This window comes from Mesorhizobium sp. CA8 (assembly GCF_020164955.1).
Taxonomy (GTDB): domain Bacteria; phylum Pseudomonadota; class Alphaproteobacteria; order Rhizobiales; family Rhizobiaceae; genus Mesorhizobium.
In genome coordinates this window covers 113385-170937 of sequence record NZ_JAIUHG010000011.1, presented here as the reverse complement: position 1 = coordinate 170937, position 57553 = coordinate 113385, and the positions used below count along the sequence as shown (strand labels likewise).

Below are 57553 nucleotides of genomic sequence, written 5' to 3'. Positions count from 1 at the left end.
GGCGGGCTCTCCGGATAGGCGAAGCTGACATTATCGAAGCGGATTTCGCCGGGACCGGGTTGCAGCGGCGTGGCGCCGGGTTTCTCGGCGAGCGTCAGCGGCCGGTCGGCGAGCTGAAACATCATGCGCACGCCGACGATGCCCGTCTCGAGCGAGATGCGCACGCGGGCCAGACGCTTTGCCGGCTCATAGGCCAGCAGAAGTGCCGCGATGAAGGCCATGATGTTGCCCGGCATCTGGCCGCCCTGCAGCACCAGCAGGCCGCTGACCAGCACCGCGCCGGCGATCGCCAGACCGGCAAGCGTTTCCATAACCGGGCTGGTGGCGGCTTCCAGCGTCGCGATGTTGTTGGCGCGGGTTTCGACATCCGAAACCGCCTTGTGCATGCGCTTGCGCATCGCGGCTTCCAGATTGAAGGATTTGACGACCCGCACGCCGATCGCCGTCTCCTGCATCACATGCACGATCTGGCCGAGCGAGATGAATTCCATCGCCGCGATCTTGCGCACGCGCTTCAGGATGCGGTTGACGCCGTAGATGGCAATCGGCCCGGCGACGAAGCAGATCAGCGACAGCGCCGGCTGTTGCCAGACCATGACCCCGACCAGGACGATCAACGTTACCAGGTCGCGCACATAGGAGGTGACGACGAGGTCGAGCACGCTCCGCGCGGCCTGCGCGTTGTTGGTCATGCGGGCGATCAGCTCGGCCGACGAGGTCGAATGGTAGAATTCGATGCCTTGCGCCAGGATGCGATCGTAGATCTTGCGCTGCCGGTCGGCGATGATGGCATTGCCGACGCGGCTCATGAAATAGGCCTGGACGAAGCTGGCAAAGCCCTTGAGCAGGAAAATCGCCGCGACGCCCGCCGCGATCAGGTTGACGCGGTCTAACCTCTTGAAGACGACGAATTCATTGGTGATCTCGCGCAGGATCCAGGCGCTGGCCCCGGTCATGGCGGCTACAACCAGCATCGACACTATGGCGGCGCCATAGCCGAACTTGTGCTCGTGGAACGATTCCCTCACCAGCCTCGCGATGAGGCGCTGGTTTTCCGTGGAGCGGAAGAAGCGAAACAACGGCCGATCCTGTCTCTGGCTTGCCAAGAATTTCGGATTCGCCACGAGGACGAGAGGCGGCTTATAGAGCGAGTTGCGGCGCGATGGAACCTTTCGGGTGCCGGGGAAAGAAAAGGCTGCGTCAGACTGTCTTTTCAGACACGATGAGTGCCGATTCTTGGGAAAGGGTGACGACAGATGGATTTCGACCTCATCGTGCGCGGCGGCACGCTGCCGGACGGCAGGATTGCCGATATCGGCGTTGCAGGGGAAACCATCCGTGCGATCGAGCAGAAACTGCCGGGCTCTGCGCCGACCGAGATCGACGCGCGCGGCAACCTGGTCTCGCCGCCGTTCGTCGACCCGCATTTCCACATGGATGCGACGCTCTCCTACGGCATTCCGCGCATCAACGCTTCCGGCACGTTGCTCGAAGGCATCGCGCTATGGGGCGAGCTGAAGCCGCTTTTGACGCATGAAGCCGTGCGCGAGCGCGCTCTCGCCTATTGCGACTGGGCCGTCTCGATGGGCCTGCTCGCCATCCGCAGCCATGTCGACGTCTGCGACGACCGGCTGCTCGCGGTGGAAGCCCTGCTCGACGTGAAGAAAACCGTCGCGCCCTATATCGACCTGCAGTTGGTCGCCTTTCCGCAGGACGGCCTCTATCGCGCGCCGACTGCGCTGAAGAACACCATCCGTGCGCTCGACATGGGCGTCGACATCGTCGGCGGCATCCCGCATTTCGAGCGCACCATGGCCGACGGCGCCCGCTCGGTGACGGAGCTTTGCGAGATCGCCGCCAAACGCGGGCTGATGGTCGACATGCATTGCGACGAGACCGACGATCCGCTGTCGCGCCATATCGAGCAACTGGCCTTCGAGACGCAACGGCTCGGGCTGCAGGGCAGGGTGGCCGGCTCGCACCTCACCTCCATGCATTCGATGGACAACTACTACGTCTCGAAGCTTTTGCCGCTCATCGCCGAGGCCGGCGTTTCGGCAATCCCCAACCCGCTGATCAACATCATGCTGCAGGGGCGCCACGATACTTTCCCGAAGCGGCGCGGGCTGACCCGGGTGAAGGAGATGCAGGCGCTCGGCATTCGCGTCGGCTGGGGCCAGGATTGCGTGCTCGACCCCTGGTATTCGCTGGGCACCGCCGACATGCTCGACGTCGCCTTCATGGGCCTCCATGTCGCCCAGATGTCGAGCCCGGCCGACATGGCGCGCTGCTTCGACATGGTGACCAACGTCAATGCCGCCATCATGGGGCTCGACCATCTGGGCCTTGCCGTCGGCAAGCGGGCGAGCCTCGTCGTGCTCGATGCCGGCAATGCGATCGAAGCCGTGCGTCTGCGTCCCGAACGTCTCTGCGTCATCGCCCGGGGCAAGGTGGTGGCCGAACGCACCAAGCAGGAAACGCGGCTGTCGATCGCCGGCCGGCCGGCGCAGGTGAACCGGCGGCACAGGGCGGGCTAGAACCAGCCGATTTCCGTCGCTGGTCTTACCGGCTAGCCGATTTTCCCTCGTCAAACCGGCCGCTTGCGGCTAGGGAGCGGCATGGCTTCGCTCGCCCGCAATTTCACGATCAGGAACATGTTGCTCGCCGGCATCCTGTTGATGCTGGCTGGCGACTTCATGTTCGCGCTGAACGACGCGATGGGCAAATGGCTGGTCGCTTCGTTCTCCGTCGGACAGGTGGTGCTGATCCGCTCGATCGGCGCCTTCATCGTGCTCGGCCCTATGATCGCCAACCAGGGCACGGCCAGGCTGTTTCACATGGACCGGCCGCTTTTGCAGTTCCTGCGCGTCGTGGCCACCACCACCGATACCGGGCTTTTCTATGCCGCGGTCGTCTACCTGCCGCTCGCCGACGTGATGAGCTTCTACATGGCGGGGCCGATCTACGTAGCGGCGCTGTCGCACCTCCTGCTCGGCGAAAAGGTCGGCTGGCGCCGTTGGCTGGCTATCCTGGTCGGCTTCTGCGGCGTGCTGATCATTTTGAAGCCGTCTTCGGCCGCCTTCTCGCTGTCGTCGGCCTTCGCGCTGGTGGGCAGCATCGCCTTCGGCTTCGCCATCATCCTCGGCCGCCTCCTGCGCGGCACCAGCGACACGACTTTGGTCGCCTGGCAGACGATCGGCACGCTGATTGTCGGCGGCCTGCTCACCATCGGCGCCTGGAACACGCCCTCGGCGCTCGATTTCGGCGCCATGCTTCTGCTCGGCGTCGTCTCCTGCGCCGCGCATCTGATGATCACAAGGGCACTGAAGCTGGCGCCGGCCTCGACGCTGGCGCCGCTGCACTACAGCCTGCTTCTGTGGGCGGTGGTCTTCGGCCTGGTCTTCTTCGGTGACGTGCCCAGCCCGCGCATCCTGGTCGGTGCGGCCATCGTCGTGCTTGCCGGCATGTTCATCTTCCACCGCCAGAAGGTGGTGGAGACCGAGGTGCCGCCGGAGAACGTGCCGAAGGGCGTGAACTAGGATTCAGGCCTGTGTTCAGCCCTCTCGCACGGCGGCGAGATGCCGCGCAAACTCCGCCGTTTCCATCAGCGCCTTGCAGCGGGCGAAGCGGCCGTCGGCATAGGCGCGGAAATCGTCGACCGGATTGTCGTTGGCGAGCTGGATCAGGCCCCAGAGCGTCCAGAGCAGGTCGCACATCGCCTTGTAGATGACGACGCGGCCGCGCTCCGCCGGCCTCGCCTCGCCGGCGAAATAGGCGCTCATCAGTTCCTCATCCTGGTCCGCATCGAACTTGCCCTCGACCGAGAGGTCGCCGAGGTCCCACAGCGGATCGTTCATCCCGGAATATTCCCAGTCGACGATCCACATTCGCTCCCCGGTATCGAGGAAGTTTTCGCACAGCGGGTCGCAATGGCAGGCGGCGAGCGGGATAGGGTGCGCGGCAAGCGCCGCGCGCACCGCGCCTGCCTCGCGCACCACATCGTGGTAGCCGGAAGGCAGCGCCACGTCCTTGGTAGACAAGACCTTGAGATAGTCGTCAATCATCGCGAAGAGCTCGAAGCGGAAGGGAAACACGGCGCCCGATGAATGCAGCTTCCGGAAGGCCTTGCCCGCACGCGTCGGGCTGCCCGGCCGCGCCTTGAATTTCTCCGGCGACATCGTCTCGGCGCCGGCGATAAAGCGCGTCGCCATCAGGCCGGACGCGGGATCGGCATAAAGCACTTCGGGGCTGACTCCGGCCCTGGCCGCTTCGCGTGCTGCCACCGCCTCGTTGGCGCGGTTGATATATTCTTCCGTACCCTTGCCGGGAATGCGCAGACACACTTCGCCGGCCCTGTAGACCATGTTGGTCAGGCCGGCCAAACGCTCCAGCGGCCCGTCATAGCCTGCCAGCGCCGGAATGGTGGCCAACGCGGCGCGCGCCTCGTCCATCGTCATCCCCTTTACCATCACACGATGTTTTATAGCGGAACGGTTCCACAGTTTTTGCCGCTTGGCTACCATTGCTGGTACGATTCGGCGGCGGGAGCAGAAATGGCGGACGGCAAGCAAAACAACGCGCTAAGCGCGGCCTACGCCGCCAAGCGGCCGGAGGAAGTGGCCGCGGTCTATGACAGTTGGGCCGCGACCTATGACGCCGACATGTCGTCCGCCGGCTATCGCCACCCGACGATCTGCCTGGCGCTGCTTACCCGCCATTTGCCGCGCGGCGCCGAACCCTTGCTCGATGCCGGCGCCGGCACCGGCCTGATCGGCGAATGGCTGGCCATCACCGGCTATCCGAGGGTCGAGGCACTCGACATCTCGCAAGGCATGCTGGACAAGGCCGGCGCCAAGGGCGTCTATACGGCGCTGCATCGCCTGGCGATGGGCGATGCTCTGCCCTTCGCCGACGACGCCTATGGCGGCATCGTCTCGGCCGGTGTCTTCACCTCTGGCCATGTCGGGGTCGAGGGCCTGGACGAGTTGATCCGCATCTGCCGCCGAGGCGGCGTCATCGTGCTGACGGTGAAGAACACGCTATGGGATGCCGGTTTCGCCGGGCGGATCGCCGAGCTGGAAGCGCGTGGCACGATAAGCCGCCTCGAAGAGACACGGCCTTATGCCTCGATGCCCGGCGAGGGTGACCCCGTGCCGAGCCGTTGTCTGGCGCTACGCGTCGGCTGACCTGCGCTGCGCGGATCAGGCCTTTATCTTCGTCCCGGCCGGATCGTACAGCGGCTCGAGATGGATTTTTGCCGGCGTGCGTTCCATCGCCACCACCAGCTCATAGTCGCCTGAGGCGAGGAACTCGTCGCTGACGCCGTCGGCATTGCGCACATAGCCGTAGCCGATGTTCTTCTCCACCGTGTAGCCGTAGCCGCCGCTAGTCAGATAGCCGACGGGCTCGCCATTGCGCAGGATCGTCTCGCGCCCGACCAGCACGATCCCCGGCTCGTCCACCGTGAAGCCGGCAAAGCGTTTCGCCGGCGCCTTGCCGGCCGCTTTCTCCAGCGCGCTCCGCCCGACAAAGTCGGTGTTCCTGCGAAGCTTTACCGCCCAGCCAAGCCCCGCTTCAAGGGGCGTGTCGTTCGGCGTGATGTCGGAACCCCAGGCGCGATAGCCCTTTTCCAGCCTGAGCGACTCCAGCGCCCGGTAGCCGACCGGGCGGATGCCATGCGCCTTACCTCCCGCCATCAGCGCATCGAAAACCTCACCGGTAGCCGCGATCGGCACATGCAGCTCCCAGCCGAGCTCGCCGACATAGGTGACGCGCAGCGCCTTCACGCTATGGCCGGCAATCTGGATTTCGCGCGCATGGCCGAAGGGGAAGGCGGCATTCGAGACGTCGGCCTCCGTCACCGCCGAGAGCACGCCGCGGGCGCGCGGTCCCATCAGCGACAGCGTGCCGAAATCCTCGGTGACGTCGGTCAGCCTGGCGTCGAGGCCGGAGCCGATATGGTCGCGGATCCAGGACAGGTCATGCGTGCGGAAGCCGGTGCCGGTCACGATGTAGAAGCGGTCCTCGCCAAGCCGCGACACGGTGAGGTCCGCCTCGATGCCGCCGCGCGTGTTGAGAAGCTGCGTGTAGGTCAGCCGGCCGACCGGCTTGTTGACGTCGTTGGCGCAGACCCAATCGAGCGCCTTCAGCGCATCGCTGCCGGTCAGCTCGTATTTGGCGAAGGAGGACTGGTCAAAAATGCCCACCTTCTCGCGCACATGACGGTGCTCGTCGCCGACCGGGCCGAACCAGTTCTGGCGGCCCATCGAATAAACGTCCTCGGCGGCTGCGCCATCCGGTGCGAACCAGTTCGGCCGTTCCCAGCCGAGCTTGGAACCGAACACGGCGCGATGCGCCTTCAGCCGCTCATAGAGCGGCGAGACGATGCGCGGCCGCCCGGACAGATATTCCTCATGCGGGAAGCCGATCGTGTAATGCTTGCCATAGGCTTCGAGCGTGCGGTCGCGGACCCAGTCGCGGTCGCGATGCAGGCTAGAAAAACGCCTTATGTCGACAACCCAGAGGTCGAGCGGGGCCTCGCCGTCGACCACCCATTGCGCGAGCACCCAGCCGGCGCCGCCGCCAGACGCGATGCCGAAGGCGTTGAAGCCTGCGCCGACGAACATGTTGGAACATTCCGGCGCCACGCCGAGGATGAAATTGCCGTCTGGCGTGAAACTTTCCGGTCCATTGATCATCTGCTTGACGCCGGCGGTTTGCAGAGCTGGAACTCGCGCGATCGCCTGCGTCATGTGCTGCTCGAAATGATCGTAGTCGTCGTCGAACAGGCGGAACTCCCAGTCGTTCGGGACGTCGCCGCCGGGAAGTCCGGTTGCCCAGGCCTGCGGGTTCGGCTCATAGCCGCCCATCACCAGCCCGCCGACCTCCTCCTTGAAATAGGTGCGGCGGTCGGGGTCGCGGATCGTCGGCGCGTCGTTGGCAAGCCCTTCGATCTTCTCGGTGATGATGTATTGGTGCTTGACCGGCTGCAGCGGCACGTTGATGCCTGCCATCGCGCCGACCTGCCGCGCCCATTGCCCGGCGCAGTTCACCACCTTCTCGCAGGCGATGTCGCCTTTCGAAGTCTTCACCACCGTGATGCGGCCGTCCTTCATCGTGAAGCCGGTGACGCGCACGTCCTCGAACAGTTTTGCGCCATGCAGGCGCGCGCCCTTGGCGAGCGACTGGGCAATGTCTGAGGGGCTTGCCTGCCCGTCGGTCGGCAGCCACGAGGCGCCGACCAGGTCGCTGGTCTCCATTAGCGGCCACATTCGCTTCACCTCCGCCGGCGACAGAAGCTGCATGTCCATGCCGAAGCTTTTGGCCGTGGTCGCCAGCCGCTTGAACTCGGTCCAGCGGTCGGCGTTCGTCGCCAGCCGCAGGCAGCCGGTCATCTTCCACCCGGTCGCCAGGCCTGTCTCGGCCTCAAGACCCTTGTAGAGCTCGACCGAATATTTGAGCACGCGCGTGATCGAGGCCGACGAGCGCAACTGCCCGACAAGCCCGGCGGCGTGCCAGGTCGAGCCGGAAGTCAGCTTGCCCTGCTCGAGCAGCACCACATCGGCCTTGTGGTCGCGCGCCAGATGATAGGCTGTGGAACAGCCGATGATGCCGCCGCCGATGACGACGATTTCGGCATGGCTGGGCAAGGTCATGACTTGGTCCCGTATTTCGTCCGGTAGTTCTCCAGCGCCGCGTCGAGCCGGACGAGGTTTTCCTCGGTATAGGCGACATAGTCGATGCCGGGCGCGTCGAGATAAAGCTCGGAAACCATGCTCCACATCGCTTCGCGCAGCAGCGAGGCGCATTGCATGGCGGCATGCGAGCGGCGGATTTCGCCGTCCGGCTCCTTCATGAAATAGGCTGTCATGAAGGCGAAGGATTCATCATCGCTCAGGCCGGCATTGGAGGCGGCGCCGGCAAGATCGAACATCGCGGTGTTGAAGCCGGCATATTCGAAATCGATCAGCCACAGCCGCTTGCCGTCGTCGAGGATATTGGCCGGCAAAAGATCGTTGTGGCCGAAGACGATCGGCAGCAGCTTCTGCGCCCGCTCGAGCTCGTCGGCCAAGGCCAGATAGTGTGGCAGCTCACTCTTCTTGCGGCTGCCGCCCTCCTCCAGCGTGCGTGCATAGTCGCGAATGACGTGGAACACCCAGAACATGAAGCCGGCGCCGGAGACATGCTTCGGCATCTCGCGATGAAAGCCGCGCAGCAGCGCCGCCACGCGGCCGAGATTGGTCCGCACGTCTTCAGCAAGGAAGGTCCTGGCGCCGAGGAATTCCGTCACCAGGATGCCGGGCTCGGCATAGTGCACGGCCGGCGCGAAGCCCGCCGCATGCGCCGCCCGCGCCGTCATCACCTCGCGCTCGCGAAAGACATGGTGGAACGGGAAGTCCTGGCCGAAGCGCACGACATGCCGCCCGGCCGCATCCGTGACGACATAATTGGCGTTGCTGAGGCCGCCCGGCAGCGGCTCGATCTCGATGCCGCCTTTCCAGCACGGCAAGGCGCGGATGCGGTCTTCGGCACTCACAGCTTCGCTCCGGCCTCAACTGGCCCCGCTGACAACGACGATGGAACGAAATAAAAAAGCCTCGTCGGTGCGAGACGCCAGGATCGGTATCCCGCACCGCACCGACGAGCCCCTTGGCCAGGTATGATATCCCGGCATCCGCCCCCGCGGATTCGATAAAAGCTCGCGCCCGGCTGGTTCCAGGCGATCTGGTCACTAGGTTGCGGCTCTGCCATCACCCTCCCGCGGCAGTTCCGAGCCTGTCACAAGGTCAATGTCATGCCAGCGTGGCAGCGCTGTCAATCCAAAAGCTGTGACCTTTTTTGGGTGTTTTGCCCGAAAACATAAGCGACTCCTTTCAAAGCGTTGCCAAAGCCTTAAATTCGGTCAAAATTCCCGGACGCCCCGATGATCCATTCGAAACGGCACGGCGAAATCCTGCGGCTCCTCAGCGAGGAGGGCACGATCACCATAGCCAGCCTTGCCGAGCGGCTCGGCGTCTCGCTGGAAACCGTGCGGCGCGACGTCAAGCCGCTCGCCGATGACGGGTCGGTGCTGAAGATGCATGGCGCCGTTGGCCTTTCCTCGATCGTTGCCGAGGCGCCGTTCGAGCGGCGCATGCGCGAGAATGCCGAAGCCAAGCGCCTGATCGCCAGGATGGTCGCGGCCACGATCCGCGATGGCGAGGCGATCATGCTCGATACCGGCACGACCACCTCCTTCCTGGCGCGAGAGCTGCTCGGCCATCGCCGGCTGACGGTGGTCACCAATTCCTCCGACATTGCCCGCACGCTGGCGACGGTGAACGGCAACAAGGTCTATATGGCCGGCGGCGAGCTGCGTAGCGATTCGGGCGCGGCTTTCGGCATTTCGGCGATTGAGTTCGTCAGCCGCTTTTCGGTCGATCACGCGGTGATCTCGATCGGCGCGGTCGATGCCGCCGCCGGCCTGACCGACTACGAGCTGGAGGAGGCGGAGTTCGCCCGCATGGTGCTGTCGCGCGGCCAGCGCTCGCTGGTCGTCACCGACCATACCAAGTTCGGCCGCCAGGGCCTGGTCCGGGTCTGCGGCTTCGACGGCTTTTCCGAGCTCGTCACCGACCAGCCGCCGCCGCCCGACATAGCCGCCGCGCTGAGCCATGCCGGCGCGCGCTTGACCATTGCGACGGCCTGACCCTGCCGGGGGACGGGAAGCAACTACCCGAACACCAGCGACTGGTGCGCCGCAACCCCGGCCATCGCGCCGCCGGATACCGCGAAGGCGATATTGTGCATCAGGCGCGCGGCGTCTCCGGCCGCGAAGATGCCGGGCACCGACGTCTGCTGCTTGTCGTTCACGACGATCGCCCGGCCGAGCGGACCTTCGTTGAAGGCGCAGCCAAGCTGCTCGGCGAGCGGGCTTGCCATCACGTTGCGCGGCGCGGTGAACAGCGCCCGCACGCTTGCACTGCGATTCCCGTCCAGCCTGACGACCAGACCGCCGGACCTGTCGTCCTGCACTTCGCTCACCTTGGTGAGCTCGAACCGGATGTTGCGCTTCTCCAATATCCGCGCCTGGTCAGCGTCCGGTTCGAACAGCCCGTCGGCGAACAGCGTGACATCGCCCCAGTCAGAGTTCAGTTCTGCCTGGTGCAGCGACATCGGTCCGGTCGCCAGCACGCCGAGCGGCCCGCCGGCCACCTCGTAGCCGTGGCAATAGGGGCAATGCAGCACCGTCTTGCCCCAGTGCGCGGCCAGCCCGGGCACGTCCGAGAGGATGTCCCGGACGCCGGTGGCGAGCACCAGCCGCGTCGCGCCGAAACCCTCGCCATTGTCTATCTCAACCTCGAAGCCGGCGCCGGCGATTGCGGCTCGCTCGGCGCGGCCCTCGATCACCGTGACGGCGGGATAGGCGAGCAGCTGTGCCTTGGCCTCGCCGAGAATTTCCGCCGGCGCCCGTCCGTCATGGCCGAAGAATCCATGCGAACGTTCAGCGAAGCGGTTCCGCGGCTGCCCGGCATCGATCACCAGCACCTTGCGTCGGCCCCGCGCCGCATACATGGCGGCGGAGAGGCCGGCAAAGCTGCAGCCGACGACGATGACATCATACTGCATGGCTGGATACTCCAATCAGGTCATAACGGCGGCGGAAATCGGCCGTCAGGTCGGCCAGCGTGATATGGCTTAGCCTTTCGGCGAGCAGCCTTTCCGCCTCCAGGCGAAAATCGTCGAGCACAGCGATCACCGCCTGCTCGACCAGGCATCCGGGGCTTTCCGGCTCGGTGCTGAAGGGCAAAAGCGTCTCGCCGAGCGCGGCGCTGATCTCGGCCAGCGAAATCCTGTCCGGCGCGCGGCCGAGCTGCCATCCCCCGCCATGGCCGCGCGACGAGGTGACGATGCCGGCCTCGCGCAGCCCGGCGATGGTGCGGCGCACCACCACCGGATTGGTGTGGATGAAGCCGGCAAGCTCTTCGGAGGTCAGCGCCCGGTCCGGCGCGTCGGCCATGTGGACCAGGATATGCAGAGTCGAGGACAATCGGCTGTTGCGTCTCATGTAACTTAGTTAGTTACGAATCGGAAGTCGTCAAGTTTGCACTTGCTCACTTCACAGCACCGCATTGGCCGGTGTTTAGTCCGGCCATGGCCTTCACCATCCGCCAATTGCAGTTTTTCGTCGCCGTCGCCGAGCAGGGCACTGTCTCGGGCGCCGCGCAGAACCTGTCGATTTCCCAGTCCTCGGTCACCGAGGCGATCAAGGAATTGGAGAGCGACCTCGGCGTCGAGCTCTTCGAGCGCCACCCACGCGGCCTCAACATCACCCACAAGGGCCACCAGTTCCTGCGCCACGCGACCAAGATCCTGGCCGATGTGTCGGATGCGCGCCGGTCTTTCTCCAGCGAGCAGGCCGCCGCCGGCGGGCGGCTGCAGCTCGGCGTCACCTCGCTGGTCGCCGGCTATGTTCTGTCCGATCTGCTCGCCCGCTACCGCCGCGCCTATCCCGGCGTCGAGGTCTCCGCCATCGAGGACAATGGCGACTATCTCGAGCACCTTCTGGTCGGCGGCAAGCTGGACATCGCCGTCATGGTCACGTCCAACTTGCGCGACCGCACCGCACTGCAGTCGGAGATCCTGGAAGTCTCGGCCTACAGGCTGTGGATCCCGCTCAGCCACCGGCTCGTCAGCGCCGACATTATCTCGATCGGCGATATCGCCTCCGAACCGCTGATCATGCTCACCGTCGACGAGATCGAGGAGAACACCGGCAAGCTGCTGTCGGCGATCGGCGCCCGGCCGCATGTCGCCTTCCGTACGCGTTCGGTGGAAGCGGTGCGCAGCCTGGTCGCCACCGGCGCCGGTGTGGCGCTGCTGCCCGACCTTGTCTACCGGCCCTGGTCTCTGGAAGGCGACCGCATCGAATCGCGCGACATTTCCGGTTCGCTGCCGGTCGTCCAGGTCGGCACCGTCTGGCGCCGCGGCTCCGGCCTGCCGCAGGCCGCGCGCGATTTCATCGGCCTTGCGCAATCGCAGCGAATGGCGCGGCAGCGGCTTTGATATCTATCGGAAAAACCGATATCGGCCTTCTGATAAATGAATTTGCGAAACCGGATTTTTCAAAGCACCTTTCGCTCAGGGAACAAAGCCGCGCCCTGAGAGCGCTGCTGCCCCTAGCATGGGAGATCGATGATGAATGCATTCCTGAAGTCATGCACGGCGTTGACGGTTGCGCTGACCTTCTCGGGTCAGGCCATCGCCCAGGTCAAGGAGCTCGGCAAGGGCGAGGGCGAGGTCAACATCGTTGCCTGGCCCGGCTATATCGAGCGCGGCGAGACCGACAAGAACTACGACTGGGTGACGGCTTTCGAGAAGGAAAGCGGCTGCAAGGTCAACGTCAAGACCGCCAACACCTCGGACGAGATGGTCTCGCTGATGAACGAGGGCGGCTTCGACCTCGTCACCGCTTCGGGTGATGCTTCGCTGCGCCTCGTCGCCGGCAAGCGCGTGCAGCCGATCAACACCGATCTCATCCCGAGCTGGAAGACCGTCGACGACCGCCTGAAGGACGCGCCCTGGTTCACCGTCGACAAGGTGCATTACGGCGTACCCTATCAGTGGGGCCCGAACATCCTGATGTACAACACCGACGTCTTCAAGGAAGCGCCCAAGAGCTGGAATGTCGTCTTCGAGGAGATGAAGCTGCCCGACGGCAAGTCGAACAAGGGCCGCGTCCAGGCCTATGACGGCCCGATCCACATCGCCGACGCCGCCAACTATCTGATGTTCCACAAGCCGGAGCTCGGCATCAAGGATCCTTACGAGCTCAACGAGGACCAGTACAAGGCGGCGCTCGATCTGTTGCGCACGCAGCGGACGCTGGTCGGCCGCTACTGGCACGATGCCGCGATCCAGGTCGACGACTTCCAGAACGAGGGCGTGGTCGCTTCCGGCTCGTGGCCTTATCAGGTGAACACCCTGGTCGCCGCCAAGAAACCGGTCGCCTCGACCGTGCCGCAAGAGGGCGTCACCGGCTGGGCCGACACCACCATGATGGAAGCCGACGCCGCCCATCCGAACTGCGCCTATATGTGGCTCGAGCATTCCCTGTCGCCGAAAGTGCAGGGCGACGTCTCGGCCTGGTTCGGCTCGCTGCCGGTCGTGCCCGCCGCCTGCAAGGGCAACGAGCTGCTCGGCGACGAAGGCTGCAAGACCAACGGCTACGAGAATTTCGACAAGATCAAGTTCTGGAAAACGCCGGTGTCGAAATGCGCCAGCCAGAACGACCAGTGCGTGCCCTATTACCGCTGGGTGTCGGATTATATCGGCGTCATCGGCGGACGGTGAGCTCCCTTACCCTCCTCCTTGTGGGGAGGGTCGACGCGTAGCGTCGGGGTGGGGTCAGCATGGACGTTGGCGCCAACCACCCCCACCCGCGGCTTCGCCGCGACCTCCCCCAGCGAGGGGGAGGTAGGGCGCCGTGCGAACTCGCCTTCGTTTAACCGGCAACTGAACTGACTGAGCCCATGACCTCTGCCGTTTCCTTCAAACAAGTCTCGCGCCATTTCGGCAGCGTGCGCGCGGTCGACGCGGTCGATCTCGACATCGCGCCTGGCGAATTCTTCGCCATGCTAGGACCATCCGGTTCCGGCAAAACGACGTGCCTCAGGCTGATTGCCGGCTTCGAGCAGCCGACGGCAGGCTCGATCTCGATCTTCGGCGAGCGCGCCGAAGGCGTTCCGCCCTATCGCCGCAACGTCAACACCGTCTTCCAGGACTACGCGCTGTTCCCGCATCTCAACGTGCTCGACAACGTCGCTTACGGGCTGATGGTCAGGGGCGTCGGCAGGACCGAGCGGCTGAAAGCTGCGGAGGAGGCGCTGTCGCTGGTGCGCCTGCCGGGCTATGGCGCGCGCCGTCCCGGACAGCTCTCCGGCGGCCAGCGCCAGCGCGTCGCGCTCGCCCGCGCGCTGGTCAACCAGCCCAAGGTGCTTTTGCTCGACGAGCCGCTCGGCGCGCTCGACCTCAAGCTGCGCGAGAACATGCAGGAGGAATTGAAGTCGCTGCAGAAAGTGCTCGGCATCACCTTCGTCTTCGTCACCCACGACCAGGGCGAGGCGCTGTCCATGGCCGACCGCGTCGCCGTCTTCAACGACGGCAGGATCATGCAGGTCGGCACGCCAGAGGATATCTACCGGCGCCCGAACACGCGCTTCGTCGCCGATTTCGTCGGCTCGTCCAACGTGCTGCCGCCGGATTTCGTCCAGCGCTATTCCGGCCAGCACCGCTGGGGGAGCTTGCGCCCGGAGTCGATCCGCATTTCAGGCGCGGCAAGCGGCGACGGCGTTGCTGCCCGCCTTGTCGGCACGAATTATCTCGGCGCCACGACCAGGCTCGCGCTCGATGCCGACGGGCTGAGGCTGCACGCCATGGTGCCGGCGGGAGCGGCGCTGCCGGCGGAGGGTGAAGCGGTGGTGCTGACCTTCAACCGCGACAGTCTGCATCTGATGGACGAGCCGGCATGAGAACGGTTTGCGCGAAGGATCGCGGCCTCTCCCCTGATCCCGTTCAACACGCGGCGGCGCCATGACCATCGCCGCTGTTCAATCCAACCCCACGCCCGCCATACTGCCCGGCAGCGGCGGCATGCGCGGCGCGTTCTCCGACCTCTTCTGGCGCCGCCCGAAACTCCTGCTGCTGCTCATGCTGTCGCCGCCGCTTCTGTGGTTGGGCATTGTCTATATCGGCTCGCTCTTCGCGCTGCTCCTGCAGAGCTTCTTCTCGATCGACGAGTTCTCCGGCCTCATCAACCGTAAGTTCACGCTGAAGACCTATGGCGACCTGTTTCAGGCCGCCAATCTCGACATCATCCTGCGCACGGTGACGATGGCGGCGCTGGTCACGCTTGCTTCGGCGATCATCGCTTTCCCCATTGCCTATTATGCTGCGCGCTATGCGCGCGGCCGCTGGAAGGCGCTGTTCTATCTCGGCGTCATGCTGCCGCTGTGGTCGAGCTACCTGGTCAAGATCTACGCCTGGAAGCTGATCCTGGCCAAGGAAGGCATCCTCACCTGGCTGCTCGCCAAGCTGAACCTTCTGTGGCTGCTCGACGCCTGGCTGTCGCTGCCCATCGTCGGTGGCAATTCGCTGTCGGTCTCTTTCACCGGCACCTTCATCGTCTTCGTCTATGTCTGGCTGCCTTTCATGATCCTGCCGGTGCAGGCGGCGCTGGAACGCGTGCCCGGCAATCTGGTCGAGGCCTCGTCCGATCTCGGCGCCTCGCCGGCACAGACCTTCCGCAATGTGCTGTTCCCGCTGGCGCTGCCCGGCATCGTCGCCGGGTCGATCTTCACCTTCTCACTGACGCTCGGCGACTACATCATCCCGCAGATCATCGGCACCTCGCGCCTCTTCATCGGCCAGGCCGTCTATTCGCAGCAGGGCACCGCCGGCAACATTCCTTTGGCCGCCGCCTTCACCGTGGTGCCCATCGTCATCATGGGCTTCTACCTCTGGGGCGCCAAGCGCATGGGGGCTTTCGATGCGCTCTGACCGTGGTCAATCCGCTCCGCTCGGCCTGAAGATCGCCGCCGCCTGCGGCTTGCTCTTCCTGCACCTGCCGATCCTGCTGATCTTCGTCTACGCCTTCACGACGGAGGAGAAGAGTTTCGTCTGGCCGCCGCCGGGACTGACCACGCAATGGTTCGCCGTCACCTGGAACCGGCCGGACGTATGGGATGCGCTGTCGCTGTCGGTCCGCGTCGCCGCCATCTCGACGGCGATCGCGCTGGTGCTCGGCACGCTTTGCGCCGCGGCCGTCTCGCAGACGCGCTTCTTCGGCCGCGAGGCCATCTCTCTGCTGGTCATCCTGCCGATCGCGCTGCCCGGCATCATCACCGGCATCGCCCTGCGCTCCGCTTTCGCGCTCGCCGACATCCCGTTCTCGTTCTGGACGATCGTGCTCGGTCACGCGACCTTCTGCGTGGTCGTCGTCTACAACAACGCCGTCGCCCGCTTCCGCCGCACCTCGGGCTCGATGATCGAGGCCTCGATGGATCTTGGCGCCGACGGTTTTCAGACCTTCCGCCATGTCGTGCTGCCGAACATCGCAACCGCATTGCTCGCCGGCGGGATGCTCGCCTTCGCGCTGTCCTTCGACGAGGTCATCGTCACCACCTTCACCGCCGGCCAGCAGCAGACCGTGCCGATCTGGATGCTGGAGGAACTGATCCGCCCGCGCCAGCGCCCAGTCACAAATGTCGTGGCGATGGTCGTCGTGCTGGTGACGCTGCTGCCGATCCTTCTTGCCTATTACCTGACCCGCGACGGCGACCAGATCGCCGGGAGTGGAAAATGAAAAACAGCGAATAGGGAGTGGCGAGTAGGGAAATCGATGATCAAACCTACTCGCTATTCGCTACTCCCTATTCGCTCCTGTTAAGGGAGAACCCCGATGGACACCCAAATGCTGATCGGCTCGAAATTCGAGAAGGGCACCGAAACCGAGGAGCCTATTCTCAATCCGAAGACCGGCGCGACAATCCTCAATCTGCCGGAGGCTAGTCCGGCTCAGATCGAAGCCGCTGTCAGTGCCGCCGAACAAGCGTTCGTCAGCTGGTCGCGCACGACGCCGGCGCAGCGCTCAGGCTACCTGCTCAAGATCGCCGACCGCATCGAGGCCGAGGCGAAGGAATTCGCGGCGCTCGAGGCGCTGAACTGCGGCAAGCCGATCAATGCCGTGCTCAATGACGAGATTCCGGCGATCGTCGACTGCTACCGCTTCTTTGCCGGCGCGGTGCGCTCGATGCCCGGCCAGGTCGCGGGCGAATACCTCCCTGGCCACACCTCCATGGTGCGGCGCGACCCGATCGGCATCGTCGCCTCCATCGCGCCCTGGAATTATCCGCTGATGATGATGGCCTGGAAGCTGGCGCCAGCGATCGGCGGCGGCAACACGGTGGTCTTCAAGCCGTCGGAGCAGACGCCGCTGACGACGCTGAAGCTGGCGAGGATCCTTTCCGAGATCCTGCCCGAGGGCGTCGTCAATGTCGTGCTGGGCCGTGGCGACAGCGTCGGCAACACGCTGATCAACCATGCCAAGGTCAACATGATCTCGATCACCGGCGATGTCGCGACCGGCAAGAAGGTGCTGCAGGCGGCCGCCAAGTCGGTCAAGCGCACGCATCTGGAGCTGGGCGGCAAGGCGCCGGTCATCGTCTTCGACGACGCCGACCTCGGCGCCGTGGTCAATGGCCTGCGCGCCTTCGGCTACTACAATGCCGGCCAGGATTGCACCGCGGCCTGCCGCATCTATGCCGGCAAGAAGATCTACGACAGGCTCGTCGCCGACCTCTCTTCCGCCGTCTCGACCATAAAATACAACCAACCGGACGACACCGAAAACGAGATCGGGCCACTGATCTCGCGCCGCCAGCGCGACCGCGTGTCGAGCTTCGTCGAGCGCGCATCCGAACTGAAGCACATCGAGATAACCACCGGCGGCAAGCCGGGCGAGGGCTCCGGCTTCTATTACCAGCCGACCGTCGTCGCCGGCGCGCTGCAAGAGGACGAGATCGTGCGCCGCGAGGTGTTCGGCCCGGTCGTTTCGGTCACCCGCTTCACGGATGTCGACGAAGCGGTGAGCTGGGCGAACGACAGCGATTACGGCCTGGCCTCGTCGGTGTGGACCAAGGATGTCTCGCGCGCCATGTCGACCGCTGCCCGCCTGCAATATGGCTGCACCTGGATCAACACCCACTTCATGCTGACCAACGAGATGCCGCATGGCGGCCTGAAACAGTCCGGCTACGGCAAGGACATGTCGCTTTACGCGCTGGAAGACTACACCGCCGTCCGCCACGTGATGGTGGCGCACGGCTAGGCGCTTTTACCTTCCCTTGTGGGAGAGGTCGGACCTTCTCCCATACAGGAAGAAGGAGACGGAGACAGGCATTCAACCAAGAGGGAGGAAGACAATGCAACGCCGCCAGTTTCTTGCATCAGCAGCCATCGCCGCCACGTTTTTTGCCGTGGCTCCATCCTTCGCCGCCGATGCCGCGCAATCGGTGGTCGAGGCCTATGTCGCGGCCTGGAATGCGCACGACTCGGCCAAGGCCGCCGGCTACTTCGCCGATGACGTCACCTATTACGACGCGTCCGTCGGCAAGCCCGTCACGGGCAAGCAGGCCGCCAAGACCGGCGTCATCGACAATTTCCTGAAGGCTGTTCCCGATGCGGTCTGGACGATGAAGGGCAAGCCGCTCGTCGATGGCGACCGTGTCTCCTTCGAATGGGAGTTCTCCGGCACCAACACCGGCGCCTGGGGCGACGGCACCGCGGCGACCGGCAAGAAATTCTCCTTCACCGGCGCCTCGATGTTTTCCATCAAGGACGGAAAGATCGCGACCCAGAGCGACTATTACGACGCACTCGGCTTCTATAAACAGCTTGGCCTGATGTAGGGTGACGCCGCGCCAGCTTCTCCCGCGTGGAGAAGCTGGCTCCGGAGGCAATCCGACCTCGGATGCGACGGTCGCTATGTCGGCGGAGGCAGCGTAAAAACTAAGCAGCCGTCCTGCCCATCTCCGATGTCGCCGGCTTGATGTTCTGGTTGACCCGGAAGACGTTTAGGGGGTCATAGATGCGCTTCACCTGGCTCAGCCGCTCGTAGTTTGCGCCATAGCTCGCCCGCACGCGTGCTTCACCTTCGTCGTCCATCATGAAATTCACGTATCCGCCTTCGCCATTATGGGGATGGATGCTCGCCCAATACGTCTTGGCCCACTTGGTGAGGTCGGCGGCCTTGGCCGGATCGGGATCGATGGCGGCGATGACCATCGACCAGGTTGCGTCGCGCGCGTTCCATGCGGTCTCGTTCTTGCCGACGCGGCGAACGGCGCCGTCGATCGGGTAAAGATGCATGAGCGACAATTCGCTCGGCGCCGCGGCGGCCTGCGCGATATGGGTCGCGATGGCTTCGTCGGGAAGCGACCTGACGAAATCGCCCTTCCAATACCATTGCAGGCCTTTCGGAAACAGCGGGTCGAACAGCGCCTGCAAGGCCGGGAACGGCATCACGCCCATCCAGTTGAAGATCGGCGGCGGCAAATTGTCCAGCAGCGGTGCCATGGCCTTGCGGCCATCCTCCTCGGTGCCGTTGTAGCAGGAAATGATGGCGCAGGCGCGCTTGCCCCAATATTCGCGCGGGAAGGGATCGGTCGAGGGAACGGTTTTCAGGCCGACAAAGGCGCCAAGATCTTCCGGGGCCTCCGGCAGGTAGTCGCGATAGGTCCGCATGACGGCCAGGGCATCCTTGGCCTCCCAGAACACCGGGCCGCCGAAGATCATGTTCGCAGGATGGGCCTGGAACAGGAAGCTGGTCACGACGCCGAAATTCCCGCCGCCGCCCCGCAGCGCCCAGAACAGGTCGGGGTTCTCGGTTTTGCTGGCTGTCACCACGCTGCCGTCGGCCAGCACCAGATCGGCTTCGACCAGATTGTCGATGGTGAGACCGTATCTGCGCGTGAGATAGCCCGTCCCTCCGCCGAGTGTTAGCCCGGCAACGCCCGTGGTCGAGACGATCCCGGACGGTACAGCCAACCCGAAAGGATGGGTGGCATGGTCCGCGTCGCCCGAAGTGCAGCCGGCCGCGACCCTCACGGTGCGCGTTTTCGGATCGACATGGACGCCCTTCATTGTAGCCAGGTCGATGACGAGCCCGTTGTCGCATATCCCCAACCCGGCGCCGTTGTGCCCACCGCTGCGCACGGCGATCAGCAGGTCGTTGTCGCGCGCGTATTTTACGGCGGTGATCACGTCGGCGACATCGGCGCAGCGCGCAATCAGCAGCGGTCGCTTTTCAATCATGCCGTTATAGACCTTGCGCGCCTCGTCATACTCGGCATCGTCACGCAGGATCACCTTCCCGCGCAGGCTTTCACGCAGTTTTGCATGGGTTTCGTCGGTCATCGATTTGCTCCCTTGATTGCGCCCACCGCCATGCGGCGTCGGCGCGACGCATTTGTTGCTTCGTTGTGCCGCCTCGACGGGCGGCTGCATTGGATGGTGCAGGAACAGCACATTGCATCAATCCGGTGCGCGCCGCTTCGCCCGAAAGGACCAGCGGAGCATGGCCCGGGTGAGCCATGAACAAGGCAGCCAAGGCTACGGATTGGCCGTGCCGGGATGCTCGGCCCCTGGCCTTGTCGATCTGGTGATAACGAGCGGCCGCCCGCGTCGCAGCCGCTCGCGCCTTCGTGCTCGCCGGCGGCCTCTCAGCCCCATCTCTTCGATGCAGCTACTCCACGATCCGGAAGATCGTCCATTTGCTGGTGCCCGACACCACATAGGGCTCCAGCTCCTTGCCCCATTTGGCATGTGCGTCGATCTTGGCGATCTTGGCGAAGAATTCCTCCAACTGGGCCAGGCTTTCGACCTGGTGGTGCGCCTCGATCGTCGCTTCGCGCGCACCTACGGAACCGGTCATGAGCTGGAACTTCATGTCGGCGAGCCCGACCTGCGAGCCGATCTCACGCTCCCATTTCCGCATCAGCTCGAGCGCGGTCTGCTTGTGACCGAACTTGGCGTCGATCTGCCATCTGGCACTGAACATTTTGGTTCTCCTCCCTAATTTGCGGGTTGAGCCCGCTGTTGACTATTCGTCCCAGGCCTGCACGACGGTCTGCCGCGCGATCCGCCCGTTCTTCAGCTCCACCATCGCCGCGCAGTACACCTTCGTGCCGTCCGGATAGGCGCAGGCTTGCATAAAGGCGAGGTTGTTCCCCTCGGTGACGGTGGTATCCACCTTGTGGGTCATCGCCCGGCTGCAGATGTCGTCCCAGAAGGTGCTGATCGCCGCGCGGCCGCGGATCTCGCGCGGCTTGCTCGGCGGATTGTTGCGATCGATCACGCGCACCAGCGCATCGTCGGTGTAGAAGCTCGACAGCAGCTTGCCGTCACGGCCCTCGATCGCCTTCTTGATCGCGGCGCCGTCCACGTTTCCTGTCTTGGTCAGCATGTCATCCTCCATGTGCCCATCGTCTTGGGCGGTTAATGTGCGAAACTGCCGCCCGGCGCTTGGTGCCGGGCAGGGATTTTCTCATTGCGACTTGGCTTTGACCGCAGCGAACAGGTCGTCGGTCTGCTTCTTGAAGGTCGCCAGATCGACCTGGCTGCCGTTGAGCATCGTCGACCAGTGGCGCACGATCGCCGCCATCGCGATGGCCTCCTTGATCTCCTCGTCGCTCGCGCCGTTCGCCTTGGCCGCCAGCGTGTGGAAATAGATGCAGTACTGGCAGGGAATCTGTGAGGCGACCGCGAGACCCATCAGCTCCTTGGTCTTGCCGTTGAGGGCGGTGTTCGGATTGAGCTGCACGCCCTTGATTTCGGCCCAGGCGCCGGCGACCGCCACATCGGGTAAAATCTTGAACATGTCCGGCACTGTGCCGAGCGTGGCCTGGATGTCCTTGTAGGCGGCGGTGGCTGAAGCGTCTTCGGCCATCGCGGGGGTGATGGCCAGCAATGCGCCCGCGGCAAATGCCAGCAATCCGATCTTGCGACTGAGTTTCAGCATTTCATCCTCCATTTCGCAGGGCTTTTTCGGCGACATCGCCCGGCCCGCATGGGGAGAATTGATATCTCTTAGGGCGCCTCGACCGCTTCGCCCGAAAGCGCCATGGCTCTCATGGCCCGTCCGGGCCAGCATGTCTGGCCGAGAACGCCGCTGCCGCCGCACGCGACGGCAGATCGAGCTTGAGCAGTATGTTGGCGACATGGCGCTTGACCGTGTGCTCGCTGAGGCTGAGTTCGGCGGCGATCGCGGCGTTGCTCTTGCCGTCGGCGATCAGGCTCACCACCTCGCTTTCGCGAGCTGTCAGCGCGGCCGGATCGGCAGATTTTGCTTTGGGCCGGCAGGCCGGCTCCAGATGCTGCTCCGACGTCGCCAGAACCACCGGTACAGGCTCATCTAGCTCATCGAGGCTGACGCGGCCGGCATCGACGAAATGCAGGCCGGAGCCCACCGCGAGATCGGCGACCAACCGCGAGGCCAGGATGTCGCCGCGCCCGGCATGGGCAGCGAGCTGCATAGTCACTCGCGCTGTCAGCCCGACCGGTTGGCCGCGCATTTCGATCTCTCCGACATGCACCCCCTGCGCGCTCGCCACGCCGATCTGCTGTGCCGCCTCGCGCAATGCCGCCGCGCAGCGTATCGCGCGCGCCGGCCCATCGAAGCGCGAGATCATCAATTCGGCATGCGTTCCGGCCGCGCGTCCGCCATGGCGCCCGACCAAAAGCCGCCAGGTTTCCTGGAAGTGCAGGCTGCGCTCGCTCCACATACGATCGCCGAGCTTGGCCGTGTCGTAAATACGCGTCACCAGCAGCGCCGCAAGCACACGTTCGACATCGGCCACTGCCGGTTCCCCGGTCAGGAATTCCTCAATCAGGTCGGCCACGCGGTCGACGTCGCCGGTCCAGATCGGGTGGTCACGCCCGGAGATCTCGACCAGTCGGGCGCCGGGAATCTTCCTGGCCAGGAAGCGGCTGGCGTCAGGGTCGACGCGGGCGTCGTTGCGGCGATGGATCAGGAATGTCGGCACCCTGATCGTCCCGAGCATGTCGCGCACGTCGATATCGGCGTTCATGCGGGCAAGGGCTGCCGCGGCGGTCGGGCTGGCCGACAGCCGCTCGAACCGGGCCCACCACTGGGTGAAGTGGCTGTCGTCCACCCGGCCGGGCGCGAAATTCGGCAAGGTCGCGCCGGTTCCCCAGGACGTTTCCGCCGTCTCGATGAAAGCTTCGAGACGCTCCGGCGGCATCACCCATCTGTGGAAATGCGCATAGCCGCCATAAAGCACCAGTGCCCGCGTCCGCTGCGGATAGGTGGCGGCAAACAGCATCGCCATCGGCGCGCCTTCCGAGGCGCCGAGGATCGCCGCGCGGCCGCTGCCGGCGGCATCCATCACCGCCCGCACGTCGTCCATGCGGGTCTCGAGGCTGGGCAGGTGGCGAGTGTCGACACGGTCGGAAAGCCCGGTGCCGCGTTTGTCGAACAGGATCAGCCGCGAGGAGGCCGAGAGCCGCTTCAGCAGCCTGCTGTAGCCTTCGTCTTCCCAGTGCAGGTCGAGATTGGAGATGAAGCCCGGTACGAAGACCAGATCGAACGATCCCTGGCCGACCACCTGATAGGCGATCCGCACATCCCCGCTCCGGGCGTATCTGGTCTCGATCGGCCTCACGCAAACTACCCCGCCGGCCAGACGATTTCCTGGCGTCAAGCATAGCAGAGGCAGGCCGCTTACGGCAGACAAACTTTAGAGAGTTGGAATGTAAGATCCTTGGCGCCGCCTGGGCCGCGTTTGCACCACCAGCGCGAAACGGCCTCCAGCCTATGCCGGCCTGGCGTAGCCTAGGCTCTTGTCGGCCTGCTCCGGCGTCGGTGGCCGCTTGATCTTGGCCGAGGCGGCGATCACGAGTTCATCGAAATTCTCGGTGCCGGCGTCGAGCATCTCGAAGAGCTGGCGCCGCATCCGGGGCTCCCAGAACTTGTTGATGTGCTCGGCAACGCCGGCAATGCCTTCCTCGCGCGGCTTCGAATGGAAGAAGGCGGCGATCTGGTTGGCCATGCGCACCAGCTTTTCCGCGGTGCTGGTGACGTGTTCTTCATCATGCGACATGCTTGGCAACTCCAGAAGTCACCCGTTCGGGGTGGGTGAAAATATCGAAATCGTCCCCGCGCACCAGCCCCACCAGCGTCATACCGGCGGCGTCGGCCGTGCGGATGGCGAGCGCGGTCGGCGCCGAAACCGCCATGATGATCGAGGCGCCTATGGCGGCGGTCTTCTGCACCATCTCGACCGAGACGCGAGAGGTTACCACGACCGCGCCGCTCGAGCCGTCGATGCCGGCCTTGGCCAGCGCGCCGGCGAGCTTGTCCAGCGCATTGTGGCGGCCAACATCCTCGCGCGCCATCACGATGCCCTTGCCGGGAACGTAGAAACCGGCAGCGTGCACCGCGCCGGTTTCAGTGTGCAGCGGCTGCTGCTTCGACAGCAGGCGGACGGCGCTTGCTATATCTTCCGATTGAAGCGTAAGTCGCGACGCACCAACGGCGTCGACCGAGCGCATCGCCTCCTCGATGGATTCGATGCCGCACAAGCCGCAGCCGACCGGCCCGGCCAGCCTGCGCCGCCGCGCCTGGAAACGCGTGTTGGCCTGGTCCTTGAGCCTGATCTGGATATCGATGCCGGCGCCGAGATCCTCGACCTCGATCGCCTCGATCTCTTTTGGATCGGCGATGATGCCTTCGGTCAGCGAGAATCCGAGCGCGAAATCCTCGAAATCGGCGGGACTCGCCATCATCACCGCATGCGTGGTGCCGGCAAAGGAGAACGCCACCGGCGTCTCTTCCGGCACCATGCGGTTCGCGGCCGCGGTGCCGCTGGCGCGATGCGCCAGCCGCGAAATTTGCGTCGTGGCTTTGCGCCGCGCGGTCAAGAACTACTCCGCCGCTTCCAGCGGTGCGATGCGCCGGCTCTGCCTGGCCTGCTCGTTGTAGTCCTTCTGCCAGTCGGTCGGGCCGTTGGATGGCGCCACCTGCACGGCGGTGACCTTGTATTCCGGACAGTTGGTCGCCCAGTCCGAGAAGTCGGTGGTGATCACGTTGGCCTGCGTGTCCGGATGGTGGAAGGTCGTGTAGACGACGCCGGGCGAGACGCGGTCGGTGATCAGCGCGCGCAGCGTCGTTTCACCGGAGCGGCTCGCCAGCCGCACCCAGTCGCCATCGCGCACGCCGCGGACTTCGGCGTCGTGCGGATGGATCTCCAGCCGGTCCTCGGCATGCCAAACGACGTTTTCGGTGCGCCTTGTCTGCGCGCCGACATTGTACTGGGAAAGGATACGGCCGGTGGTCAGCAGCAGCGGATAGCGCGGACCGGTCCGCTCGTCCGTCGCCACATATTCGGTGCGGATGAACTTGCCCCTGCCGCGCACGAAGCCGTCGACATGCATGATCGGCGTGCCGAGCGGCGCCTTCTCGTTGCACGGCCACTGCACCGAGCCGACGCGGTCGAGCAGCTCGAACGAGACACCGGCGAAGCTCGGCGTCGTCTGGGCGATCTCGTCCATGATCTGCGACGGATGGGTATAGTTCCAGTCGAGCCCGATGGCGCGGGCAAGCTCCTGCGTCGCTTCCCAGTCGGCGTGGCGGGCCTTCGGCTCCAACACCTTGCGCACCATGTTGATGCGGCGCTCGGCATTGGTGAAGGTGCCGTCCTTCTCGAGAAACGTCGAGCCCGGCAGGAAGACATGCGCGTAGTTCGCCGTCTCGTTGAGGAAGAGGTCGTGGACGACCACGCATTCCATCGCGGCGAGGCCGCCGGCGACATGCTTGGTGTCGGGGTCGGACTGCAGGATGTCCTCGCCCTGGATGTAGATGCCCTTGAACGAGCCGTCGACGGCGGCGTCCAGCATGTTGGGGATGCGAAGGCCCGGCTCGTCGTCCAGCTTAACGCCCCACAGGCTCTCATAAATGTCGCGCACCGCGTCGCCGGAGATGTGTCGGTAGCCCGGCAGTTCATGCGGGAAGGAGCCCATGTCGCAGGAGCCCTGCACATTGTTCTGCCCGCGCAGCGGGTTCACGCCGACGCCCTGCCGGCCGATATTGCCGGTTGCCATGGCAAGATTGGCGATGGCGATCACCGTGGTCGAGCCCTGGCTGTGCTCGGTCACGCCGAGGCCGTAATAGATCGCGCCATTGCCGCCCTTGGCGTAGAGGCGCGCAGCGCCCCGGATAGCTTCCGGGTCGACCCCGGACAGCTTGCCGACGGTTTCCGGGCTGTTCTCCGGCAGGGCGACGAAGGACGCCCAATCCTGGAATTCGGCCCAGTCGCAGCGCTCGCGGATGAACGCTTCGTCAAACAGGCCTTCGGTGACGATCACATGCGCCAGCGCCGTCAGCACCGCCACATTGGTGCCGGGCTTCAAGGGCAGGTGGTAGTCCGCCTCGATATGCGCCGATTTCACCATCTCGGTGCGGCGCGGATCGATCACGATCAGCTTGGCGCCCTGGCGCAGCCGCTTCTTCAGCCGCGAGGCGAACACCGGATGCGCGGAAGCCGGATTGGCGCCGATGATGACGGCGACATCGGTGAACTCGACCGAATCGAAATCCTGCGTGCCGGCCGAGGTGCCGTAGGTCTGACCGAGCCCGTAGCCGGTCGGCGAATGGCAGACGCGGGCGCAGGTGTCGACATTGTTGTTGCGGAAACCTTGGCGAACCAGCTTCTGGACGAGGTAGGTTTCCTCATTCGTGCAGCGCGAGGAGGTGATCCCGCCGATAGCGGTGCGTCCATACTGATACTGGATGCGGCGGAATTCCTTCGCCGTGTGGGCGATCGCCTCTTCCCAGGTCACTTCGCGCCACGGATCGGAAATCTTCTCGCGGATCATCGGCGACAGGATGCGGTCCTTGTGGGTGGCATAGCCATAGGCGAAACGGCCCTTGACGCAGCTATGGCCGTGGTTCGCCTTGCCATCCTTGTAGGGCATCATGCGAATGACCTCGTCGCCCTTGACCTCGGCCTTGAACGAGCAGCCGACGCCGCAATAGGCGCAGGTGGTGACGGCAGAGCGCTCCGGCATGCCCTTCTCGAGCACGGTCTTCTCGCGCAGCGCGTCGGTCGGGCAGGCCTGCACGCAGGCGCCGCAGGAGACGCATTCGGAAGCGATGAAGTCCTCATGCATGCCGGCGACCATGCGCGATTCGAAGCCGCGGCCCTCGATGGTCAGCGCGAAGGTGCCCTGCACCTCTTCGCAGGCGCGCACGCAACGCGAGCAGACGATGCACTGCGCCGGATCGTAGGTGAAATAGGGATTGGATTCGTCGCGGGCGATATACTCGACGGCCAATGAGCCATGGCCGGGCGCGATGCCGCCCTCTTGCTTGACATGGTTGCGGCCTTCGACGCTGTAACGGTTCTCCGTGAGGCCCACTGACTTCGCCACCGCATCGAACTCGCTGGCGCCGGTTCCGGCCTTCTCGTTCCAGCCCATCGGATGGTCGGAGACATAGAGCTCCATGACGCCGCGGCGGATGGCGTCGAGCCGCTCGGACTGCGTGCGCACTACCATACCTTCGCCCACCGGCGTCGTGCAGGAGGCCGGCGTGCCGCCGCGCCCTTCGATCTCGACCAGGCAGACGCGGCAGGAGCCGAAGGAGTCCAGCATGTCGGTGGCGCACAGCTTCGGGATCTCGACGCCGCCCTCCATGGCCGCGCGCATGATCGAGGTGCCTTCCGGCACGGTGATGCTTTGCCCGTCGACGGTCAGGGTCACCTGCTTCGTCGCTTTCGACTCCGGCGTGCCGTAGTCGATCTCTTCGATGAGCGTCGGGAAGTCGGCCTTAATGTTCATTTGCCAGCTCCTATTCAGCAGCCACGCGCGCCGGCGCGGGCTTGAAATCCTCGGGGAAATGCGTGATCGAGCTCATCACCGGGTATGGCGTGAAGCCGCCCAGCGCGCAGAGCGATCCAAACTTCATCGTGTTGCAGAGGTCGGTGACCAGAGCGAGGTTCTTCTCCGCCTCGATGCCCGCGGCAACCTTGTCCAGGACCTCCACGCCGCGCGTCGAGCCGATGCGGCAGGGCGTGCACTTGCCGCAGCTTTCGATGGCGCAGAACTCCATGGCGAAGCGCGCCTGCTTCAGCATGTCGGCGCTGTCGTCGAAGACGGTGATGCCGGCATGGCCGATCAGCCCGTCGCGCTTGGCGAATTCCTCGTAGTCGAACGGCGTGTCGAACAAGGCGCGCGGGAAATAGGCGCCGAGCGGCCCGCCGACCTGCACCGCCTTCACCGGCCGCCCGGAAGCCGTGCCGCCGCCGATCTCGTCGACGATTTCGCCGAGCGTCAGGCCGAAGGCCGTCTCGAACAGGCCGCCATGCTTAACGTTGCCGGCGATCTGGATCGGGATCGTGCCGCGCGAGCGGCCCATGCCGAAATCCTTGTAGTAGGCGGCGCCCTTGTCCATGATGACAGGCACCGAGGCCAGGCTGATCACGTTGTTGATCACCGTCGGCTTGCCGAACAAGCCTTGGATCGCGGGCAACGGCGGCTTGGCACGCACCACGCCGCGCTTGCCTTCGAGGCTGTTCAAGAGCGAGGTTTCCTCGCCGCAGACATAGGCGCCGGCGCCGACGCGGATTTCCATGTCGAAGGCGTTGGGCGAACCCAGCACATTGACGCCGAGCACGCCCGCCTTGCGGGCGATCGCGACGGCCTTGTTCATCGTCGCCACCGCGTGCGGATATTCCGAGCGGATATAGACGAAACCCTTGGTCGCGCCCGTGGCGATGCCGGCGATCGCCATGCCTTCGATCAGCACGAAGGGATCGCCTTCCATGATCATGCGGTCGGCGAAAGTGGCGCTGTCGCCCTCGTCGGCGTTGCAGACAATGTATTTCTGCGCGCCTGCCGTATCCAGCACCGTCTTCCACTTGATGCCGGTCGGGAAGCCGGCGCCGCCGCGGCCGCGCAGGCCGGATTCGGTCACCTGTTTCACGACGTCCGCCGGCGCCATCGCCACTGCATTCTGCAGGCCGTTCAGGCCGCCATGCGATTTGTAGCTGTCGAGTGACAGCGGATCGATGACGCCACAGCGCGCGAAGGTCAGCCGGGTCTGCTTGGCGAAGAAGGAGATCTTGTCGGGCGCGCCCAGCCAGCGTTTGTGGTGGCCGCCCTTAAGAAAGCCGCTGTCGAACAGGCTCTTGACGTCGGATGGCTTGACCGGCCCGTAGGCGACGCGGCCCTCTGCCGTGGCCACCTCGACCATCGGCTCCAGGAAATAGGCGCCGCGCGAGCCGTTGCGCACGATCTTGGCTTCGACGCCGCGCTCCTTGAGTTCCTTCTCGATCGCCCTGGCGACCTTTTCTGCGCCAAGCGCCAGCGCGCCGGAATCTGCCGGGATATAGATGCGCGGGATCATGAACATACCTCCGCGACGATCTCTTCGATCTTTTCGTCATCGAGCCGGCCGATGACTTCGCCGTCGAGCATCGCCGACGGCGAGCAGGCGCACAGCCCGAGGCAATAGACCGGCTCCAGTGTAACCGATCCGTCGCGCGTGGTTTCGTGGAAATCGATGCCGAGCAACTGCTTGACCTTGCCCGCGACCGCATCCGAGCCCATCGACTGGCAGGCCTCGGCCTGGCAGAGCTTCAGCACGTGCCGGCCGGCAGGCTTGGCGCGGAAATCGTGATAGAAGCTGACCACGCCGTGCACCTCGGCCCGCGATAGGTTCAGCCCATCGGCGATCACCGGCAGCGCGTCCTTCGGAACGTGCCCGAACTCTTCCTGTATGCTGTGCAGGATCGGCAGCAACGGGCCTTCGAGGCCCTTCATCTCGTCAATGATCGCCGCCGTGCGCGACGCGATCTCGGTACTTGCGGCCTGCATGCTCACGCAGCGCCCTCCCTGGTCGTGGCGGCCAATGTATGTCACCCCAGCATATAGAGCGGTTTCGGGGCAACGACATGCATAGGGCGCAATATCGCTAAGTCCTTACGAAATCAGAGGAAACCTCCGAAATCAATAAAGCGCTCTCGTCGCTTGATAGAAATTTCCTATCAAGATCCGGCGGCTTGCATTGTCTAACCTAGCGGTGGGCACGGAAATCGTCCGCCAGCGCCATCGCCTCTCCCAGAAGCGCCTGCACCAGCGGCGTGTGCGGCTCGCGCGGCGCCGCCACCAGCCCGACTGTATGGCTGGCGTCCGGCTCGACGATCGGGATCGCCCGGATCGGCTCGGAAAAGCCGAACGTTTCCGCAAGGTTGAGCGGCATGATCGACGACCATTTGCCGGTACGGATATGCGAGAACAGCACGATCATCGAATTCGATTCCAGCGTCGGCCGCACCTGCACGCCGGCTTCCGCCAGATGCTGGTCGATGATGCGGCGGTTTTGCATATCCGGCGTCAGCAGGCAGAGCGGCAATTGGCTGATCTCCGACCATGTCACTTTGTCGCGGTCGGAATAGGGGTTTCCGATCGCGGTGATCAGCTGATAGCGCTCGTCATAGAGCGGCACGCTGGTCACGCGCCCGAGCGGCTCGTTGTCGAGATAGGTGATGCCGGCATCGACGTCGAAATTGCCGAGCAGCGACAGCACTTCGATTGATGTGCGCGACAGCACCGAGAACGTGACGCCCGGATGCTTTTCGCGGAATGGCGTCGTCAGCCGCGCCACCATGGCGAGCGCCGTCGGTATCGCGGCGATGCGGATACGCCCGGACAGCCCGTGGCGCGCCGCCCGCATCTCCTCGCGCATCGTGCGTGAGTCGCCGACGATGCGGCGCGCCCAGCCCAGCACCTGCTTGCCTTCCGGCGTCAGGCCCTGGAAGCGCGAGCCGCGCAGCACCAGCATGACGCCCAACTGCTCCTCGAGCTGCTTGATGCCGGCCGACAAGGTCGGTTGGGTGACGCCGCACACCTCCGCGGCCCGGCCGAAATGCTCCTCCTTGGCGAGAGCGATGAAGAATTCCAGCTTGTCGATCATGCCATCCGATCCGCAGTGTTCGGTCCAAGGTCGAGGAAATCGCCTCGCTTCGCAAGACACGCGCAATCGGGTCTCGTCCACATTTTTGAGCCGGCTATCTGTTTTCCCGCGCCGCGCATGGCGCTATGTGGGGTAGGGCGGAGGCAAGGAGGGACAAGATGCTGAGCTGGTTTCGCAAGCTGTTGCCGCGCGAGGATCGTTTCTTCGATATGTTCGAGCGGCATTCGCGCACCGTGGTCGGCGGCGCCGAGGCCCTCGAGCAGCTTCTGCAGGGCAAGGACATCGACCGCTGGTGCCAGAAGATCATCGATCTCGAAAACGAAGCTGACGGCATCACCGCCGAGGTCCTGCTTGCCGTCAGGCGCTCCTTCATCACCCCCTTCGACCGCGGCGACATCAAGGACCTGATCCAGTCGATGGATGATGCCATCGACATGATGCACAAGACCGTCAAGACGGTGAAATTGTTCGAGGTGAGGGAGTTCGATCCGCTGATGCGGGAAATGGGCGAAGTCATCGTCCAGGCCGCCCGATTGGTCGCGGAAGCGATCCCGCTGCTCAGCAAAGTGGGCGCCAACGCAGCGCGCCTCAACGCCATCGCCGAGGAGGTCATGCGCGTCGAGGGCCGCGCCGACGACCTGCACGAGCAGGGCTTGAAGGATCTGTTCAAGCGTCACGGCCGCGGCGACGCCATGGCCTATCTGATCGGCTCGGAGATCTATGGCCAGCTGGAAAAGGTGGTCGACCGGTTCGAGGATGTCGCCAATGAGATCAGCGGCATCGTCATCGAGAACGTTTAGGCGATGGAAGCCACGATCGCTTTTCCCCTGCTGATCGGCCTCGTTGCCGTGGCGCTGTTCTTCGATTTCCTCAACGGCCTGCACGATGCCGCCAACTCGATCGCGACGATCGTCTCCACCCGGGTGCTCAGGCCGCATTACGCCGTGTTCTGGGCCGCGTTCTTCAATTTCATCGCCTTCCTGTTCTTCGGCCTGCATGTCGCCGAGACCGTGGGAAAAGGCATCATCGACGCCAGCATCGTCACGCCGGCAGTGATCTTCTCGGCGCTTATCGGGGCGATCGTCTGGAACATCGTCACCTGGGTCGCCGGCATTCCGTCGAGCAGCTCGCATGCGCTGATCGGCGGGCTGGTCGGCGCCGGCGTCGCCAAGGCCGGAACCGGCGCCATCGTCTGGTCCGGGCTCGGCAAGACGGTCGCGGCCATCGTGCTCTCGCCGGCGACGGGATTCGTGCTGGCGCTTGTCCTCGTTCTCATCGTCTCCTGGCTGTTCGTGCGGCAGACGCCGTTCGCGGTCGACAACAGCTTTCGCGTGCTGCAGTTCTTTTCCGCCTCGCTCTATTCGCTAGGGCATGGCGGCAACGACGCGCAGAAGACCATGGGCATCATCGCCGTGCTGCTCTTTTCGCAAGGCGCGCTCGGCCCGACTTTCTATGTGCCGCTGTGGGTGGTCCTCACCTGCCAGTCGGCGCTGGCGCTGGGCACGCTGTTCGGTGGCTGGCGCATCGTCCACACGATGGGATCGAAGATCACGCGGCTCAATCCCATGCAGGGTTTTTGCGCCGAGACCGGCGGCGCCATAACGCTTTTCGCCGCCACCTGGCTCGGTGTCCCGGTCTCGACGACGCACACCATCACCGGCGCCATCATCGGCGTGGGCGCCGCCCGCCGCGTCTCCGCCGTACGCTGGGGCATCGCCGGCAATATCGTCGTCGCCTGGGTGATCACCTTGCCGGCGACGGCGGCGATCTCGGCATTGACCTATTTCGCGACCCGACTGGCCGCATGAGACGGCCGGATCGCGGCCGCGTCACTATCCGCCCGCGAGGTTGAGGATATTGCCGTCGGGATCCTTGAACCAGGCGACCTTCATGCCTTGGCCGACATGGATGTCGCCCTCGAGCGACAGCCCCGGCATGTCGTAATGCTCGAAAGTGACGCCCTTCGACTTCAACGATTTGACGATTGCATCGATCCGGTCGCCGACCGCCCAGGTTACCGCCGTCGCCTTGTTGGTGCCGGCGAATTGCGAATGGTAGACGTTGATAAATGTGTCGCCGCTCTTGTAGACGACCAACTCGCCGCCCATGTCGTCTACTTGTTTGAGGCCGAGCGTTCCTTCGTAGAACGCCTTGGCCTTGTCCAGGTCCTTGACCGCGAGATTGGCTATCGCATTGCTGTTTTGGAGCATGACGGTCTCCTTCACAGATTGTCGTGATGGCAATGGAGATAGCGCGGCCGGGTCGTTTGGCCACGGCTCAGGCTCGAAGCTCGATACCGGTTGGCTAACCCGACACCATCCGTCGCTTTCCGGGGCACGCCGGCCGAGCCGTTGCGCCACGGCTTGGTTCTGCCGGGAAACTGCACTATTTGGAACGCCAAACGCCGAGGAAAGATCATGACCGTTACCAAGGAATCCGTCATCGAGCGCCTGAAGACGGTGAACGGGCCGGACTTCACCGGCAACATCGTCGATCTCGGCATGGTCTCCGAGATTTTCATCGCCGATTCCAAGGTCTTCTTCTCGATCACCGTTCCCGCCGCGCGCGCCCAGGAGCTGGAGCCGCTGCGCGCCGCCGCCGAGCGCGCGGTGAAGGCCATACCCGGCGTCGCCAGCGCCGTCGTCGCGCTGACGGCGGAGAAGAAGGGCGGCGGCATGGAAGCGCCGGTTCCGCCGCGCCCGGCTCCTCCGCGGCCCGCCGCTCCGCAGCCTGCGCCGCAGCGCCCCGCGCCGCACGCGCCTGCCTCGCAGAGCCATGGCAAGCGGGGCGTGCCCGGCATCGATGCCATCATCGCCGTCGCCTCCGGCAAGGGCGGCGTCGGCAAGTCGACCACCGCGGTCAACCTGGCGCTCGGTCTTGCCGCCAACGGGCTGAAAGTCGGCGTGCTCGATGCCGATATCTACGGCCCGTCTATGCCCCGGCTGCTCAACATCCGCGGCCGGCCGCAGACCGTCGACGGCAAGGTGCTGAAGCCGATGCAGAATTACGGCCTCAAGGTGATGTCGATGGGCTTCCTCGTCGATGAGGAGACGCCGATGATCTGGCGCGGCCCGATGGTGATGTCGGCGCTGACGCAGATGCTGCGCGAGGTCGAATGGGGCCCGCTCGACGTGCTGGTGGTCGACATGCCCCCCGGCACCGGCGATGCCCAGCTCACCATGGCCCAACAGGTGCCGCTCGCCGGCGCCGTCATCGTCTCGACGCCCCAGGACTTGGCGCTGATCGACGCCCGCAAGGGCCTCAACATGTTCAAGAAGGTCGATGTGCCGCTGCTCGGCATCGTCGAGAATATGAGCTACTTCCTCGCTCCCGACACCGGCAAGCGCTACGACATTTTCGGCCATGGCGGCGCGCGCCGCGAGGCCGAGCGCCTCGGCGTCACCTTCCTCGGCGAGGTGCCGCTGGAGATGGGCATCCGCGAAAGCTCGGACGCCGGCGCCCCGGTCGTCGCCTCCAAGCCGGAGGGCGCCGAGGCGAAGATCTATCGCGACATAGCAAGCAAGGTCTGGGATCGGGTCCAGGAAGAGCGCGGCGCAGCCGAAGCCGCAGTGCCGAGCATCGTTTTCGAATAACTCCCCTTTTCTTTGGGGTCACGCGCCGACCTTCTCACCGAATGTCGAGAAGAACTGCCCCGCCAATTTCTTCGATGTCGACTCGATCAGCCTGCTGCCGAGTTGCGCGATCTTGCCCCCGACCTCGGCCTTGGCGGCGTATTTGAGCACCGTCGAGTCCGCCCCGTCGGCGGTCAGCGTGACGTCGGCGCCGCCCTTGGCGAAACCGGCAACGCCGCCCTTGCCTTCGCCCTGGATGGTGTAGGAATGCGGTGGCTTGATGTTTTTCAGCGTGACTTCGCCGTTGAAGGTCGCCTTGATCGGCCCGATCTTCAGCACCACGGTCGCCGCCATCGCGGTGTCCGAATTCTTCTCGAGGCTCTGGCAGCCGGGAATGGCTTCTTTCAGGATCTCCGGGTCGTTGAGGGCTTCCCACACTTTCCCGATGGGTGCGGCGATCCGCTCCTCGCCTTCGATCACCAAAGCCATCAAGACCTCCCGGATTGCTATGCCGGTTGGTCGTAGCGCGCGGCCCGAAACAAGTCTATCGCACCAAAGTCCGGGTTCCGGCTGCGCCTGCCTCTTGCCTGCATGGACGCATTGTCCTATCGATTTGTCATACAAATACGGAGACCACCATGGCAGGCGCCCCCACCAAGAAGAAGAAATTTCGCTCGCAGGAGTGGTTCGACAATCCCGACAATCCGGGCATGACGGCGCTCTATCTCGAGCGTTACCTCAATTACGGCCTGACGCGCGCCGAGCTGATGTCGGGCAAGCCGCTGATCGGCATCGCGCAGACCGGTTCCGACCTTTCGCCCTGCAACCGGCATCACCTCGAGCTCGCCAAACGCGTGCGCGAAGGCATCGTTTCGATGGGCGGCATCCCGTTCGAGTTCCCGTGCCATCCGATCCAGGAGACCGGCAAGCGCCCCACCGCCGCGCTCGACCGCAACCTTGCATATCTCAGCCTTGTCGAGGTGCTCTACGGCTATCCGCTCGACGGTGTGGTGCTGACCATCGGTTGCGACAAGACCACGCCGGCGCTGCTGATGGCGGCGGCCACCGTCAATATTCCGGCGATCGCGCTTTCGGTCGGCCCGATGCTCAATGGCTGGCACAAGGGCAAGCGCACCGGCTCCGGCACCATCGTCTGGGAATCCCGGCAAAGGCTCTCGGCCGGCGAGATCAACTATGACGAGTTCATGGACATCGTGGCCTCCTCGGCGCCGTCGACCGGCTATTGCAACACCATGGGCACCGCCACCACGATGAACTCGCTGGCCGAGGCGCTCGGCATGCAACTGCCGGGCTCTGCCGCCATTCCCGCGCCGTACCGCGAGCGCGGCCAGATCGCCTACGAGACCGGCAAGCGCATCGTCGAGATGGTGCATGAGGACCTGAAGCCCTCCGACATCATGACGCGCGAGGCCTTCGAGAACGCCGTCGTCGTCAATTCGGCCATCGGCGGCTCCACCAACGCGCCGATCCACCTCAACGCCATCGCCCGCCATCTCGGCGTGCCGCTCGACAACGACGACTGGCAGAAGATCGGCCTCGACATCCCGCTGCTGGTCAACCTGCAGCCGACGGGCGAGTATCTCGGCGAGGACTATCACCATGCTGGCGGCGTGCCGGCGGTCGTCGCCGAATTGATGAAGGCCGGACTGCTGCCGCATCCTGGCGCCGTCACCGCCAACGGCAGGACGATGGGCGACAATTGCAAGGATGCCGTCAACGAGAACTACGATGTCATCCGCAGCGCCGACAAGCCGCTCAAGGCCAATGCCGGCTTCATCAATCTCAAGGGCAATCTGTTCGATTCCGCCATCATGAAGACCAGCGGCATCTCGCCCGAGTTCCGTGAGCGCTACCTCTCAAACCCGAACGATCCCGAGGCCTTCGAGGGCAACGCCATGGTCTTCGACGGGCCGGAGGATTACCACGCCCGCATCGACGATCCGGCTCAGGGCATCGATGAGCACACGATCCTGTTCATGCGCGGCGCCGGTCCGGTCGGCTATCCGGGCGGCGCCGAGGTGGTCAACATGCAGCCGCCGGCCTACCTCATCAAGAAGGGCATCCACGCCCTTGCCTGCATCGGTGACGGCCGCCAGTCCGGCACGTCGGGTTCTCCGTCGATCCTCAATGCCTCGCCGGAAGCCGCGATCGGCGGCGGCCTTGCGCTGCTCAAGAGCGGCGACCGCGTCCGCATCGACCTGAGGAAGGGCACGGCCAATATCCTCGTCAGCGATGAGGAGATTGCCAAACGGCGGGCGGCGCTGCAGGCCAATGGTGGCTATCACTATCCCCAGCACCAGACGCCGTGGCAGGAGATCCAGCGCGGCATGGTCGACCAGTTCTCGGCCGGCATGGTGCTGAAGCCGGCGGTAAAGTATCAAGACGTCGCCCATACCAGCGGCGTGCCGCGCGACAATCACTGAATCCATATATATATTCGGCCAATCAAAAAGGGCGGCTTGCCGACGGCGGGCCGCCCTTTTCTGTTGCCCTTGTTTCATCTCCGAGGAACCCACAGATAAGGTCGACCTCGGCAGCTTCACGAAGGGACAGATTATCGTGGCCAAGCGGCGCTCTTCCCTCGGCTTTCTCGGCATGTTCGGCCGCTCCGGCGATCTGCGGCAGCTCGACGACGCGTTGCGCGCGGCCGACCTGCACCCGGCCCTGGTACCCGAGGGGGTGAAACTCACCGTCGTCAATCTGATGAACGACCGCTGGCCGGATGAGCTGCCGGCCGGCGCCCATCAATCCGTGGCGCAGCTCTGCGGCTATTGCGTCGCCGGGCCGCAGGTGTTCGAGCAGGCCAACGGCCGCGAGGCGACCTTGGAGGTCGAGCGCCGCATCGAGGCGGCGCTCGAGGCCGGCGACAGCTTCGACGCCCAAATCGTGCTGATGACGCTGCACGCCAAGCTGATCAACCCAGAAGTGGTTGAGCGATACGGACTGAGCGCGGAGTGACTGGGCAGGACGCGTCGATACTCGGTCAGGCAGGCCTCACCAAAATTTCAACATGTCGCTAGCCGCCCATCTTGTTGCGCGGCAACTTGATCATCTCGCCGAAGCGGGCGCGCAATTTGTCGTCGAGCAGGCGCGAGACGTGGCGCGGGAAACGCTCGGCAAGCACGCGCTTCTTCTCCGCGATCGCGCGCGACAGGATGTCGGGCCGGCCCTTCTCGTTCCATTCCTTGGGCGAGAAACGGTCGCCGACGGCGGGATAGAAATACTCGGTCTGCATCAGCTTCAGCGTCTGATCATTGCCGAGATAATGGCCGGGACCCTTGAGGCAGACATCGGCGATCGTGTCGATCGACAGCGCGTCGTCGGTCACCTCGATGCCGCGCACGCAGCGCAGGCAGTGGCCGAGCATGTCGTTGTCGATGATCAGGCTTTCAAGGCAGAAGCCGAGCAGCGAGGCATGCATGCCGGCCGATTCATAAACGAGATTGAGGCCGGAGAGACCCGCCATCACATTGGTGATGCCCTTCTCGTAGCCCGCCTGGATATCGGGCAGCTTCGAGTCCGACATGCCGGCTGCCGAGCCGCCGGGCAGGTCGTAATATTGCGCCATCTGCGCGCAGGCCGCGGTCAACACTGCTTGCTCCGCCGATCCGCCGGACATGGCGCCGGTCCTGAGGTCGGAAACGAATGGCCAGGTGCCGAAGATCGCCGGATGTCCAGGCTTGATGGCATTGACATAGACCAGGCCCATCAGCACTTCCGCCACCGCCTGGACAACCGCGCCGGCGATGGCGGCGGGAGCCGTGGCGCCGGCCTGGCCGGCCGACAGAAGCAGGATCGGAATACCGCCTTCTACGCAGGCCTCCAGCACGCCGCAGGCGTCCTCGGCGAACTTCATCGGCGGCACGACGAAGCAGTTCGAGTTCGACACGAACGGCCGCGCCCGGAAATTCTCCTCCCCGCCGGCGATCGCATAGAGCATTTCCAGCGCCGGCTTGACGTTCTCGCGCACGGTGAACGAGGTGCCGACATGCTTGGACGTCCCCATCACGCAGGCATAGAGCGTATTGAAGTCCATATCGAGCGGGTCTGGAATGTCGCGCGGCACCATGGTGCGCTGGAAGAAATGGATGTTGTCCAGCCCGTCGACGAGGCGGGCGGCATCGTAGAGGTCCTGCAGCAGCGATTCGCGATATTCGCGCTTCTCGACATCGACCAGATGCACCGCCGCGCCCGCCGTGCCGTAGTGCACGCGTTTGCCCTGGATCAGCATGTCGTGCTTCGGATCCTGGCCGTAGAGGGTGAAATTGCGCGCGGCTTGTCTGATGGTGTCCAGCACCAAGGCGCGCGGCAGCCGGATGCGGCCGTCGTCGCCATAGGTGCCGCCGATCCGGGTCAGCGCTTCGATGCAGGACGGGATGGCATTGGCGAAGCCGACTGTCTCCAGGAGCGTCAGCACCGCTTCGTGGATGCGCTCCCGGTCGTTCTGGCTCAATGGGCCATAACTGCCGCCTTCAAGCCCCGGCCGTACCGGACGGATGTCGTCGGCCAAGGGCGCCGCCCGCATCGCGCGGCGCGCTTCGCGCCCGCCGGAACGCCGCGAACGCTGGTCCGACGACGATTCCTGCTTCTCGAGAGCCACTGACATGGAAGCACTCCACCTTTTGTCTTTATCTGCGAGGCGAGCGCGGCGGTTGGTCCACCATCGGCCTGCCTCGTCCCCTTCTGGCACCGACTATGCCGCCGGCATTGGCACAGCCTATGGGCCAAGCAATCCCGTCGAATATGCCAGAATGCTAAAGCGGCAAACATGCGCCCAAACAAAAAGAGCCGGCGGTGCCGGCTCTTTTTCAGGAGGTCTGTGGCGATCAGGCGGCCGCGGGCCTGCGGCCGGCAGCAGTGGCAAGTTCGCGGATGCCCGGCTCGATATGCTGCAGCGAGATCGAGGAGATGCCCAAACGCATGAAACGAGAGGGCTTTTCGCTGCGATCGAAGAACCGGTCGCCGGGTTCGATGATGACGCTGCGCGACGCGGCGGCTTCCGCCAGGCCGCGTGAATCGGTACCCCGCGGCCCTTCCAGCCAGAGCGATGTGCCGCCCGCCGAGTCGGTCGAGCGCCACTCTGGCAAGAAAGCGGAAATCGCATGGACCAGACGCTTGCGCCGCTCATCGAATGCGGCGGAGAGCCTGCGCACCAGTGCCTCGTGGTGACCGAGCGACAGGAACAGCGCAACGGCGCGCTGGTTGTTCGCCGGCGGGTGCCTCAGCATGAAGCGGCGCAGCGCGCGAAGCTCGGCGATCAGTCCGGCCGAGGCGACGATGTAGCCAAGCCTTAGACCCGGCGCCAGCGTCTTCGACATCGAGCCGACATAGATGACGCGGCCGGAGCGATCGAGGCTCTTCAGCGCCTGCTGTGGCGCCTCGTCGAGCAGCTGGCTGTCATAGCCGTCCTCGATGATGATCTGGTTGTTGCGGTTGGCGCGCGCCAGAAGATCCTGCCGCCGCTCCGCCGACAACGGTACCATGGTCGGGCAGTGGTGGCTCGGCGTGACGAAGACGAAGCCGGAATCGCTGGGGATCGACGAGGTCACGATGCCCGACTGATCGACCGGGACCGGCTGGATATCCGCGCCGGCCAGCCGGAAGATCGAGCGGGCATCGGGATAGCCGGGATCTTCCATCGCCACTTTCGAGCCCTTGGTCATCAGCAGCGTGGCGAGCATATAAAGCGCGTTCTGCGCGCCCAGCGTCACTATGATCTCGTCCGGATTGGCGAAGATGCCGCGCCGCGGCAGGAGCCTGGCCTGGATCTGCTCTATCAGCAGCGGATCGTCGCGGTCCACCATGTCGGACGCCCAGTTGCGGATCTCCAGCACTGCCAGCGCCATGCGGTTGCACTCGCGCCATTCGGCTGTCGGAAACAGCGCCGGATCGAACTGGCCGTAGACGAAAGGGTAGGAGGACTTGATCCAGTTGTCGTGCTTGGCCGGCGGCGGCATGTCGCTTGCGGCGATCTGCCGGCGCGCCTTCCAGTCGATCTCGTTCTGCTGGTCGGGCGCCTTCTGGTGCGGCTTGGCGGGGGTGGCCAGCACGTCCGGATTGACAAAATGGCCGCGCCGCTCGCGCGCCACCAGAAAACCCTGGTCGACCAGCTGCTGGAAGGCGAGCACCACCGTGCCGCGGGCAACCCCAAGTTTTTCCGCGAGAATTCGGCAGGACGGCAGCGGCATCGAGGCGGCGATCTGTCGGTCCAGAATGGCCGCGACGATCGCCTGGCGGATCTGCGCCTGGAGGGTTTGGCCGGATTCAGCCGAAATCCGGAACAGGCCGGACCATATGGCCGTGTCATTGCGCTGTGGCATGGGAAATCTTCCTCGGACGGCCAGCTGTTTTCACTTGGCTGGACCAGTGGAGTGTAGGGGTGGCATAAGGGGTTGCGCCAATCAATTTTTCTGATCGCTGGGATTTATGCCAGTGATCTATCAAGCGCGACGCGAAGCGTCGTCGCGGCGCGTTCAAAGCGCGATGCGCAGCATCGTCGCGGCACTGTCCCAAAGCGCGATGCGCAGCATCGTCGCCTCCGCCCAGCGCCCCGCAGCGAAATTCCCGCACTCACCGTCCACCCCCTTCATCAAAGCGTGATGCAGTGCGGCAAAGCCGCGCTTGAACGAAACGGAAATCGGCTCAATAGAATGACGCGCCGACACGCGCCGGAAACATCCGGCCTGTTAAAATGGTCTAAAAACCCGCCAGGAGCCTGCCAGTGGACCAGTCATCCTTCGACAAGCAACTTGCCGCCTTGCGCGATCAACGCGCGGCGGCCAAGGGCTCGATGCGCGAGGCTTTCGCCGCCGATCCCAAGCGCTTCGAGACATTCTCAGCGACCGATGGCGATCTTTTGCTCGACTGGTCGAAATGTGCCGTCGACGCAGATACGATGACGATGCTGGAAAAGCTCGCGGGTGCGGCCGATCTCGCGGGACGCCGCGTCGCCATGTTCGAAGGCAAGAAGATCAACATCACCGAGAACCGCGCCGTGCTGCACACCGCGCTGCGCAATCTGACCGGCAAGAGCGTGATCGTCGACGGCCAGGACACGAAGGCCGATGTGATCGCCGTGCTCGACGCCATGGGCGCCTTCGCCGACGCCATCCGCTCCGGTAAGGCGGCCGGCGCCACCGGCAAGAAGATCACCGACATCGTCAACATCGGCATCGGCGGCTCCGATCTCGGCCCGGCGATGGTGACGCTGGCGCTCGCGCCCTATCATGACGGGCCGCGCGCGCATTACGTCTCCAATGTCGACGGCGCGCATATCCACGACACGCTGAAGGGTCTGTCTGCCGAGACGACCCTGTTCATCATTGCCTCCAAGACCTTCACAACCGTTGAGACGATGACGAATGCGCAGACGGCGCGCGATTGGGTTCAGAAGGAGTTGGGCAAGGAAGCGGTCGGCAAGCATTTCGCCGCCGTCTCGACCGCCCTCGACCTTGTGGCGAAGTTCGGCATCGAACAGGACCGTGTCTTCGGCTTCTGGGACTGGGTCGGCGGCCGCTATTCGGTCTGGAGCGCTATCGGCCTGCCGGTGATGATTTCCGTCGGGCCGCACAATTTCCGTGCCTTCCTCGACGGCGCGCATGAGATGGACGAGCATTTCCGCTCGGCGCCGATGCAAAAGAACCTTCCGGTGCTTCTGGGGCTGATCGGCTGGTGGCATCGCGTCGTCTGCAAATATCCGGCCCGCGCCGTCATCCCTTACGACCAGCGCCTGTCGCGCCTGCCGGCCTATCTGCAGCAGCTTGATATGGAATCGAACGGCAAGAGCGTCACGCTGGACGGCGCCGCGGTCGCCATACCCACCGGCCCGCTGGTCTGGGGCGAGCCCGGCACCAACGGCCAGCATGCCTTCTTCCAGCTGTTGCATCAGGGCACCGACTTCATCCCAGTCGAGTTCCTCGCCGCCGCCGTCGGTCACGAGCCCGAGCTGAAACACCAGCATGATCTCTTGCTCGCCAACTGCCTGGCGCAGTCGGAGGCCTTCATGAAGGGCCGTACGCTGGAAGAGGCCCGCGCGCAGATGCTGGCCAAGGGCATGAAGCCGGCCGATGTCGACAGGATCGCGCCGCATCGGGTCTTCTCCGGCAACCGCCCGTCGCTCACCATCCTCTACCGCAAGCTCGATCCGCACACATTGGGCCGAATCATTGCGCTCTATGAGCATCGCGTCTTCGTCGAAGGCACGCTGTTCAACATCAATTCCTTCGATCAATGGGGCGTCGAACTCGGCAAGGAATTGGCAACGGGTCTGCTGCCTGTCGTTGAAGGCAAGGAGACTGCCGCAAAACGCGACGCCTCGACTGCCGGATTGGTGGCTCATATCCACCAATTGCGTGGCGTGGAGTAAAAGGATTGGCGGATATCAAGGGAATATTGTTCGACAAGGACGGCACGCTTGTCGACTTCAACGCAACCTGGCTCGGCATAGCCGACTTCATGGCGATGGACGCCGCCGAAGGCGACCGCTGGAAAGCCGACCGGCTGCTTGCCGCCGCCGGCTTCGACTTCGTCACGAAACGCTTCAAGCCGGATTCGATCTTCGCCTCCGGTTCGAACATGGACGTCGTCGAGCTCTGGTTCCCGCGTCTGTCCGACGAGGATCAACTGCACGCCGTTTCCCGCTTCAACGAGATCACTTCGGCGCAAGGGTCGGCCATGGCCGTGGCGCTGCCCGGCATCGTCGATTCGTTGCGGACCTTGCACAAACGATCCTATCGGATGGGCGTCGCCACCAACGATTCCACCAGCGGCGCCGAAAAGACGCTCGCCACGCTCGGCATCGCGCAACTCTTCGATGCCGCCTTCGGATACGACGCCGTGGCCAACTCCAAGCCGGCGCCCGACACGGTCGTCGCTTTCTGCGACCTGACCGGATTGAAGGCGAGTGAGATCGCCATGGTCGGCGACAACCGCCATGACCTGGAGATGGCGCGCGCCGGCGGCTGTGGCTTGGCAGTGGGCGTGCTCTCCGGAACCGGCACGCGCGACTCACTGGCGCCGATGGCAGACGTCGTTCTGGACTCGGTCGCCGACCTGCCGGATTTCCTCGCCGCGCGGGTGAACGTGCCGGCTGGTTAGATCGGTCGCGGTCTCAGGAAAACGCCTCAATCCGGCATTCTCCGATGCGACTGCTTCTTGGCCCGATTGCCGCAGCTGTTCATCTCGCACCATCGTCGCGAACCGTTTTTCGTGCGATCTATGAAAAGCCAGCGGCAGTCGTGCGGCGGGCATTGTTTGAGACGCGATAGTTCGTCGCCGCGAAGCAGGTCGAGAGCCGACCACGCGATTGCCCCGGTGATGCGGTTGGCACCTCGAAAATGCAACGACACCGGCAATCCAACGAGCGCGGCGGTTCTGAGTGCCTCGGCTGCATATTTTCGAATGGTGTCGAGCGCGGCAGCGGGAGGTTCGCCGCCGTGAGCGATTGCCGAGCCGGCGTCGCTTACAGCGCGGCGAAGGGCGAGAACGTCTTTGACCAGAGCCTTGTGGTCGGCCGAAGGAAGGGCGAAATCATTGTCGATCAGGCCGGTTTGCCTCGACCATGCCAGAATGTCTGCCGCCGTCGCGAGATGGTCGACCTCCCGGTCGGTGCCCCGCCGACTGATCGTGTTGGCGAGGTCAAGAGCCAGGTTGCCGGCGATGCGATGGGGAAATGACATTGGTGACGGCCTCATTTCCTCGCTGGATCGGCGCCATCGCGTCCAAACAACGCCAATCCTGCCGCTATCAACAAAAGCGCGGCGCCGCCAATCTCGGCCGCTCCGATCTTTTCGCCGAAGAGCCAAACACCCACGGCCAATGCAACGATGGGCGAGATGAAGGCATAGAGCCCGGCGCGGGCGGTGCCCCATCGTTCAAGCAGGCGCAGATAGATGGTGTAGGCTACGATGGTTCCGAGGAGGGAAAGGAACAACAGGCTGGCCGCAGCCGAAGCGACGTCGATCTTTCCTGGCAGCGTCGCCGAAACCTCGCCCAAAAGGAACGAGACGACGATCAGCGCCGCGCCGCCGAGAACGGCGTGGATCGCGGTGAGCGTCAGGGGCCTGATCGGGCCGATCAGCGGCCGCGCAACGACGCTCCCAACGCAGTAGCATGCAGTGCCGGCCACGATAGCGGCAAGCCCCAATCCGTTTCCGGATTCCTGCTCGACAAGACGTGTCCAGAAGAGGGCAAGGAGACCCGTGCAGCCGAGCGCCAGCGCCAGGCCGTGGCGCCAGGTGGGTCGCTCCTCTCCGAGCAGGACCGCCAAGCCAAACAGAAGCACCGGAACCAGCGCGAGATTGACCAAGCCGGATAGGCCGGACGGGACCGTTTGCATGCCCCAGAACAGCAGTCCGTAGGTTCCGGCATTCGTCAGCAGGGCCGATATGATGACTCGCATCGACCGACCTTCCGCGAAGGCCGATAAGGTTCCATGCGTCCAAAATGCCAGGATTCCCGCAGTCAGCAGATAGCGCAGCCCCGCCAGAAGAATCGGGGGAACGCCGGCATCCAGGCCGATCTTGACGGCTGCCCAGGTCAGCCCCCAGATCAGCGCCATGAGGCCGAACAGGGCGAGATTGCTCATGGCGACTCAGCGCAGATGCTGATCGTCGACGAGGATGCGGTGGATCTCGATGCGCTCGGGCAGTTCGATCAGAAATTCGGCGTCGCGGTCGAGATGATGGACTTTGAACGGGTCGCCCTTGGTGAAAGCGGTCATCGCCTCAATGTCGCGCCAGTAGGAGATGGTCGTGAACCAGGTCTCCTCTTCCCGGTCCTCGCGAAAGAGCTGGACGCCGAGCGCAACCTGCTGAAGCGGGGAATGCCTTCTGCCTTCAAATAGGGTTCGTAGCTGTTCGCGACGTCGCGACGGGTGCGGCCGCGCCAGATGCGTGCGATGGTTGGTTTCGTCGCCATGTTTGTCTCCTTGGGTTCTGGATTTGGCGGAGAGAGCTGTGCTTACGTCAGCGTTCGCGAGAGGAAGTCGCGCACCAGCCGCAGGGCTTCCTCGAAATGTGTTTCCAACAGCCAATGCCCGGCATCGTCGAGGATGTGGAGTTCCGCATCCGGGAGATCGCGCCGATAGGCGAGCGCCGACTGCTCGGGCATGTAACCGTCCTGCGGTCCCCAGACGATCAGCGTCGGCGGTCGGTGCTCGCGCAGATAGGATTGGTATCGCGGGAACCATTCGATGTTCTGCTCGAGCTTTTCCATCAGCCGGACCGACACCGCCTTCCGGATCGGTGTGTTCATGAGCGGCCAATGCAGCTTCCACAGATCGGGAGGGACGTGGCTGGCGACTTCCTCGGAGACCTCGCCGATGAACTCCTTGCGGAATCCCTCCTCGCTGACCGCCTCCTCGAGCGGACGGTGCCTCTCTGCCGATTTGTCCGCCCACCAGGCTTTGATCGTGTCGTATTTCGGCCCGAGCACGTCCTCGTAGATGTCGCCGTTCTGGATGACCAGGCCCGCGATCCTGTCTGGATGCGCTATCGCGTGACGGAGGCCGATCTGAGAACCGTAATCGTGGAGCCAGAGCGCATAACGCTCCAAATGCAGCGCATCGGCAACGTCAGTGAGAACCCTCGCATAAGCATTGAAATCATAGTCGAACTCGGCGAGATCCGGTGTGTCGCTGTAACCGAATCCAGGCCAGTCAAATGCTACCGTCCGCCAGCGATCGGCCAGGCCCGGCATCAGGCGTCTGAACTGGTAAGACGAGCACGGGTAGCCATGTGGCAAAAGAAGGACGGGAGCATCGGGCGGCCCTGCTTCCCGCAGAAATATCGTGTGGCCGCCGATTTTCGATCGACGGTGACTTATGTCGTGGATTTCCATGACTTCTCCGTTTTTCGTTCTATCTGTTAGAACTGGTAAAACGGGTTTAGCTGGTTGCTGTTCCGAGCTTTGCTCTCGGAACCATGAATAAGAAAGTGCTGTATGACCGGTGCCGCCCAATGTGAGGCGAGGGGCGATTGCTGGACTCCTTAGTCGCCCTTTATCGGGACAAAGGCGAACACCGCGCTGGGCTTGGGCTCGCTGCCGGCATTTCCGCCGACATCCGGCACATGATATTCGCCGAGCAGGCAAAGCCGCGGTCTCGGCAGCCAGGCGCGGCCGGGATCGCCGACCAGCACATCGATGCCGGCAGCGAGGCAGCGATCGAAGAACGGCATCATCCGCTGCCCGACACCCTGCGCGTAAAAGACGTCGCCAGCGAGCACCAGGTCGACCGCTGGCGGCGGGCCGTCGGTGACGTCCTCGTCGCGTATCTCGATGGCGACGCCGTTGGCCTCCGCATTGAGGCGGAGCGCCACCACGCCGTTGCGGTCGATCTCGGCTGCGATCACTGCGCGCGCTCCGGCTTTTGCCGCCGCGATGCCGACCAGCCCCGAGCCGGCGCCGAGGTCGAGCACGCGTTTGCCGGCAACGATCGATGGCCTGTCAAGGACATAGCGCGCCAGCACGGCGCCGCCGGCCCAGGCATAGGCCCAGTAGGGCGGCTGCGGCTCGGCCGCGATCTCGTCGCGGTCGTCGTCCGGTTCGAGCAGCCGCCGCAAGCCGCTGCCGGGATGCGCCTGATAAAGCCGGACCTCCGGCACTGACGGCACCGGCGCCAGCCGCATGTTCGCCTTGATGAAGCCTGCCGGATCGAGCCGCTTGTCTCGCACCCGTGCCTTATCGGCGGAATAATCGCTCAAGCCTGGTCCCGCAGCGCGCGCCGCAGGATCTTGCCGACCGGCGTCTTCGGCAGCTCGGTGCGGAACTCGATGAATCTCGGCCGCTTGTAGCCGGTCAGGTTCTCGCGGCAGTAGACCATCAGCGTCTCGACGGTAAGCGCCGGGTCCTTCTTGACCACGAACAATTTAGGCACCTCGCCGGAATGCTCGTCCGGCACGCCGATCACCGCCACTTCCAGCACGCCGGGATGATGCGCCACCACCTCTTCCAATTCGTTCGGGTAGACGTTGAAGCCGGAGACGAGGATCATGTCCTTCTTGCGGTCGACGATCTTGGTGTAGCCGCGCTCGTCCATGAGGCCCATGTCGCCGGATTTGAAGAAGCCGTCCTTGGTCATCACCTTGGCGGTCTCGTCGGGCCGGTTCCAGTAGCCGGCCATCACCTGCGGGCCGCGGATGCAGATTTCGCCGATTTCGCCGAGCGGCACGTTGTTACCATCATCGTCGCGGATGGCGATCTCGGTTGAAGGCAGCGGCAGGCCGATCGTGCCGGTGAAATCGGCCGAGCTGAATTTGTTGGCGGTCGCCACCGGCGAGGTTTCGGACAGTCCGTAGCCTTCGCTCACCGGGCAGCCGGTCAGCGCCTTCCAGCGTTCGGCGACGCCCTTCTGCACCGCCATGCCGCCGCCCAGCGTCAGGATCAGCGGCTTGAAATCCAGCTTGCGGAAATCCTCATTGTTGAGCAGCGCGTTGAACAGCGTGTTGAGGCCGGGGAAGATATGCATCGGGTATTTCGCCAATTCCTTGACGAAGCCCGGGATGTCGCGCGGGTTGGGGATCAGCACGTTCTGCGCGCCCTGCTGCATGCCCATGAGCGCGTTCACCGTCAGCGCGAAGATGTGATAGAGCGGCAGCGCGCAGATGAAGTTGAGATGCGCCGGCTTGGGCTTCACCGTATAGGCGTCCTCCACCCACAGCGAATTCTGCGCGACGTTCGAAAGCACGTTGCGATGCAGCAGCACAGCGCCCTTCGAGACGCCGGTGGTGCCGCCCGTATATTGCAGGAACGCGATGTCGTCGCCGGAGACCGTGGGCGGCTTGAAGGCGATGCTCGATCCGGTCTTGAGCACGGCGTTGAACTTGACATGGCCGGGCAGCGACCAGGCCGGAACCATCTTCTTCACCCGCCGCACCACAAGGTTGACGATGGCGCCCTTGAGGCCGCCCAGCATGTCGCCCATGGCGGCGACGATGACGTGCTTCACCGGCGTCCTGGCGATCACCGTCTGCAGCGTGCCGGCGAAGTTTTCGAGGATGACGATCGCCTGCGCGCCGGAATCCTTCAGCTGGTGTTCCAGTTCGCGCGGCGTGTAGAGCGGGTTGACGTTCACCACCGTATAGCCGGCGCGCAATATGCCCATCATCGCCACCGGATATTGCAGCACGTTCGGCATCATCAGCGCCACGCGCGCGCCCTTCTCGAGCCCTCTCGCCTGCAGGTAGGCGCCGAACGCGGCCGACAGCCGTTCGACCTCGGCATAGGTGATCGACTTGCCCATGCACACGAAGGCCGGCCGCCCGGCGAATTGCTTGCAGGCGCCGACGAGGAACTCGCCGATGGACTTGTAGGGCAGGGCGCCGATCTCGGCCGGCATGTTCTTCGGATAGCTTTTCAGCCACGGCTTTTGCGGGAGGCCGACGGTGAGCTCGGTGATCGCCTTCGGCAAGTCCTTCGAGGCAGGCCTGGCGCCGGCCGGCCTGTCCACTTTCGCGGCTGCGGTCTTGGTCTTTGCCGCTGCGGGTTTCGCACTGGCCGGCTTTGCGGCTGCCTTCGCGGGCGCTGCCCTAGCAGCCGTCTTCCTTTTCGGCGCGGCAGCCGCTTTCACAGTTTTGGGCGCGTCGCTTTCGGCGGCGGCCTTGGCCTTTGCTTTCGCCGGGGCTGTCGTCTTGGCTGCTTTTGCCACCTGTCTCTCCCTGTCGCCTTCGATCTCGGCGCCCGCTTCCAGGGAAGCGTCCTCCACGCCGTCGCGGATTTTCCGGGAAATCCCACCCATCATCTATGTATTGCCTCTATCGGCGACCGTGCAAGCCTTGCCCCTGCGGCAATGGGGGGAAAGATTTGCCGTCGAAATCCTGTGCTTTGCTCGCCTCCCGCATCGTGCCTGGCCGCGGGGCGATCCCGGGCAGGCATGCCTCGCGCCGCCATTTCGAAAGGCGGTCGATCAATAAAAAATTGCCACCGTTAACAATGTCGTGAGGAGAAAAAACTACTCGTTTTTTCTGCAATAAGAGCAAAGAATAGATTCTTTTCCTGCTTCCCATAGGGTACGCAAACGAGGTGTTCCAAAGGCGAAGAAACGGTGCTTATATGCGCCCTTCGCGAGCCTGATAGAGGGGCTTGAGAGAACATCAGGGAGTGCTCAATGAAAAAGACAATGACTTTTGCAGCCGCGTTGCTGGCTGCAAGCGTCCTCAGCGGCATGGCCAGTGCCAAGACGCTCGTTTATTGCTCGGAAGCATCGCCGGCCAATTTCGATCCCGGTACGACGACCGGCGGTAACGACTTCGACGCGTCTTCGCGCACCGTCTATTCGCGACTGGTCGAATTCAAGCACGGTGGCACCGAGATCGAGCCCGGTCTTGCCGACAAGTGGGAAATTTCCGACGATGGCCTGGTCTATACTTTCCATCTGCATCCGGGCGTGAAGTTCCAGACCACCGACTATTTCAAGCCGACGCGCGACCTCAACGCCGATGACGTCGTCTTCTCTTTCGATCGCCAGTTCAACAAGCAGAATCCATGGAACGGCGACAAGTATCTGCCGAACCTCACCTGGGACTATTACACCGGCATGGACATGCCGAAATATGTCGCCAAGTGGGAGAAGGTCGACGACCTAACCGTCAAGCTGACGCTGACCGAGCCGAACGCGCCGATGCTGGCCAATCTCGGCATGGACTTCGCTTCGATCGTGTCGAAGGAATATGCCGACCAGCTCCAGAAGGACGGCAAGATGGCCGACTTCTCGACCAAGCCGGTCGGCACCGGTCCGTTCCAGTTCGTCGACTATCAGCTGGATTCGGTTATCCGTTATGCGGCCAATCCCGACTACTTCAAGGGCAAGGAAAAGATCGACGATCTGGTCTTCGCCATCACGCCTGACGCGACCGCCCGCATCCAGAAGGTGCTGGCCGGTGAATGCGATGTGGCTCCCTACCCGAATCCGGCCGACATCGCCACCATCAAGGCCAACAAAGACGTTACCCTGCTCGACCAGGCCGGCCTCAACATCGGCTATATGAGCTACAACACCACCATCCCGCCGCTCGACAAACCGGAAGTGCGCCATGCGCTCAACCAGGCGATCGACCGGGAGGCCCTGATCAAGTCGCTGTTCCAGGACGCCGGTGCCACGCCCGCCGAAAACCTGATCCCGCCGACCATGTGGTCGTGGAACAAGGACGTGAAGACCGATACCTACAATCCGGAAGCGGCCAAGAAGGTGCTGGCCGATGCCGGGCTGAAGGAGATCCAGCTTTGGGCTTCCGATCGCGTCCGTCCTTACAACCCGAACTTCCAGCGCGCCGCCGAGCTGATCCAGGCCGACTGGGCCAAGGTCGGCGTCAAGGCTAACATCGTAAACTACGAGTGGACGAAGTACCGTGAGGAAGGCAAGAAGAAGGACCGGCCAGGCGCCTTCCAGATTGGCTGGACCGGCGACAATGGCGATCCGGACAATTTCTTCGCCACCCTCTTCGCCTGCTCGGCCATCGGCGTGTCGAACTACTCCAGCTGGTGCGACAAGGACTTCGAGGACCTGATCCAGAAGGCCAAGAAGACCAGCGACCAGGCCGAGCGCACCAAGCTCTATGAGCAGGCGCAGGTGATCTTCGCCAAGCAAGCGCCCGCATTCCTCCTGGCTCACAGCCAGGTCTACGCGGTCGTTCGCAACAATGTCACCGGTTTCAAGATGGACCCGCTCGGCATTCACCGTTTCGACGGCGTTGACAAGTCCGAGTAATATTGCGAACGGGGCGGCGCAACTTCCAGCGCCGCCCCGTTCCATTTGATGATGCTCCGATACCTTCTCAACAAAATCGCCCTCCTGATTCCGACCCTGGTCGGCATCACCATCTGCGCCTTCGCCTTTGTCCGGCTGCTGCCGGGCGATCCGATCCTCGCCATGGCCGGCGAGCATGGCGTCGCCCCCGCCCGCTACGAAGAGCTCAAGGAACAGTTCGGCTACAATCTGCCGATCTGGGAGCAGTATGCACGCTATGTCGGTGAGGTCGCCACCGGCGATTTCGGCGTTTCCATCTCGTCCAAGCGCCCGGTCCTCGAGGAGTTCAAGACGCTCTTCCCGGCGACGCTGGAACTGTCCTTCTTCGCCATGATCTTCGCAATGGTGATCGGCATTCCCGCCGGCATCTTCGCCGCCGTCAAGCGCGGCTCATGGTTCGACCAGTCGCTGATGGGTACCGCGCTTGTCGGCTATTCGATGCCGATCTTCTGGTGGGGCCTGCTGCTCATCATCTTCTTTTCCGGCTATCTTGGCTGGACGCCGGTGTCCGGCCGCATCGGCCTGCAGTTCTTCTTCAAACCGATCACCGGCTTCATGACCATCGACAGTCTCCTCCATGGCAAATGGGATGCGTTCCGCTCCGCGCTCAGCCACCTTGTGCTGCCTTCGATCGTGCTCGGCACCATCCCGCTGGCGGTGATCGCGCGCCAGACGCGATCGGCCATGCTCGAAGTGCTGGGCGAGGACTATGTCCGCACCGCGCGCGCCAAGGGTCTTTCGGCGGCGCGCGTCATCGGCGTGCACGCGCTGCGCAACGCGCTGATCCCGGTCGTCACCACCATAGGCCTGCAGGTCGGCACGCTGCTCGCCGGCGCCATCCTCACCGAGACCATCTTCGCCTGGCCTGGCATCGGCAAATGGATGGTCGATTCCATCTTCAAGCGCGACTATGTCGTCGTGCAGTCGGGTCTGCTTTTGATCGCGCTCATCGTCATGGCGGTGAACCTCATCGTCGATGTGCTCTACGCCGTCATCAACCCACGCATCAGGGCGGCATAGATGACCCAGACCGAAATCGCCCCGATGGCCGCCGGCAGCCCGGATCGTCTCACCGGCCTCAAGACCTTCTGGCACTACTTTTCGGTGAACCGCGGCGCCGTCATCGGCCTGTTCGTGTTCATCCTTTTGGTGCTCGCCGCGCTTTTCGCGCCGCTGCTCGCGCCTTATGCGCCAGACGTCCAGGATAAGACCGCGTTTCTCAGGCCACCGGCCTGGCAGGCCGGTGGCAGCACGCAGTATCTGCTCGGCACCGATCCGGTCGGCCGCGACATCCTTTCGCGCCTGCTCTACGGCGCCCGCTTCTCGCTGCTGATCGGCGCGGTGGTGGTCACGCTCGCGCTCACCGGCGGCATCACGCTCGGCCTTTTGGCTGGGTATTTCCGCGGCTGGGTCGACGTCGCGATCATGCGCGTCATGGACCTAATCCTGGCCTTCCCGTCGCTGCTGCTGGCGCTGGTGCTTGTCACCATCCTCGGCCCTGGCCTGTTCAACGCCATGCTGGCGATCGCGCTGGTCTTGCAGCCGCATTTCGCCCGTCTGGTGCGCGCCGCCGTGATGGCCGAGAAGAGCCGTGAATATGTCGTGGCGGCGAAAGTCGCCGGCGCCGGCCATCTGCGGCTGATGCTCGCCACCATTTTGCCCAACTGCCTGGCGCCGCTCATCGTGCAGGGCACACTTTCCTTCTCCAATGCCATCCTGGAAGCCGCAGCTCTCGGCTTCCTCGGCCTTGGCGCGCAGCCGCCGACGCCGGAATGGGGCACGATGCTTGCCTCGGCGCGTGAATTCATCCTGCGCGCCTGGTGGGTGGTGACCTTCCCGGGGCTTGCCATCCTCATCACCGTGCTTGCCATCAACCTGATCGGCGACGGTCTGCGCGACGCCCTCGATCCCAAGCTCAGGAGGTCGTGATGGCGCTGCTCGACATCCAGAACCTCGTCGTCGAGTTCCAGACAGCGTCCGGCCCGTTCCGCGCCGTCGACGGCGTCTCGCTTCATGTCGACGAGCGCGAGGTGCTCGCCATTGTCGGCGAATCCGGCTCCGGCAAGTCGGTGTCGATGCTGGCCGTGATGGGTCTCTTGCCATGGACGGCCACCGTCACTGCCGATCGCATGACCTTCAACGGCCGCGACCTTTTGAAGATCAGCCCGGCCGACCGCCGCAAGATCATCGGCAAGGACATTGCCATGATCTTCCAGGAGCCGATCGCCAGCCTCAACCCGTGCTTCACCGTCGGCTTCCAGATCGAGGAAGTGCTGCGCTTCCACATGGGCATGGACAAGGCCCAGCGCCGGGCCCGCGCTATCGAGCTTTTCAAGCAGGTCGGCATTCCGGAACCGGCGGAGCGGCTCAATTCCTTCCCGCACCAGATGTCGGGCGGTCAGTGCCAGCGCGTCATGATCGCCATGGCGATCGCCTGCAATCCGAAGCTCCTGATCGCCGACGAGCCGACCACCGCGCTCGACGTGACGATCCAGAAGCAGATTCTCGATCTTCTGGTCTCGCTGCAGGCCAAATACGGCATGGGCCTGATCATGATCACCCACAATATGGGCGTGGTGGCCGAGACCGCCGACCGCGTCATCGTCCAGTACAAGGGCCGCAAGATGGAAGAGGCCGACGTGCTGTCGCTCTTTGAATCGCCGAAGAGCAACTACACGCGCGCGCTGCTTTCCGCCCTGCCGGAAAATGCCGTAGGCGACCGGCTGCCGACCGTCACGGACATGCTGTTCGAGGCGGCACCCTCGGGAGCCGGCGCATGACCAAGGTCGTCGAAGGTAAGGACATCAAGCGCGACTACCATGTCGGCGGCGGCCTGTTCCGCGGTGCGCGCACCGTGCATGCGGTGAAGGGCGTCTCCTTCAGCGTCGAGAAGGGCAAGACGCTGGCGATCGTCGGCGAGAGCGGCTGCGGCAAGTCCACGCTCGCCCGCATCATCACGCTGATCGATCCGGCCACCTCCGGAGAGCTCTTCATTGACGGCAACAAGGTGGATATTGCCAGGGACGGGCTCACCAAGGAAATGCGCCGCAAGGTGCAGATCGTCTTCCAGAACCCTTATGGCTCCCTCAATCCGCGCCAGAAGATCGGCGACGTGCTCGGCGAGCCGCTGCTCATCAACACCGACAAGCCGGCCGAGGAACGGCGCGACCTCGCGATGAAGATGCTGAAGAAGGTCGGCCTCGGACCAGAGCATTACAACCGCTACCCGCATATGTTCTCGGGCGGACAGCGGCAGCGCATCGCCATCGCCCGCGCGCTGATGCTGAACCCGAGCCTCTTGGTGCTGGACGAGCCGGTCTCGGCGCTCGACCTCTCCGTGCAGGCGCAGGTGCTGAATCTGCTTGCCGACCTGCAGGACGAGTTTCAGCTGACCTACGTCTTCATCAGCCACGACCTGTCGGTGGTGCGCTACATCGCTGACGACGTGATGGTCATGTATTTCGGCGAAGCGGTCGAATACGGCCCGCGCGACGAGGTCTTCTCCGACCCCAAGCACGCTTACACTAAGACGCTCTTCGCAGCGACGCCGCGCGCCGACATCGCCAGCATCAAGGCGAGGCTGGCGAAGAAGAAGGCTGCTTAAGTCCGGAATTCGTCATCCACGGGCGGAGCGACGCGAAGCGTCGCGCAGACCCGAGGATCCATTCCGTTCCCTACAGGGCAGGCACAGCGGAGCAGAATTCTGCACCGCTGCAACGCGTTGAAGTCACGGAATGGATCTTCGGGTCTGCGCCGCGTCGCTTCGCTCCTTGCTTCGCCTGTGGGTGACGAAGCGGAACTTGCTACGCACCAATTCCCCTAAGAAGGCTCGGTTGTTTCACGACAGCTTCGCAATAATCGCCCGCAGCGCTTCGCCAAACCGGCGCACTTCCTCGACCGTGTTGTAGTGCACCAGCGAGGCGCGTATCGCGCCGCTATCCATCGACAGGTTTAACCGCTTCATCAGCCTTGGCGCATACATATGGCCGTCGCGGATGCCGATCTGCATGGCGGCCATCTCCTCGACGATCCGCTGCGGCGACAGCGTGCCGATGTTGAAGCAGAAGGTCGGCACGCGCTCATGGATGCGCGCCTCGTCGGCGACGCCGTAGATCGTGGCATTGCAATCCTTCAGCACCTTCAGCATCTCGCGCGCCAGCATCACCTCGTAGTCGCGGATGGCGTTCATGCCGGTGACGATGTTGTCGCGGCGCGAGCGGTTGTTCTCGGGCAGGAAGTTCCGGCCGACCGATTCCAGGTAGCGCACCGCCGCGTCCATGCCGGAGACATTCTCGTAGATGAAGGTGCCGGCTTCGACCTTGTAGGGCGGCTCGTCGGGAATGAAATCCTCGCGGAAGGTCGGCAGCCGCTTCAGCGTTTCGAAGCGGCCCCAGAGAAAACCCATATGCGGCGAGAAATTCTTGTAGCCGGAGCAGACGAGATAGTCGCAATCCCAGGCCTGCACGTCAATCAGCCCGTGCGGCCCGTAATGCACGCAGTCGAGGAACACTTCCGCGCCGGCCGCATGCGCGATCTTCGCCACCGAAGCGACATCGACGATCGAGCCGATGGAATGCGCCGTCACCGTGCAGGCGACGAGCCGAGTGCGCTCCGACATCAGCGGCTTGAGGTCGTCGACATGCAGATTGCCGTCCTCGCGCATGCGCCACCATTTGAACTTGGCGCCGGCGGATTCCAGCGCCAGCCAGGTGGCGATGTTGGCGTCATGGTCCATGTCGGTGACGACGATCTCGTCGCGTCCCCCATCTTCGTCTTTGGCAAGCATCTGGCCGATGCCGAGGCTGACCAGGCGGATGAACGAGGTGGCGTTCATGCCGAAGCAGATTTCGGACGGGCTGTAGGCGTTGATCAGCAGCGCGACGCTGGTCCGTGCGTCGGCGACCGACTGGTCGACCGTGACGCTGCGGCCATAGCGGCCGCCGCGCTGCACATTGTGTCCCACCAGATGGTTGGTCACAGCGTCGAGCACGCCTTGCGGGATCTGCGCGCCGGCGGCGTTGTCCATGAAGATGAAGTCGCCGGCCCGCTGAAGCGCAGGGAACATGGCGCGGATTTTTTCGACCGGGAACGAGGCGGCGCCCTCCTGCGCTTTCGAAACATGGTGCTGGTTCACGAGGCGTCTCCTTCAGGTCATCGATTTCAAGTGGGGATCAGTGCGCGGATCGGGCTTTGCCGCGCTCTTCGAGGTAGCCGACCAGCCGCACCAGCGGCCACAGGAAGGCGAGATAGATGATCGCAGCGCCGATCAGCGGCGTCGGGTTGGCCATCAGCGCCTGCGCGTCGGTCGCCTGCTTCAAGAGGTCCGGCATCGCCACCACCGAGGCGAGCGCAGTGTCCTTGAAAACCGAGACGCAATTGCTGGTCAGCGGCGGGATGACGACGCGGATCGCCTGCGGCAGCACCACCTTGCGCATGGCGACCCAGAAGGGCAGGCCGAGTGCTGCCGCCGCCTCGAACTGGCCTTTCGGGATGTTCTGGATGCCGGCGCGGCAGACCTCCGCCGTGAAGGCCGCGAGCACCAGCGACAGCGCGAGCGCGGCTGACACGAAGGACGACAGGCGGATGCCGACGAAGGGCAGGGCGTAATAGATCAGGATCAACACCACCAGGATCGGCAGCGCGCGGAACATATCGATATAGAGCGTCGCCAGCCGTCTCAACGGCTTCGGCGCGTAGAGCCGCACCAAACAGATCGCGAGGCCTGCAATGGTGCCTAACACGATGGCCGCGCAGCCAAGCAGTATGGTGTTGCCCAGTCCGCGGATCAGGATCGGAAAGGATCGGACCAGGATGCCCCAGTTGAAGAAGGTATCGATCAGTTCCATCGGCTCACCATGAAGGCAATGCCAAGCCCACCGCCTTCGCGGGCCTGAAGGGTGGAAGCGGGGGCGCCCGCCGGGCCCGCGCCCCCGCGGCGGTAGTTCGCTGGCTTATTGCGGGATCGGACCGGGCGTCACGGTGCTGGTGCCGGCCTCCGGATCGACGCCGAACCACTTCTTGTGGATCGCGGCCATGGTGCCGTCCTTCTTCATCGCAGTGATCGCGTCATTCACCTTCTCAAGCAGCGGGTGGCCCTTCTTGGTCATCATAGCGAAGCGTTCGCCGGTCGGGATGCGCACCAGGATTTTCAGCGCCGGCATCTGCTTGATGGCGAACAGGAAGCCGGCGAGCTCGCCGGCGCCGCCGTCGATTCGGCCGTTCTGCACGTCGAGCAAAAGATCCTGCTGGGCGTTGTAGCTCTTGGTCTCGGCGACGCCGAGCTTGGCGGCGTTTTCCTTCATATAGGCCTCGCCGGTCGATCCGGCGATGACGCCGATGGTCTTGCCCTTGAGGTCGTCGAGCGACTTGATGGCGGAATCCGCCTTGCCGACGATCGTGCCGTCGCTGTCGTAATAGGGCTGGGTGAAGCCCTGGTTCTGCAGCCGCTCCTTGGTGACGGAGATCGAGGATACGGCAAAGTCGATGCGGCCCGAAGCGGTCGCCGCGAACAGCGCCTGGAAGCCGAGGTCCTGGAACTCGACATCGGCGCCGATACGCTTGGCGACGTCGTTGGCAACGTCGATCTCAAACCCCTCGAAGCCGCCGGAATCGGTCTTGTATTCCCATGGTGGGTTGGCCGGGTAGGCGCCTACCATAATCTTGTCTGCAAAGGCGGGCGCCGCGAAGGCC

At 64.1% G+C, this 57553-nt stretch carries 54 protein-coding genes and 1 pseudogene (2 of these 55 only partly in view); 24 read left to right on the top strand and 31 right to left on the bottom strand.

The genetic code is table 11. The features are described from left to right. Nucleotides 1–1079: the 5' portion of an ABC transporter ATP-binding protein gene (locus LB553_RS14865; RefSeq protein WP_224514298.1), read on the bottom strand. Its footprint begins 676 nt before the window's first position; the window shows 1079 of its 1755 coding nt (coding positions 1–1079); the start codon lies at nt 1077–1079; the stop codon falls past the left edge of the window. Nucleotides 1080–1256: 177 nt separating this feature from the next. Between LB553_RS14865 and LB553_RS14860 the strand changes: the two genes are divergently transcribed. Beyond that, complete coding sequence (locus tag LB553_RS14860) at nt 1257–2537, top strand: amidohydrolase family protein (protein ID WP_224514295.1); 1281 nt, start codon at nt 1257–1259, stop codon at nt 2535–2537. An 81-nt stretch (nt 2538–2618) separates the two neighbouring features. Then, on the top strand, nt 2619–3539 hold the full coding sequence (locus LB553_RS14855) for a DMT family transporter (RefSeq protein WP_224514293.1): 921 nt from the start codon (nt 2619–2621) through the stop codon (nt 3537–3539). A 15-nt stretch (nt 3540–3554) separates the two neighbouring features. Here the strand turns inward: LB553_RS14855 and LB553_RS14850 are convergent, their stop codons facing one another. Continuing rightward, nucleotides 3555–4457 carry a phosphotransferase family protein gene (locus LB553_RS14850; RefSeq protein WP_224514292.1) on the bottom strand — a complete coding sequence of 301 codons (903 nt, stop codon included), beginning with the start codon at nt 4455–4457 and terminating at the stop codon, nt 3555–3557. A gap of 96 nt (nt 4458–4553) precedes the next feature. On the opposite strand from LB553_RS14850, the gene LB553_RS14845 reads away from it, so the two are divergent. Then, a complete protein-coding gene (locus tag LB553_RS14845; RefSeq protein WP_224514291.1) occupies nt 4554–5186 on the top strand; it encodes a class I SAM-dependent DNA methyltransferase in 633 nt (210 codons plus the stop codon). A gap of 15 nt (nt 5187–5201) precedes the next feature. Here LB553_RS14845 and LB553_RS14840 read toward each other — a convergent pair whose 3' ends face one another. Together LB553_RS14840 and LB553_RS14835 are read right to left on the bottom strand one after the other, a co-directional pair. Continuing rightward, on the bottom strand, nt 5202–7655 hold the full coding sequence (locus tag LB553_RS14840) for a GcvT family protein (RefSeq protein ID WP_224514290.1): 2454 nt from the start codon (nt 7653–7655) through the stop codon (nt 5202–5204). Then, complete coding sequence (locus LB553_RS14835; RefSeq protein WP_224514289.1) at nt 7652–8536, bottom strand: phosphotransferase; 885 nt, start codon at nt 8534–8536, stop codon at nt 7652–7654. The genes LB553_RS14840 and LB553_RS14835 overlap by 4 nt, the downstream gene beginning before the upstream one ends. Nucleotides 8537–8923: 387 nt before the next feature. Here LB553_RS14835 and LB553_RS14830 point away from each other — a divergent pair, with 387 nt between their 5' ends. Then, nucleotides 8924–9688, top strand: a complete 765-nt coding sequence (locus tag LB553_RS14830; RefSeq protein WP_224514288.1) for a DeoR/GlpR family DNA-binding transcription regulator — start codon at nt 8924–8926, stop codon at nt 9686–9688. A gap of 23 nt (nt 9689–9711) precedes the next feature. On the opposite strand, the gene LB553_RS14825 is transcribed toward LB553_RS14830, so the two are convergent. Next, complete coding sequence (locus LB553_RS14825; RefSeq protein WP_224514287.1) at nt 9712–10608, bottom strand: NAD(P)/FAD-dependent oxidoreductase; 897 nt, start codon at nt 10606–10608, stop codon at nt 9712–9714. Next, complete coding sequence (locus tag LB553_RS14820; RefSeq protein WP_224514286.1) at nt 10598–11047, bottom strand: RrF2 family transcriptional regulator; 450 nt, start codon at nt 11045–11047, stop codon at nt 10598–10600. The genes LB553_RS14825 and LB553_RS14820 overlap by 11 nt, the downstream gene beginning before the upstream one ends. Nucleotides 11048–11133: 86 nt before the next feature. Here LB553_RS14820 and LB553_RS14815 point away from each other — a divergent pair, with 86 nt between their 5' ends. The 7 genes from LB553_RS14815 to LB553_RS14785 all read left to right on the top strand — a co-directional run bounded on the left by LB553_RS14815 (nt 11134) and on the right by LB553_RS14785 (nt 18446). Next, nucleotides 11134–12045 (top strand): LysR substrate-binding domain-containing protein, encoded by a 912-nt coding sequence (locus LB553_RS14815; protein ID WP_224514285.1) that lies wholly within the window; start codon nt 11134–11136, stop codon nt 12043–12045. A 132-nt stretch (nt 12046–12177) separates the two neighbouring features. Continuing rightward, nucleotides 12178–13332 carry an ABC transporter substrate-binding protein gene (locus LB553_RS14810; RefSeq protein WP_224514323.1) on the top strand — a complete coding sequence of 385 codons (1155 nt, stop codon included), beginning with the start codon at nt 12178–12180 and terminating at the stop codon, nt 13330–13332. A 179-nt stretch (nt 13333–13511) separates the two neighbouring features. Next, nucleotides 13512–14510, top strand: a complete 999-nt coding sequence (locus LB553_RS14805) for an ABC transporter ATP-binding protein (RefSeq protein ID WP_224514284.1) — start codon at nt 13512–13514, stop codon at nt 14508–14510. A gap of 61 nt (nt 14511–14571) precedes the next feature. Further along, nucleotides 14572–15537 carry an ABC transporter permease gene (locus tag LB553_RS14800; protein WP_412033339.1) on the top strand — a complete coding sequence of 322 codons (966 nt, stop codon included), beginning with the start codon at nt 14572–14574 and terminating at the stop codon, nt 15535–15537. Then, a complete protein-coding gene (locus LB553_RS14795) occupies nt 15527–16342 on the top strand; it encodes an ABC transporter permease (protein WP_201413112.1) in 816 nt (271 codons plus the stop codon). Before LB553_RS14800 ends, LB553_RS14795 begins: the two co-directional genes overlap by 11 nt. Nucleotides 16343–16438: 96 nt before the next feature. Further along, complete coding sequence (locus LB553_RS14790) at nt 16439–17866, top strand: gamma-aminobutyraldehyde dehydrogenase (RefSeq protein ID WP_224514283.1); 1428 nt, start codon at nt 16439–16441, stop codon at nt 17864–17866. A gap of 94 nt (nt 17867–17960) precedes the next feature. Then, nucleotides 17961–18446, top strand: a complete 486-nt coding sequence (locus tag LB553_RS14785) for an ester cyclase (RefSeq protein WP_224514281.1) — start codon at nt 17961–17963, stop codon at nt 18444–18446. 100 nt (nt 18447–18546) lie between these two features. Here LB553_RS14785 and LB553_RS14780 read toward each other — a convergent pair whose 3' ends face one another. From LB553_RS14780 to LB553_RS14730, 11 genes are all read right to left on the bottom strand, one after another. Next, on the bottom strand, nt 18547–19953 hold the full coding sequence (locus LB553_RS14780) for an FAD-binding oxidoreductase (protein WP_224514278.1): 1407 nt from the start codon (nt 19951–19953) through the stop codon (nt 18547–18549). Nucleotides 19954–20281: 328 nt separating this feature from the next. After that, nucleotides 20282–20596 carry a hypothetical protein gene (locus tag LB553_RS14775; protein ID WP_095766062.1) on the bottom strand — a complete coding sequence of 105 codons (315 nt, stop codon included), beginning with the start codon at nt 20594–20596 and terminating at the stop codon, nt 20282–20284. Nucleotides 20597–20638: 42 nt separating this feature from the next. Then, on the bottom strand, nt 20639–21001 hold the full coding sequence (locus LB553_RS14770) for a nuclear transport factor 2 family protein (protein WP_224514277.1): 363 nt from the start codon (nt 20999–21001) through the stop codon (nt 20639–20641). Between the two features lie 81 nt (nt 21002–21082). Continuing rightward, entirely contained in the window at nt 21083–21556 is a 474-nt protein-coding gene (locus LB553_RS14765; RefSeq protein ID WP_412033340.1) for a carboxymuconolactone decarboxylase family protein, read from the bottom strand. Between the two features lie 109 nt (nt 21557–21665). Next, complete coding sequence (locus tag LB553_RS14760; protein WP_224514273.1) at nt 21666–23180, bottom strand: alpha/beta fold hydrolase; 1515 nt, start codon at nt 23178–23180, stop codon at nt 21666–21668. A gap of 189 nt (nt 23181–23369) precedes the next feature. Beyond that, nucleotides 23370–23657 (bottom strand): formate dehydrogenase subunit delta, encoded by a 288-nt coding sequence (locus LB553_RS14755; RefSeq protein WP_224514271.1) that lies wholly within the window; start codon nt 23655–23657, stop codon nt 23370–23372. Beyond that, nucleotides 23647–24477: a formate dehydrogenase accessory sulfurtransferase FdhD gene (gene fdhD / locus LB553_RS14750; protein ID WP_224514270.1), complete on the bottom strand. Its 831-nt coding sequence runs from the start codon at nt 24475–24477 to the stop codon at nt 23647–23649. Before fdhD ends, LB553_RS14755 begins: the two co-directional genes overlap by 11 nt. Nucleotides 24478–24480: 3 nt before the next feature. Continuing rightward, a complete protein-coding gene (gene fdhF / locus LB553_RS14745) occupies nt 24481–27393 on the bottom strand; it encodes a formate dehydrogenase subunit alpha (RefSeq protein ID WP_224514268.1) in 2913 nt (970 codons plus the stop codon). A gap of 10 nt (nt 27394–27403) precedes the next feature. Continuing rightward, on the bottom strand, nt 27404–28960 hold the full coding sequence (locus tag LB553_RS14740) for a formate dehydrogenase beta subunit (RefSeq protein WP_224514267.1): 1557 nt from the start codon (nt 28958–28960) through the stop codon (nt 27404–27406). Then, entirely contained in the window at nt 28957–29436 is a 480-nt protein-coding gene (locus LB553_RS14735) for a formate dehydrogenase subunit gamma (protein ID WP_224514266.1), read from the bottom strand. The genes LB553_RS14740 and LB553_RS14735 overlap by 4 nt, the downstream gene beginning before the upstream one ends. Nucleotides 29437–29629: 193 nt before the next feature. Then, nucleotides 29630–30529 (bottom strand): LysR family transcriptional regulator, encoded by a 900-nt coding sequence (locus tag LB553_RS14730; protein ID WP_224514265.1) that lies wholly within the window; start codon nt 30527–30529, stop codon nt 29630–29632. A gap of 158 nt (nt 30530–30687) precedes the next feature. Here LB553_RS14730 and LB553_RS14725 point away from each other — a divergent pair, with 158 nt between their 5' ends. Both LB553_RS14725 and LB553_RS14720 read left to right on the top strand, forming a co-directional pair. After that, on the top strand, nt 30688–31329 hold the full coding sequence (locus tag LB553_RS14725; protein ID WP_224514264.1) for a DUF47 domain-containing protein: 642 nt from the start codon (nt 30688–30690) through the stop codon (nt 31327–31329). A 3-nt stretch (nt 31330–31332) separates the two neighbouring features. Beyond that, nucleotides 31333–32337: an inorganic phosphate transporter gene (locus LB553_RS14720; protein ID WP_224514263.1), complete on the top strand. Its 1005-nt coding sequence runs from the start codon at nt 31333–31335 to the stop codon at nt 32335–32337. A 24-nt stretch (nt 32338–32361) separates the two neighbouring features. Here LB553_RS14720 and LB553_RS14715 read toward each other — a convergent pair whose 3' ends face one another. Continuing rightward, entirely contained in the window at nt 32362–32739 is a 378-nt protein-coding gene (locus LB553_RS14715; protein WP_224514262.1) for a VOC family protein, read from the bottom strand. Nucleotides 32740–32946: 207 nt separating this feature from the next. Between LB553_RS14715 and LB553_RS14710 the strand changes: the two genes are divergently transcribed. Next, nucleotides 32947–34122 (top strand): Mrp/NBP35 family ATP-binding protein, encoded by a 1176-nt coding sequence (locus LB553_RS14710; RefSeq protein WP_224514261.1) that lies wholly within the window; start codon nt 32947–32949, stop codon nt 34120–34122. Nucleotides 34123–34140: 18 nt separating this feature from the next. Here LB553_RS14710 and LB553_RS14705 read toward each other — a convergent pair whose 3' ends face one another. Further along, nucleotides 34141–34590, bottom strand: a complete 450-nt coding sequence (locus LB553_RS14705) for an SRPBCC family protein (protein ID WP_224514260.1) — start codon at nt 34588–34590, stop codon at nt 34141–34143. A 149-nt stretch (nt 34591–34739) separates the two neighbouring features. Between LB553_RS14705 and LB553_RS14700 the strand changes: the two genes are divergently transcribed. Together LB553_RS14700 and LB553_RS14695 are read left to right on the top strand one after the other, a co-directional pair. After that, nucleotides 34740–36545, top strand: coding sequence for an IlvD/Edd family dehydratase (locus LB553_RS14700; RefSeq protein ID WP_224514259.1), 1806 nt, complete (start codon nt 34740–34742; stop codon nt 36543–36545). 136 nt (nt 36546–36681) lie between these two features. Continuing rightward, entirely contained in the window at nt 36682–37080 is a 399-nt protein-coding gene (locus tag LB553_RS14695) for a hypothetical protein (protein WP_224514258.1), read from the top strand. Nucleotides 37081–37138: 58 nt separating this feature from the next. Here the strand turns inward: LB553_RS14695 and LB553_RS14690 are convergent, their stop codons facing one another. From LB553_RS14690 to LB553_RS14680, 3 genes are all read right to left on the bottom strand, one after another. Continuing rightward, complete coding sequence (locus LB553_RS14690; RefSeq protein WP_224514256.1) at nt 37139–38728, bottom strand: trimethylamine methyltransferase family protein; 1590 nt, start codon at nt 38726–38728, stop codon at nt 37139–37141. A 220-nt stretch (nt 38729–38948) separates the two neighbouring features. Then, on the bottom strand, nt 38949–40442 hold the full coding sequence (locus LB553_RS14685; RefSeq protein WP_140815004.1) for a PLP-dependent aminotransferase family protein: 1494 nt from the start codon (nt 40440–40442) through the stop codon (nt 38949–38951). Between the two features lie 153 nt (nt 40443–40595). Beyond that, nucleotides 40596–40787: a hypothetical protein gene (locus LB553_RS14680; protein ID WP_224514254.1), complete on the bottom strand. Its 192-nt coding sequence runs from the start codon at nt 40785–40787 to the stop codon at nt 40596–40598. Nucleotides 40788–40843: 56 nt separating this feature from the next. On the opposite strand from LB553_RS14680, the gene pgi reads away from it, so the two are divergent. Together pgi and LB553_RS14670 are read left to right on the top strand one after the other, a co-directional pair. Next, entirely contained in the window at nt 40844–42487 is a 1644-nt protein-coding gene (gene pgi, locus LB553_RS14675; RefSeq protein WP_318011500.1) for a glucose-6-phosphate isomerase, read from the top strand. A 5-nt stretch (nt 42488–42492) separates the two neighbouring features. Further along, entirely contained in the window at nt 42493–43218 is a 726-nt protein-coding gene (locus tag LB553_RS14670; protein WP_224514252.1) for an HAD family hydrolase, read from the top strand. A gap of 26 nt (nt 43219–43244) precedes the next feature. Here LB553_RS14670 and LB553_RS14665 read toward each other — a convergent pair whose 3' ends face one another. The 6 genes and pseudogenes from LB553_RS14665 to LB553_RS14640 form a co-directional block, all read right to left on the bottom strand. Next, nucleotides 43245–43799 carry a CGNR zinc finger domain-containing protein gene (locus LB553_RS14665; RefSeq protein WP_224514250.1) on the bottom strand — a complete coding sequence of 185 codons (555 nt, stop codon included), beginning with the start codon at nt 43797–43799 and terminating at the stop codon, nt 43245–43247. A gap of 11 nt (nt 43800–43810) precedes the next feature. Continuing rightward, nucleotides 43811–44707, bottom strand: coding sequence for a DMT family transporter (locus LB553_RS14660; RefSeq protein WP_224514247.1), 897 nt, complete (start codon nt 44705–44707; stop codon nt 43811–43813). Between the two features lie 6 nt (nt 44708–44713). Further along, nucleotides 44714–45039, bottom strand: a pseudogene (locus LB553_RS14655) (antibiotic biosynthesis monooxygenase family protein). A 42-nt stretch (nt 45040–45081) separates the two neighbouring features. Then, nucleotides 45082–45960 carry an alpha/beta fold hydrolase gene (locus tag LB553_RS14650; RefSeq protein ID WP_224514316.1) on the bottom strand — a complete coding sequence of 293 codons (879 nt, stop codon included), beginning with the start codon at nt 45958–45960 and terminating at the stop codon, nt 45082–45084. Nucleotides 45961–46109: 149 nt separating this feature from the next. Beyond that, on the bottom strand, nt 46110–46823 hold the full coding sequence (locus tag LB553_RS14645) for a class I SAM-dependent methyltransferase (protein WP_412033338.1): 714 nt from the start codon (nt 46821–46823) through the stop codon (nt 46110–46112). Next, nucleotides 46820–48529: a long-chain fatty acid--CoA ligase gene (locus tag LB553_RS14640; RefSeq protein ID WP_224514245.1), complete on the bottom strand. Its 1710-nt coding sequence runs from the start codon at nt 48527–48529 to the stop codon at nt 46820–46822. The genes LB553_RS14645 and LB553_RS14640 overlap by 4 nt, the downstream gene beginning before the upstream one ends. Here LB553_RS14640 and LB553_RS14635 point away from each other — a divergent pair. From LB553_RS14635 to LB553_RS14610, 6 genes are all read left to right on the top strand, one after another. Further along, nucleotides 48504–49031: a hypothetical protein gene (locus LB553_RS14635; protein WP_224514242.1), complete on the top strand. Its 528-nt coding sequence runs from the start codon at nt 48504–48506 to the stop codon at nt 49029–49031. The genes LB553_RS14640 and LB553_RS14635 overlap by 26 nt on opposite strands. 194 nt (nt 49032–49225) lie before the next feature. Continuing rightward, entirely contained in the window at nt 49226–50824 is a 1599-nt protein-coding gene (locus LB553_RS14630) for an ABC transporter substrate-binding protein (protein ID WP_224514240.1), read from the top strand. A 51-nt stretch (nt 50825–50875) separates the two neighbouring features. Continuing rightward, complete coding sequence (locus LB553_RS14625; RefSeq protein ID WP_224514312.1) at nt 50876–51883, top strand: ABC transporter permease subunit; 1008 nt, start codon at nt 50876–50878, stop codon at nt 51881–51883. Next, nucleotides 51884–52792: an ABC transporter permease subunit gene (locus tag LB553_RS14620; protein WP_126079684.1), complete on the top strand. Its 909-nt coding sequence runs from the start codon at nt 51884–51886 to the stop codon at nt 52790–52792. After that, on the top strand, nt 52792–53643 hold the full coding sequence (locus LB553_RS14615) for an ABC transporter ATP-binding protein (protein WP_224514238.1): 852 nt from the start codon (nt 52792–52794) through the stop codon (nt 53641–53643). Before LB553_RS14620 ends, LB553_RS14615 begins: the two co-directional genes overlap by 1 nt. After that, nucleotides 53640–54467, top strand: a complete 828-nt coding sequence (locus LB553_RS14610) for a dipeptide ABC transporter ATP-binding protein (protein WP_040986056.1) — start codon at nt 53640–53642, stop codon at nt 54465–54467. The genes LB553_RS14615 and LB553_RS14610 overlap by 4 nt, the downstream gene beginning before the upstream one ends. A gap of 234 nt (nt 54468–54701) precedes the next feature. On the opposite strand, the gene LB553_RS14605 is transcribed toward LB553_RS14610, so the two are convergent. The 3 genes from LB553_RS14605 to LB553_RS14595 all read right to left on the bottom strand — a co-directional run. Then, the gene (locus tag LB553_RS14605; protein WP_224514236.1) at nt 54702–55997 is read right to left on the bottom strand and encodes a cysteine desulfurase-like protein; all 1296 of its coding nucleotides are present in this window, start codon (nt 55995–55997) and stop codon (nt 54702–54704) included. A 37-nt stretch (nt 55998–56034) separates the two neighbouring features. Continuing rightward, on the bottom strand, nt 56035–56709 hold the full coding sequence (locus tag LB553_RS14600) for an amino acid ABC transporter permease (RefSeq protein ID WP_224514234.1): 675 nt from the start codon (nt 56707–56709) through the stop codon (nt 56035–56037). Nucleotides 56710–56814: 105 nt separating this feature from the next. Further along, nucleotides 56815–57553, bottom strand: the 3' portion of a protein-coding gene (locus LB553_RS14595) for a substrate-binding periplasmic protein (protein WP_224514232.1). Its footprint extends 47 nt past the window's final position; only the last 739 of its 786 coding nucleotides appear in the window; its start codon lies beyond the right edge, outside the window; the stop codon is at nt 56815–56817.

Coding starts and splice junctions, on each gene's coding strand:
- LB553_RS14860 (WP_224514295.1), top strand. CDS start 1,257: ATGGATTTCGACCTCATCGTGCGCGGCGGCACGCTGCCGGACGGCAGG.
- LB553_RS14855 (WP_224514293.1), top strand. CDS start 2,619: ATGGCTTCGCTCGCCCGCAATTTCACGATCAGGAACATGTTGCTCGCC.
- LB553_RS14850 (WP_224514292.1), bottom strand. CDS start 4,457: ATGACGATGGACGAGGCGCGCGCCGCGTTGGCCACCATTCCGGCGCTG.
- LB553_RS14845 (WP_224514291.1), top strand. CDS start 4,554: ATGGCGGACGGCAAGCAAAACAACGCGCTAAGCGCGGCCTACGCCGCC.
- LB553_RS14840 (WP_224514290.1), bottom strand. CDS start 7,655: ATGACCTTGCCCAGCCATGCCGAAATCGTCGTCATCGGCGGCGGCATC.
- LB553_RS14830 (WP_224514288.1), top strand. CDS start 8,924: ATGATCCATTCGAAACGGCACGGCGAAATCCTGCGGCTCCTCAGCGAG.
- LB553_RS14825 (WP_224514287.1), bottom strand. CDS start 10,608: ATGCAGTATGATGTCATCGTCGTCGGCTGCAGCTTTGCCGGCCTCTCC.
- LB553_RS14820 (WP_224514286.1), bottom strand. CDS start 11,047: ATGAGACGCAACAGCCGATTGTCCTCGACTCTGCATATCCTGGTCCAC.
- LB553_RS14815 (WP_224514285.1), top strand. CDS start 11,134: ATGGCCTTCACCATCCGCCAATTGCAGTTTTTCGTCGCCGTCGCCGAG.
- LB553_RS14810 (WP_224514323.1), top strand. CDS start 12,178: ATGAATGCATTCCTGAAGTCATGCACGGCGTTGACGGTTGCGCTGACC.
- LB553_RS14805 (WP_224514284.1), top strand. CDS start 13,512: ATGACCTCTGCCGTTTCCTTCAAACAAGTCTCGCGCCATTTCGGCAGC.
- LB553_RS14800 (WP_412033339.1), top strand. CDS start 14,572: ATGACCATCGCCGCTGTTCAATCCAACCCCACGCCCGCCATACTGCCC.
- LB553_RS14795 (WP_201413112.1), top strand. CDS start 15,527: ATGCGCTCTGACCGTGGTCAATCCGCTCCGCTCGGCCTGAAGATCGCC.
- LB553_RS14790 (WP_224514283.1), top strand. CDS start 16,439: ATGGACACCCAAATGCTGATCGGCTCGAAATTCGAGAAGGGCACCGAA.
- LB553_RS14785 (WP_224514281.1), top strand. CDS start 17,961: ATGCAACGCCGCCAGTTTCTTGCATCAGCAGCCATCGCCGCCACGTTT.
- LB553_RS14780 (WP_224514278.1), bottom strand. CDS start 19,953: ATGACCGACGAAACCCATGCAAAACTGCGTGAAAGCCTGCGCGGGAAG.
- LB553_RS14775 (WP_095766062.1), bottom strand. CDS start 20,596: ATGTTCAGTGCCAGATGGCAGATCGACGCCAAGTTCGGTCACAAGCAG.
- LB553_RS14770 (WP_224514277.1), bottom strand. CDS start 21,001: ATGCTGACCAAGACAGGAAACGTGGACGGCGCCGCGATCAAGAAGGCG.
- LB553_RS14765 (WP_412033340.1), bottom strand. CDS start 21,556: ATGCTGAAACTCAGTCGCAAGATCGGATTGCTGGCATTTGCCGCGGGC.
- LB553_RS14755 (WP_224514271.1), bottom strand. CDS start 23,657: ATGTCGCATGATGAAGAACACGTCACCAGCACCGCGGAAAAGCTGGTG.
- fdhF (WP_224514268.1), bottom strand. CDS start 27,393: ATGAACATTAAGGCCGACTTCCCGACGCTCATCGAAGAGATCGACTAC.
- LB553_RS14740 (WP_224514267.1), bottom strand. CDS start 28,960: ATGATCCCGCGCATCTATATCCCGGCAGATTCCGGCGCGCTGGCGCTT.
- LB553_RS14730 (WP_224514265.1), bottom strand. CDS start 30,529: ATGATCGACAAGCTGGAATTCTTCATCGCTCTCGCCAAGGAGGAGCAT.
- LB553_RS14725 (WP_224514264.1), top strand. CDS start 30,688: ATGCTGAGCTGGTTTCGCAAGCTGTTGCCGCGCGAGGATCGTTTCTTC.
- LB553_RS14720 (WP_224514263.1), top strand. CDS start 31,333: ATGGAAGCCACGATCGCTTTTCCCCTGCTGATCGGCCTCGTTGCCGTG.
- LB553_RS14715 (WP_224514262.1), bottom strand. CDS start 32,739: ATGCTCCAAAACAGCAATGCGATAGCCAATCTCGCGGTCAAGGACCTG.
- LB553_RS14710 (WP_224514261.1), top strand. CDS start 32,947: ATGACCGTTACCAAGGAATCCGTCATCGAGCGCCTGAAGACGGTGAAC.
- LB553_RS14705 (WP_224514260.1), bottom strand. CDS start 34,590: ATGGCTTTGGTGATCGAAGGCGAGGAGCGGATCGCCGCACCCATCGGG.
- LB553_RS14700 (WP_224514259.1), top strand. CDS start 34,740: ATGGCAGGCGCCCCCACCAAGAAGAAGAAATTTCGCTCGCAGGAGTGG.
- LB553_RS14690 (WP_224514256.1), bottom strand. CDS start 38,728: ATGTCAGTGGCTCTCGAGAAGCAGGAATCGTCGTCGGACCAGCGTTCG.
- LB553_RS14685 (WP_140815004.1), bottom strand. CDS start 40,442: ATGCCACAGCGCAATGACACGGCCATATGGTCCGGCCTGTTCCGGATT.
- LB553_RS14665 (WP_224514250.1), bottom strand. CDS start 43,799: ATGTCATTTCCCCATCGCATCGCCGGCAACCTGGCTCTTGACCTCGCC.
- LB553_RS14660 (WP_224514247.1), bottom strand. CDS start 44,707: ATGAGCAATCTCGCCCTGTTCGGCCTCATGGCGCTGATCTGGGGGCTG.
- LB553_RS14650 (WP_224514316.1), bottom strand. CDS start 45,960: ATGGAAATCCACGACATAAGTCACCGTCGATCGAAAATCGGCGGCCAC.
- LB553_RS14630 (WP_224514240.1), top strand. CDS start 49,226: ATGAAAAAGACAATGACTTTTGCAGCCGCGTTGCTGGCTGCAAGCGTC.
- LB553_RS14625 (WP_224514312.1), top strand. CDS start 50,876: ATGCTCCGATACCTTCTCAACAAAATCGCCCTCCTGATTCCGACCCTG.
- LB553_RS14620 (WP_126079684.1), top strand. CDS start 51,884: ATGACCCAGACCGAAATCGCCCCGATGGCCGCCGGCAGCCCGGATCGT.
- LB553_RS14615 (WP_224514238.1), top strand. CDS start 52,792: ATGGCGCTGCTCGACATCCAGAACCTCGTCGTCGAGTTCCAGACAGCG.
- LB553_RS14610 (WP_040986056.1), top strand. CDS start 53,640: ATGACCAAGGTCGTCGAAGGTAAGGACATCAAGCGCGACTACCATGTC.
- LB553_RS14600 (WP_224514234.1), bottom strand. CDS start 56,709: ATGGAACTGATCGATACCTTCTTCAACTGGGGCATCCTGGTCCGATCC.